59 protein-coding genes (2 of these 59 cut by a window edge) are annotated in these 57,671 nt (G+C 40.7%); 44 read left to right on the top strand and 15 right to left on the bottom strand.

From position 1 onward, the window contains the following. The 15 genes from D891_RS0100580 to D891_RS0100500 form a co-directional block, all read left to right on the top strand. On the top strand, positions 1–466 hold the 3' portion of the coding sequence (locus tag D891_RS0100580; protein WP_025209108.1) for a GTPase domain-containing protein. It extends 311 nt beyond the left edge of the window; only the last 466 of its 777 coding nucleotides appear in the window; its start codon lies beyond the left edge, outside the window; its stop codon occupies positions 464–466. A 35-nt stretch (positions 467–501) separates the two neighbouring features. Then, a complete protein-coding gene (locus D891_RS0100575; protein ID WP_025209107.1) occupies positions 502–1,008 on the top strand; it encodes a hypothetical protein in 507 nt (168 codons plus the stop codon). Next, a complete protein-coding gene (locus D891_RS0100570) occupies positions 992–1,846 on the top strand; it encodes a hypothetical protein (RefSeq protein WP_198014761.1) in 855 nt (284 codons plus the stop codon). The genes D891_RS0100575 and D891_RS0100570 overlap by 17 nt, the downstream gene beginning before the upstream one ends. Continuing rightward, positions 1,847–2,680, top strand: coding sequence for a hypothetical protein (locus D891_RS0100565; RefSeq protein WP_025209105.1), 834 nt, complete (start codon positions 1,847–1,849; stop codon positions 2,678–2,680). Positions 2,681–2,723: 43 nt separating this feature from the next. Further along, positions 2,724–4,112 carry a J domain-containing protein gene (locus D891_RS09890; protein WP_025209104.1) on the top strand — a complete coding sequence of 463 codons (1,389 nt, stop codon included), beginning with the start codon at positions 2,724–2,726 and terminating at the stop codon, positions 4,110–4,112. Between the two features lie 297 nt (positions 4,113–4,409). Beyond that, entirely contained in the window at positions 4,410–4,976 is a 567-nt protein-coding gene (locus tag D891_RS0100550) for a hypothetical protein (protein ID WP_025209102.1), read from the top strand. 21 nt (positions 4,977–4,997) lie between these two features. After that, positions 4,998–5,516, top strand: a complete 519-nt coding sequence (locus tag D891_RS0100545; RefSeq protein ID WP_025209101.1) for a hypothetical protein — start codon at positions 4,998–5,000, stop codon at positions 5,514–5,516. 64 nt (positions 5,517–5,580) lie between these two features. After that, positions 5,581–5,814 (top strand): hypothetical protein, encoded by a 234-nt coding sequence (locus tag D891_RS0100540; RefSeq protein ID WP_025209100.1) that lies wholly within the window; start codon positions 5,581–5,583, stop codon positions 5,812–5,814. Positions 5,815–5,938: 124 nt separating this feature from the next. After that, positions 5,939–7,417 carry a hypothetical protein gene (locus D891_RS0100535; RefSeq protein WP_035556344.1) on the top strand — a complete coding sequence of 493 codons (1,479 nt, stop codon included), beginning with the start codon at positions 5,939–5,941 and terminating at the stop codon, positions 7,415–7,417. A 45-nt stretch (positions 7,418–7,462) separates the two neighbouring features. Then, on the top strand, positions 7,463–9,031 hold the full coding sequence (locus tag D891_RS09035) for an AAA family ATPase (RefSeq protein WP_025209098.1): 1,569 nt from the start codon (positions 7,463–7,465) through the stop codon (positions 9,029–9,031). An 11-nt stretch (positions 9,032–9,042) separates the two neighbouring features. Then, positions 9,043–9,603, top strand: coding sequence for a hypothetical protein (locus tag D891_RS0100525; protein WP_025209097.1), 561 nt, complete (start codon positions 9,043–9,045; stop codon positions 9,601–9,603). Between the two features lie 53 nt (positions 9,604–9,656). Then, positions 9,657–9,998 carry a hypothetical protein gene (locus D891_RS0100520; protein WP_025209096.1) on the top strand — a complete coding sequence of 114 codons (342 nt, stop codon included), beginning with the start codon at positions 9,657–9,659 and terminating at the stop codon, positions 9,996–9,998. A 44-nt stretch (positions 9,999–10,042) separates the two neighbouring features. Beyond that, the gene (locus D891_RS0100515; RefSeq protein WP_029951855.1) at positions 10,043–11,590 is read left to right on the top strand and encodes an ATP-binding protein; all 1,548 of its coding nucleotides are present in this window, start codon (positions 10,043–10,045) and stop codon (positions 11,588–11,590) included. 106 nt (positions 11,591–11,696) lie between these two features. Beyond that, a complete protein-coding gene (locus tag D891_RS0100505) occupies positions 11,697–14,789 on the top strand; it encodes a UvrD-helicase domain-containing protein (RefSeq protein WP_025209093.1) in 3,093 nt (1,030 codons plus the stop codon). Beyond that, entirely contained in the window at positions 14,779–17,592 is a 2,814-nt protein-coding gene (locus tag D891_RS0100500; protein ID WP_025209092.1) for a PD-(D/E)XK nuclease family protein, read from the top strand. The genes D891_RS0100505 and D891_RS0100500 overlap by 11 nt, the downstream gene beginning before the upstream one ends. A gap of 4 nt (positions 17,593–17,596) precedes the next feature. Here the strand turns inward: D891_RS0100500 and D891_RS0100495 are convergent, their stop codons facing one another. From D891_RS0100495 to D891_RS0100480, 4 genes are all read right to left on the bottom strand, one after another. Continuing rightward, the gene (locus D891_RS0100495) at positions 17,597–18,076 is read right to left on the bottom strand and encodes a WapI family immunity protein (protein WP_025209091.1); all 480 of its coding nucleotides are present in this window, start codon (positions 18,074–18,076) and stop codon (positions 17,597–17,599) included. A 12-nt stretch (positions 18,077–18,088) separates the two neighbouring features. Next, positions 18,089–19,378: a TIGR02452 family protein gene (locus D891_RS0100490; RefSeq protein ID WP_025209090.1), complete on the bottom strand. Its 1,290-nt coding sequence runs from the start codon at positions 19,376–19,378 to the stop codon at positions 18,089–18,091. Positions 19,379–19,449: 71 nt separating this feature from the next. Beyond that, positions 19,450–19,734 carry a hypothetical protein gene (locus D891_RS0100485; protein ID WP_025209089.1) on the bottom strand — a complete coding sequence of 95 codons (285 nt, stop codon included), beginning with the start codon at positions 19,732–19,734 and terminating at the stop codon, positions 19,450–19,452. Further along, the gene (locus D891_RS0100480; RefSeq protein WP_029951854.1) at positions 19,731–20,168 is read right to left on the bottom strand and encodes a 5' nucleotidase, NT5C type; all 438 of its coding nucleotides are present in this window, start codon (positions 20,166–20,168) and stop codon (positions 19,731–19,733) included. Before D891_RS0100480 ends, D891_RS0100485 begins: the two co-directional genes overlap by 4 nt. Before the next feature lie 214 nt (positions 20,169–20,382). Between D891_RS0100480 and D891_RS09320 the strand changes: the two genes are divergently transcribed. The 4 genes from D891_RS09320 (at position 20,383) to D891_RS09790 (ending at position 24,965) form a co-directional block, all read left to right on the top strand. Beyond that, positions 20,383–22,368, top strand: coding sequence for a helicase HerA domain-containing protein (locus tag D891_RS09320; protein ID WP_025209087.1), 1,986 nt, complete (start codon positions 20,383–20,385; stop codon positions 22,366–22,368). 41 nt (positions 22,369–22,409) lie between these two features. After that, the gene (locus tag D891_RS0100470; RefSeq protein ID WP_025209086.1) at positions 22,410–23,018 is read left to right on the top strand and encodes a hypothetical protein; all 609 of its coding nucleotides are present in this window, start codon (positions 22,410–22,412) and stop codon (positions 23,016–23,018) included. Positions 23,019–23,240: 222 nt separating this feature from the next. After that, positions 23,241–23,969, top strand: coding sequence for an LEM-3-like GIY-YIG domain-containing protein (locus D891_RS0100465; RefSeq protein WP_025209085.1), 729 nt, complete (start codon positions 23,241–23,243; stop codon positions 23,967–23,969). A gap of 222 nt (positions 23,970–24,191) precedes the next feature. Continuing rightward, positions 24,192–24,965: an IS1634 family transposase gene (locus D891_RS09790; protein WP_025209084.1), complete on the top strand. Its 774-nt coding sequence runs from the start codon at positions 24,192–24,194 to the stop codon at positions 24,963–24,965. Between the two features lie 5 nt (positions 24,966–24,970). Here the strand turns inward: D891_RS09790 and D891_RS09025 are convergent, their stop codons facing one another. Further along, the gene (locus tag D891_RS09025) at positions 24,971–25,945 is read right to left on the bottom strand and encodes an IS256 family transposase (RefSeq protein WP_156919042.1); all 975 of its coding nucleotides are present in this window, start codon (positions 25,943–25,945) and stop codon (positions 24,971–24,973) included. Further along, a complete protein-coding gene (locus D891_RS09785; protein ID WP_156919041.1) occupies positions 25,942–26,112 on the bottom strand; it encodes a hypothetical protein in 171 nt (56 codons plus the stop codon). Before D891_RS09785 ends, D891_RS09025 begins: the two co-directional genes overlap by 4 nt. On the opposite strand from D891_RS09785, the gene D891_RS0100445 reads away from it, so the two are divergent. Further along, positions 26,078–27,166, top strand: a complete 1,089-nt coding sequence (locus D891_RS0100445; protein ID WP_025209083.1) for an IS1634 family transposase — start codon at positions 26,078–26,080, stop codon at positions 27,164–27,166. The two genes, D891_RS09785 and D891_RS0100445, sit on opposite strands and share 35 nt — an antisense overlap. 52 nt (positions 27,167–27,218) lie before the next feature. On the opposite strand, the gene D891_RS0100440 is transcribed toward D891_RS0100445, so the two are convergent. Beyond that, a complete protein-coding gene (locus D891_RS0100440) occupies positions 27,219–28,103 on the bottom strand; it encodes an ATP-binding protein (protein ID WP_025209082.1) in 885 nt (294 codons plus the stop codon). A gap of 248 nt (positions 28,104–28,351) precedes the next feature. Between D891_RS0100440 and D891_RS0100435 the strand changes: the two genes are divergently transcribed. From D891_RS0100435 to istB, 4 genes are read left to right on the top strand one after another with little or no spacing between them, the layout of a single operon-like run. Further along, a complete protein-coding gene (locus D891_RS0100435) occupies positions 28,352–28,660 on the top strand; it encodes a transposase (protein ID WP_025209007.1) in 309 nt (102 codons plus the stop codon). Then, on the top strand, positions 28,603–29,565 hold the full coding sequence (locus D891_RS0100430) for an IS3 family transposase (protein ID WP_156919040.1): 963 nt from the start codon (positions 28,603–28,605) through the stop codon (positions 29,563–29,565). The genes D891_RS0100435 and D891_RS0100430 overlap by 58 nt, the downstream gene beginning before the upstream one ends. Positions 29,566–29,594: 29 nt before the next feature. Then, positions 29,595–30,653: an IS21 family transposase gene (gene istA, locus D891_RS0100425; RefSeq protein WP_084042358.1), complete on the top strand. Its 1,059-nt coding sequence runs from the start codon at positions 29,595–29,597 to the stop codon at positions 30,651–30,653. Continuing rightward, positions 30,646–31,407 (top strand): IS21-like element helper ATPase IstB, encoded by a 762-nt coding sequence (gene istB, locus D891_RS0100420; RefSeq protein ID WP_198014759.1) that lies wholly within the window; start codon positions 30,646–30,648, stop codon positions 31,405–31,407. The genes istA and istB overlap by 8 nt, the downstream gene beginning before the upstream one ends. A 10-nt stretch (positions 31,408–31,417) precedes the next feature. Here istB and D891_RS0100415 read toward each other — a convergent pair whose 3' ends face one another. Next, the gene (locus D891_RS0100415; RefSeq protein ID WP_025209079.1) at positions 31,418–31,873 is read right to left on the bottom strand and encodes an AAA family ATPase; all 456 of its coding nucleotides are present in this window, start codon (positions 31,871–31,873) and stop codon (positions 31,418–31,420) included. A gap of 500 nt (positions 31,874–32,373) precedes the next feature. Between D891_RS0100415 and D891_RS0100410 the strand changes: the two genes are divergently transcribed. The 5 genes from D891_RS0100410 to D891_RS0100390 are packed head-to-tail and all read left to right on the top strand — an operon-like array spanning position 32,374 to position 36,855. Further along, positions 32,374–33,510: a branched-chain amino acid ABC transporter substrate-binding protein gene (locus D891_RS0100410; RefSeq protein WP_025209078.1), complete on the top strand. Its 1,137-nt coding sequence runs from the start codon at positions 32,374–32,376 to the stop codon at positions 33,508–33,510. 17 nt (positions 33,511–33,527) lie between these two features. Then, positions 33,528–34,427: a branched-chain amino acid ABC transporter permease gene (locus D891_RS0100405; RefSeq protein ID WP_025209077.1), complete on the top strand. Its 900-nt coding sequence runs from the start codon at positions 33,528–33,530 to the stop codon at positions 34,425–34,427. Further along, positions 34,427–35,371, top strand: coding sequence for a branched-chain amino acid ABC transporter permease (locus D891_RS0100400; RefSeq protein ID WP_025209076.1), 945 nt, complete (start codon positions 34,427–34,429; stop codon positions 35,369–35,371). The genes D891_RS0100405 and D891_RS0100400 overlap by 1 nt, the downstream gene beginning before the upstream one ends. Before the next feature lie 4 nt (positions 35,372–35,375). Continuing rightward, positions 35,376–36,146: an ABC transporter ATP-binding protein gene (locus D891_RS0100395; RefSeq protein WP_025209075.1), complete on the top strand. Its 771-nt coding sequence runs from the start codon at positions 35,376–35,378 to the stop codon at positions 36,144–36,146. After that, a complete protein-coding gene (locus tag D891_RS0100390) occupies positions 36,139–36,855 on the top strand; it encodes an ABC transporter ATP-binding protein (RefSeq protein WP_025209074.1) in 717 nt (238 codons plus the stop codon). Before D891_RS0100395 ends, D891_RS0100390 begins: the two co-directional genes overlap by 8 nt. Positions 36,856–36,886: 31 nt before the next feature. Here D891_RS0100390 and D891_RS09310 read toward each other — a convergent pair whose 3' ends face one another. Genes D891_RS09310 through D891_RS0100360 form a run of 6 tightly spaced genes read right to left on the bottom strand, consistent with a single transcriptional unit; the run spans position 36,887 to position 42,234 of the window. Continuing rightward, complete coding sequence (locus tag D891_RS09310; protein WP_025209073.1) at positions 36,887–37,429, bottom strand: hypothetical protein; 543 nt, start codon at positions 37,427–37,429, stop codon at positions 36,887–36,889. A gap of 18 nt (positions 37,430–37,447) precedes the next feature. Continuing rightward, a complete protein-coding gene (gene metG, locus D891_RS0100380; protein ID WP_025209072.1) occupies positions 37,448–39,313 on the bottom strand; it encodes a methionine--tRNA ligase in 1,866 nt (621 codons plus the stop codon). Then, the gene (locus D891_RS0100375) at positions 39,310–40,143 is read right to left on the bottom strand and encodes a PSP1 domain-containing protein (RefSeq protein ID WP_025209071.1); all 834 of its coding nucleotides are present in this window, start codon (positions 40,141–40,143) and stop codon (positions 39,310–39,312) included. Before D891_RS0100375 ends, metG begins: the two co-directional genes overlap by 4 nt. Before the next feature lie 3 nt (positions 40,144–40,146). After that, positions 40,147–40,719: a hypothetical protein gene (locus D891_RS0100370; protein ID WP_025209070.1), complete on the bottom strand. Its 573-nt coding sequence runs from the start codon at positions 40,717–40,719 to the stop codon at positions 40,147–40,149. After that, on the bottom strand, positions 40,704–41,306 hold the full coding sequence (gene tmk, locus D891_RS0100365) for a dTMP kinase (protein WP_025209069.1): 603 nt from the start codon (positions 41,304–41,306) through the stop codon (positions 40,704–40,706). The genes D891_RS0100370 and tmk overlap by 16 nt, the downstream gene beginning before the upstream one ends. Then, the gene (locus D891_RS0100360; protein ID WP_025209068.1) at positions 41,272–42,234 is read right to left on the bottom strand and encodes a 3'-5' exoribonuclease YhaM family protein; all 963 of its coding nucleotides are present in this window, start codon (positions 42,232–42,234) and stop codon (positions 41,272–41,274) included. The genes tmk and D891_RS0100360 overlap by 35 nt, the downstream gene beginning before the upstream one ends. Before the next feature lie 103 nt (positions 42,235–42,337). Here D891_RS0100360 and D891_RS0100355 point away from each other — a divergent pair, with 103 nt between their 5' ends. Genes D891_RS0100355 through pheA form a run of 9 tightly spaced genes read left to right on the top strand, consistent with a single transcriptional unit; the run spans position 42,338 to position 52,248 of the window. After that, positions 42,338–43,231: a peptidylprolyl isomerase gene (locus D891_RS0100355; RefSeq protein ID WP_269563559.1), complete on the top strand. Its 894-nt coding sequence runs from the start codon at positions 42,338–42,340 to the stop codon at positions 43,229–43,231. Next, positions 43,228–43,488 carry an RNA-binding S4 domain-containing protein gene (locus D891_RS0100350; RefSeq protein WP_025209066.1) on the top strand — a complete coding sequence of 87 codons (261 nt, stop codon included), beginning with the start codon at positions 43,228–43,230 and terminating at the stop codon, positions 43,486–43,488. The genes D891_RS0100355 and D891_RS0100350 overlap by 4 nt, the downstream gene beginning before the upstream one ends. Further along, positions 43,481–44,497 (top strand): 4-hydroxythreonine-4-phosphate dehydrogenase PdxA, encoded by a 1,017-nt coding sequence (gene pdxA / locus D891_RS0100345; protein ID WP_025209065.1) that lies wholly within the window; start codon positions 43,481–43,483, stop codon positions 44,495–44,497. The genes D891_RS0100350 and pdxA overlap by 8 nt, the downstream gene beginning before the upstream one ends. Continuing rightward, a complete protein-coding gene (gene rsmA / locus D891_RS09015) occupies positions 44,476–45,201 on the top strand; it encodes a 16S rRNA (adenine(1518)-N(6)/adenine(1519)-N(6))-dimethyltransferase RsmA (RefSeq protein WP_025209064.1) in 726 nt (241 codons plus the stop codon). Before pdxA ends, rsmA begins: the two co-directional genes overlap by 22 nt. After that, entirely contained in the window at positions 45,186–46,841 is a 1,656-nt protein-coding gene (locus D891_RS0100335; RefSeq protein ID WP_025209063.1) for a ribonuclease J, read from the top strand. Before rsmA ends, D891_RS0100335 begins: the two co-directional genes overlap by 16 nt. A 1-nt stretch (position 46,842) precedes the next feature. Then, a complete protein-coding gene (locus tag D891_RS0100330) occupies positions 46,843–48,978 on the top strand; it encodes an FtsK/SpoIIIE family DNA translocase (protein ID WP_025209062.1) in 2,136 nt (711 codons plus the stop codon). Positions 48,979–48,991: 13 nt separating this feature from the next. After that, positions 48,992–50,215, top strand: coding sequence for an aspartate kinase (locus D891_RS0100325; RefSeq protein WP_025209061.1), 1,224 nt, complete (start codon positions 48,992–48,994; stop codon positions 50,213–50,215). 9 nt (positions 50,216–50,224) lie between these two features. Next, positions 50,225–51,175 carry an acetyl-CoA carboxylase carboxyltransferase subunit alpha gene (locus tag D891_RS0100320; protein ID WP_025209060.1) on the top strand — a complete coding sequence of 317 codons (951 nt, stop codon included), beginning with the start codon at positions 50,225–50,227 and terminating at the stop codon, positions 51,173–51,175. Then, positions 51,145–52,248, top strand: a complete 1,104-nt coding sequence (gene pheA / locus D891_RS0100315) for a prephenate dehydratase (protein WP_025209059.1) — start codon at positions 51,145–51,147, stop codon at positions 52,246–52,248. The genes D891_RS0100320 and pheA overlap by 31 nt, the downstream gene beginning before the upstream one ends. Here pheA and D891_RS09305 read toward each other — a convergent pair. Further along, the gene (locus D891_RS09305; protein ID WP_025209058.1) at positions 52,237–53,334 is read right to left on the bottom strand and encodes an N-acetylmuramoyl-L-alanine amidase family protein; all 1,098 of its coding nucleotides are present in this window, start codon (positions 53,332–53,334) and stop codon (positions 52,237–52,239) included. The genes pheA and D891_RS09305 overlap by 12 nt on opposite strands. 86 nt (positions 53,335–53,420) lie before the next feature. On the opposite strand from D891_RS09305, the gene ruvX reads away from it, so the two are divergent. The 6 genes in view from ruvX to D891_RS09300 are tightly spaced (each overlapping or abutting the next) and all read left to right on the top strand, a layout consistent with a single transcriptional unit that may run on beyond the window. Continuing rightward, positions 53,421–53,831, top strand: coding sequence for a Holliday junction resolvase RuvX (gene ruvX / locus D891_RS0100305; protein ID WP_025209057.1), 411 nt, complete (start codon positions 53,421–53,423; stop codon positions 53,829–53,831). Next, a complete protein-coding gene (gene mltG, locus D891_RS0100300; protein ID WP_025209056.1) occupies positions 53,828–54,781 on the top strand; it encodes an endolytic transglycosylase MltG in 954 nt (317 codons plus the stop codon). Before ruvX ends, mltG begins: the two co-directional genes overlap by 4 nt. Then, complete coding sequence (gene miaB / locus D891_RS0100295; RefSeq protein ID WP_025209055.1) at positions 54,778–56,061, top strand: tRNA (N6-isopentenyl adenosine(37)-C2)-methylthiotransferase MiaB; 1,284 nt, start codon at positions 54,778–54,780, stop codon at positions 56,059–56,061. Before mltG ends, miaB begins: the two co-directional genes overlap by 4 nt. Beyond that, positions 56,054–56,485 (top strand): hypothetical protein, encoded by a 432-nt coding sequence (locus tag D891_RS0100290; RefSeq protein ID WP_025209054.1) that lies wholly within the window; start codon positions 56,054–56,056, stop codon positions 56,483–56,485. The genes miaB and D891_RS0100290 overlap by 8 nt, the downstream gene beginning before the upstream one ends. Next, positions 56,479–57,513, top strand: a complete 1,035-nt coding sequence (locus D891_RS0100285) for a deoxyguanosinetriphosphate triphosphohydrolase (RefSeq protein ID WP_025209053.1) — start codon at positions 56,479–56,481, stop codon at positions 57,511–57,513. Before D891_RS0100290 ends, D891_RS0100285 begins: the two co-directional genes overlap by 7 nt. Beyond that, on the top strand, positions 57,500–57,671 hold the 5' end (the start) of the coding sequence (locus tag D891_RS09300) for a TldD/PmbA family protein (protein ID WP_025209052.1). 1,133 nt of this gene lie beyond the right edge of the window; only the first 172 of its 1,305 coding nucleotides appear in the window; its start codon is at positions 57,500–57,502; its stop codon lies off the right edge, out of view. The genes D891_RS0100285 and D891_RS09300 overlap by 14 nt, the downstream gene beginning before the upstream one ends.

The raw sequence follows: 57,671 nt of genomic DNA, 5'->3' as shown, positions 1-57,671 counted from the left end.
ACTAAAAGAATTAAATTTTCGAATAAAAGAATTTATTGACACACCAGGAACCGCTTATGTTGATGGTGATTTATCTGTATCGGATAAAACCTATGAAGCTTTAAGTTCTCTCAAATATGATTACTTGTTTTACTTGTTCGATGTATATAAAGTATACAAAAATTACAAAGAATACACTCAAAACATTGATGGAGATATGGATTTTATTGAAGATAAAGTAAAAGGCAAGAAAGTTTTACTCATTGGTACGCATGAGGATTTGTTAATAAAAGAAATAAAGGATTACAATAGGAAAAATTTATCTTATGAAGTATCTAAAAATCCTGTTATTCAAAGGGTTTTATTAACCATGGGGAAAAACAATTTAGTATCACCACCGATAATAGGCAGTTTAAAGGATAAAACGAACAGTGAGGAACTAGTCTGTAGAATTCTTAATATAATGGTAAAATTAAAAGAAAATTAAAAAAGCAATAAATTTATGTTGAGGGTAGGATAAAATTGAATTATATACTTGAAACAGAAGATATAAAAACTAATTCTATAATTGTAGAATCGAATAATGAGAATTTGAAAAGTAAATACAAAGAAATCTCTATAAATATAGCCCAAGAAGGAAAAGTGATTTATAGAGATACAAAAGCCACTCTTTATAGCAACAAAAATTACATTATTCTTAAAATACCAACAGAAGTAAAGGATCATATAAATCGGACAATTCCTTTAATTTGCGTTTTTTCTTTGAAAGATATTGAAGAAAATTACAAAACTTGTGGTTTGGAAAACACTATAGATAAGATAATAAATATTATAGAGAATTTTTCTAAAAGAAGAAATATTCCTATAAATATTAATTTTTTAATAGGGATTCTTAAAAATTATCTAATTAAATTAATAAGCAAAAAGGCTTTATTGACAAGACTAAAAAAAAACATTGGAAATTTCTTAAGAAAAATTTTTGACGCTATTGCAGCATTTTTTACTTCGATTTTTGGCATTAAAAGATAAAGAAAAGGAGGAAACCTTAATGCTTATAAGCAGAAACAACTACAACCATCCATTTAAAACTATAATAACAACAAAGAAAGTTGATTTTTACAAAGCTATTAAGGAAAATAACTCTTTGGTTTCTAATGACGAAATTGGCATACTCTATTATCCAGTTCCAGCTGAAATACCAGAGGATTTTTTGAAATCTTTTAGAGACAATTTAGAAGTTTACAGCGTTTTTGCATTAAACAGTATTGATGGAGCATTTTATGAGATAAGCAATTTTCCCATGAGAAGTATGATATTAAAATATAACGCCATAACGCAAATTATAGGATTCTTGGGAGCCCAGAGAGTTGAAGTTGTAAGTACAAATATTAAAACGGGTGAGAGTAGCTTCTCTCTAAATTTGGGATTAGACAAAAATAAAAGTGCTGACAACAAAACAAACGCTGAAAAAGTCGAAAAAAGCTCTAAAATCGATGCGAATCTTGAGTATGAGTTCTTAGAGAATTTCAGAAAAAGCATTCAAATAAGATGTGAGTTTATGAAAAGAAACCCAAATATAGAGAAAGCAAAAGAAATAGCAAAGAGATCCAACCTATTGGACGATCCTATTATAGCAGACTTTATTGAATCTGCTGGACTTTACAAAAGCAAAGAAATTGTTATTGATCTGTATAGTGAAGCTAAAAAAACCATATCCGGCGGATTAAAAGTAAGTTTATTTGGCAAAACTATCGCAAAAAAGGCCACAGAACTTTTACTTGGAACAAGGGGTGAGTTCTATTTCAATTTTGTGCAAAAAAGCTCTGAAATAGACAAAGTATTAGTCAAGCTAAAGGTTGAATTTTAAATGAAAGACCTTTCTAATTTACTAAAAACGCCTCTATATAGGATTCTTTTTAACTTTCCAATAGGTGTTATAGCTTTTGTGATTTTGAATTATGTTTTTAATGACACAATAAGCCTACAGTTGCCTATTATTTGCCAAAATATAGATAACTGCACGGTTGTTAATCATGCGCTCCACAATATTAATATGCACTATGGCGCCAAAACCCCTATTTATAGCAATTCCAGCCCATCAGGTGATATATACTGGCTAATATATATTACGCTGGCAATATTGATTGGTGAGGTGGTGAGTTTCATTGGGGAAATACCTGTTAATATCCTATTTAAATATAATCCCATCAAAGAAACAATCGAGGTATCAAACGAAAAAGAGCAAAAGAAAACCGTAAAAGATAGCACTATAGAATTAATTACTCCTGAAACAAACCAATGGATTTACTATTCTGACTTTAATAATGATAAAGAAACATCTTTTTGGATCTCAGAATTACATTTTTCAATGAGCAGAATGCTTGCTGGATTCGGATTTGAGATGTATTTGGCGTTAGGGTTGTCCTTTTTTGGTAGTGCAAGCATGTTGGTTGTGTACATTCTGATTTATGTTTTTTTAATTCATTTATTGCAAATATTTATATCAAAAGATCAGTTTGCAGCAATATTATTAATAGTATTATTGTTTATATGTGTAATTTCACTAATTATATTCCCCTCCTTTTATTATAATTTTCGCTCTTATGGAGCAATATACGCCATTATTTTTCAATCATCTTACATCGCCTCTGTCTACTACAGGGCACATGCTAACAAACTACTTGCTGCCTCAAGGAGGTAAAAAAATAAACAATCTAAATTTTAAGCAATAAAAACAAGAAGCAATGTCGCTGCTAATCTTTTTAATCGTTGCCATAGCCTTCCTCGGCGTTTCCCTCTTCATCCTCTCGGCCATCCTTGGGATTGGGGTGTATCTGATATACCTTGCCCTGTTTTTGCTTGAAATTCTGGTGTATGCAGCGCCATCTGTTTTTATAGCTATTATTGTCAATTCAGCCATAATGAAGCTAATTCCAGTTTCAAAGATACACAACCAGGTCAATCTATGCGATGTAGTAGATTTAAGATGCTCTCTGTCTTCAATTGGTTTAGACGATGAACCAAAAATTGAGGCCTATGTGTTGTATGATAAGCTAAACAGCATAATCAAAGAGAAAATTCCCCTATTTTTCAGAGCTTTTCCTGTTTTGTCTTTTCTTCTTGGCTCATTAGCTGGCGCTTTTGTTTCTGTTTACATGCTAAAGAATGGGTATATGTCAGATGTAGTTGTCCATGCACCACAGAAGGTAACTCTGCATGCAGGGACAAAGGCGGTATTCGTAACGGCACTTATAACGACTGTTGTAGTTTCCTTCCTTTCAACGCTTATCCTTTCACCATCTTCCAGAGTAGAAGCAGGCATGGTTTACAAGTTCAACATGGAAGTAAACAGAATGCAGAGTGAGATAGCAAGCTTGGTAAGAAAAACAAGAGACCTATCAGACGATATCTTAGAGGCAAAGGAGTTTCTCGGCTCATATCCCACATTCATTGACTACATATTTCAAGCAGAGGACGAAATAGTTAAAAGCAAATGCACGGTTCTAAACAGTCCCTCTTTTATACTGAACATCTTACATGAGGCATATACAGGGGCGAAACAAGAGCACGATAGAATTAAAATAGCTCTTGAGCTTTACACAGAGGCAAAGGAATTGATAAATGAGGCTGAAAACAGAAGATTTTTCATCCTTAACCTGCTATTTCCAGACAAAAGGGTCAAAAAGCTAAAAGAAGCGCTCTTTAGCGGAAACATAGGGTATCTCATTTCACAAAACAGATGGAGCGAGTGCTTTGAATACTTAAAAAGCATAATAAAAGAGGCAAATGTTATCTTAGGATATGAAGAGGAAGATGAAGAAAACAAATACTACTACGAGAGATTTGACAACGAATTTGATTATGAAAACGACAACTACCAACACTCATATAAAGAGGAATATCAGAGCCAAGAAGAGAGTTATAGTTATAGCTCCGCTTCTGAATCTGATGTTGAAAGGGCATGCAGAATACTTGGCGTATCAATAGATGCAACGCCAGAGGAGATTAAAAAGGCCTACAGAAAGCTTGCTGCCTATTGGCATCCCGATGCTGGAAATACAGACAGCGATGAGATGATAAAAGAGATAAATTCAGCTTATGAGATTTTGAAGAGATATAAAAACTTTAGTTAATCAAAGGAGGGGTACACAATGAAGGTCTGGATATGTAAAAATTGTTCTCTCTTAATCCCGTCAAATAGTATGCCTCAATCTTCAGCTTGCCCAGCCGGGGGCAATCACCAATGGACTATAGCCACAAACGATGGCGATGTTGTCCCAAGACCCGGGTTAAAGGCATGGCAATGTAGGAAATGTGGAATCCTTATTTATTCAAAAAACATGCCGAATCAGTCGGTAAAATGTCCTCAATCGGGCTCACATCAGTGGAGTCAGCTTACTTAATCATAGAGGGCAATTAAGGAGGAGCCAATGAACAAGAGGGAGTTTATGTTTTTTAAAGATGAGTTGAATCTACTAATAGAAAAAGAAAAGATTTCAATGTCTTTATTTGAGTCTCTTTTTAAGATATTGCTTATCCCCTTTTTTGTAAGAGACTTTTTTAAGACAGAAAAAGAGATGAAAGGGTTTATATACAGTGTAAAAAGACTCTTGCTAAAATACAATTTATTGGATAAGGACAACAAAATTAAAGTTGATAAAAGTTGTCTTGATTGCAACAGAACCAATTGGTTATGTTCCGATGAGATTAAAGAGGCAAGCATAGTAAAGATGGATGTAGATAAACTGCTTGAAGACATTTACAAAAAACACCAGCCAAAAATAAAAAGTAATAACAAGGATAACTTAAAAAATCAAAGAAAGAAAATAAACCACGAGGTCTTAGTTCCACTTGATGCCACAGAAACAGGAAAATTTCTTGCAGATGTGATAGCGAATGCGATAGAAAAATGGAATGGTTTTATCTACCACGCCAGGTGCATTCTATTAAGAACGGCAGAAATAGAATTGGGAGATAAAGTTGCGGATGAGAAATGACAAGAAGTCATGGAGGGTGATATGAGCTTAAGTTATAAAATAGACAGCAAATACTCTAAAGGAAAACACTTCTACTTTGAAGACATCATCATTGATTTCTTCAAAGAACACATAGGTTATGACCTTAGCAAAACCTCTTTAACAGACAAAACCTTACACGGTGCAGACTTTGTAATCTATAACAACGAAAAGCTAATAGAGATTGCAGAGATTAAAACGGAGGACGAAACAAAGAACTGTTCTGCCTGGATATCCTGGCATTCGCCTAAAACAAAAAGTGGCGATGACGCTATAAAGAGGTTTTCTGATGATTTCTATAACCTTGATAAATTGACACAGTGTTTTGCCGTTGCTATTGGCATACAGATGTTCGACTACCTGAAAAATGTGAATCTAAACCACATCTGGTTGATACAGGAAAATGAGAAATACGAACACGCAATAAAAGATGCTTGTGAGTTTTTAAAAAAGGAAGGGCTCGTTAAAAGCTGCCAAATAGTAACCTTCAGAGATTGCGTATTTGCAAAGGTCTCTGTATGAAATGAAGGTATTTTTCGGATCAATGTTCTTAAATAGGTAAAAAACCAAAGAAGGAGGGCTAAAGATGAAGATTGTAGAGTTTAACCCAAACAAGAAGGGGACAAACAACAAAAAACCAAAATGCGACCCTGTGTCTATCTTCTTACCGGCAGTAGTAACACTTGCAAGCTCACTCGGCGCTTACCTTGCATGCAAGGAACCTGAGCTAATCGAAGATGCCAAAAAGGTCTTTTCAGATGAAAACTTAGTAGGCGTTGCCATAAAGGCGTTCTTGGAGGGGACAAAGAGAAAAGCGTAGGGCTTAAAATAAGGTGTCTTGACAAAGACAGATAAAAAGAATAGCTTTTTTAAAGCACAAATACTATAACAGCTTTGTTTTGCTGAAGGGTTATTTTGAGTTTTTAAAATCAATGGGAGGTAAAGTGGCAAACAGAAGGAGAGCGAGCATACCTTTTTCTTTGGGCTCTAAAAATATAAGAACACTTAAAGATATCCAAGAGATACTCAAAAGCCATCCAGAGGATTTGATACTTCCTGCAAAGGATGGAAGGCTAAAGAGGTTTCTTCAAGGTTTTGGGAAAACTTATGCTGATTGTTTAGACCCGGACAATATCCAAGAAAGCATCCAGAAACTGGCAGGTATATTTGGCATTGAAATTAAAGATGTCGATTTTTCTTTGGATTCTAACATAGCAACCGACAACTCTAAAGTCATTGAGTTGCTTGAAAAAGGTGAAACCGGTGCAATAGAAATTTCTAAAGGTGTTTTTGTATTTGATAGGCTTTATATAGACAAACCAGTAAAGATTGTAGGTCAAGGGAAAAGTGAAACATTGATTAGAGCCAATATTGTTTGCGTGACCTGCGAAGGCTTTGCTATTGAAAATTTGACATTTGAATGCAATCATTTGATAACGGACGATAATTTAAGTTTTGAAAAAGATAAGGCAAAGTTAGAATATAAGAAAAGGTATAGTTTCAAGGATGTTGTTGAGATTATAAAGAGAGAGCTTCATTTTTACGAAAATAAAGAGAAAATCAAAACAAGCATATTAAGATTAGAAAGAAAAATAGATGAAGTAAAAAATGAGTTAAGTGCACAGTTAAAGGAAATTTTAAATAGAGCAGAAGAAAATATAAAAGATGATATATTGTGGAGAATCGAAAGCATGTGGTGGGGAATCAAAAATGTAAAAGATTATATAATTGAGTATGGAGTTTTTTTTACAATTAAAGGAAATCTTTATTATATATCAGAAAATAGTCAACTACAAGCATTAGACAAAAAATTTGACGAGTTTATAAACGCAGAATTTAAAACTTTGGAAAAAGAGCTGACAATATATTTAAAAGATATATATACATCAAATTTGATAAGAGCTAACCTTGACACACCAAACGACTTTTACAGCGGATTTAAAGGTTTTCTAAAAGATATAATGAATAAGGTTAAAATTGACAGAAGTATACGAAGTATACTTCAAAAAATTATGGATGATGCAGAAGATCCTATGTATTATAATGAATTAAAATACAATGAATTTAATAATGAAATAAAAAATAAAATTATGAAAATAGCACAAGAATGTAAATATACAAATGGATTATACTCAAAAAGATGTCTAGAAAAAGTTTTAACATGGCAACAATTACAACATATAATAAGGGAATATTTATCTGGCATTTACAAAGCTTATTTATATACTTTAAATTCCTTTCAACAAAAATTTATCGATATTACTAAACAAGAGATCAATAAATATTTAAACACTGTAGAAAAACAAAAGATTAATGAATATTTAAATACTGTAGGAAAAGCCATTCACGACCTGCCGAAGAAAAAACTGTGTGATTTGCTGAAAATCAAAGGAGATGAGTTGGGGGTGTATGTTCAAAAATAAAAGAAACTCAAAACTTTTTAAGTTAGAAAGAGGTGAAGACTCACAATGAAAAATCTTGTAGACAGAATAGGAACACTTATAAACGCAAAGCATCCGCTTATATATCTAAAGACCGAAGAAGAGCTTGAGGCGTTGGATGTAATTACAGAAGCTGTTGAAACCATCAATGATAGATGCCCTGTTTTTACATACGACGAAGCTGAAGGGCTTAGATGGATAAACGAAAACCGGGTTGTGCAGCTTCACAAAGACTCAGAAAGAAAATTGCTCATAAGAATAAAGAACCAAATTGATGCCATAGGCAATTTCTACGAAGCCATGAAGTTTATCAGGGATATTTCGTCGGAGCATCAAGTTGCTCTTGCTGTTTTGAGTGCCGAGACAACCATAAACGAACAAAGCCCTTCAGGTGTGGAAAATATTAGAATGCTGAAAAATGTTGTGAACGATATAAAACAAAAAGGCAACTATGCATCCATTTTTTTCATTTCAGATTCTTTTATTATACCGCCACTGCTGGAACAGGACATAATAGTTTTTAAGTTTTCATACCCAAATAGAGGCAAAATATCGGAAATCTTGGATGAAATAATACAGGAATACTCCCTAATAGTTACAGACAAACTAAGAAACGAGCTAATATCTGCTCTTCAGGGCCTTACATATTCAGAGATTGAGAATTTGCTATATATTGCAATATCAGATGACGGGAGCTTGGATGAGAAAGACATAGATTTCTTCATGGACTACAAAAAACAAAAGGCGGAGAAAAACCCAATTGTTGAGTTTGTTGATTTAAGGGGTATATCCACAGATGTTGGTGGACTAAAAAACCTTAAAGAGTGGTTAAATAGAAAAAACAAGATATTTAGAAACCTGGATAAGGCTATAGAAAATGGCGTTGATCTGCCAAAGGGCGTATTGCTCGTGGGGATGCCTGGCTGCGGTAAATCTTTAACTGCCAAATATGCCGGCAAGTTGATGAATTTGCCCCTATTGAGACTGGATATGGGAAGGGTTATGGGCCCTTATCTTGGTCAATCAGAAGAAAACATAAGGAAAGCCATTCTAACGGCAGAATCCATAGCACCAAGCATTTTATGGATTGATGAATTAGAGAAGGCATTATCCGGCATCGGAGACAATAGTAATGACACGCTTACCAGAATATTTGGAACACTACTTACATGGATGCAGGAGAAGAAAAAAGCCGTTTTCTTAATTGCTACTGCCAATGACATATCTGGACTACCTGCTGAGTTTTTGAGAAAAGGCAGATTCGATGAAATATTCTTTGTAGATTTTCCTGATAGAGACTCAATGAGAGAGATATTCAAGATACATTTAAAAAACAGGAAAAAAGACCCAAATAGCATAGATCTCGATAGAGTTTTAGATGCAATGAAAGTTGGATATTCAGGTGCAGACATTGAGGCTATAGTGTCTGAAGCTGTAGAAAATGCCTTTATAGAAGGGAAAAATAGTGTGAGCACAGAGGACATACTAAACATAATAAGGAGCGGAAGCATCAAGCCTATGTCTGAGGTATTAAAAGACAAAGTGGATACATTAAGGGAAGCCTTTAAGAAGTATTCATTTAAACCTGCTAATTGATGGAGGTAGTCATGGACAAAGAAAAGGATGAAAAGGGGTTAGAGAAAAACGGTAAGGTTATACCATTCAAGAAGGACTTAAACGATATGGATATAGAGAAAGATGAGCTTGTGCAGTCTTTGGGCCTTTATATCGGTGGCAAGGCCGGTGTTTCTGATGAGGTCAGCCCAAAAGAAGCAGGAATAAATGGTGCTTTCATAGAAGATATAAAAGAAACAGGAAGAAAGTTTTTAGAGGGAGAAATTACAGAGGAAGAGGCAGAAGAAGAATTTATAAAAAAGACCACTTCAAAAGTTGTAGCCCCGATTGTTGAGAAAGTTGTTGAAACTGTAGTAGACAAAGCAGTCTCTTTTGTTTCCGACAAGGTTAAGACGGTGTCAGATCTTATAAAGCCTTTTGCACCGAAAATATCAGAAAGCATTAATAAAACCATTAAAGAGGTAAAAAAAGAGGCGCCAAAGATAGCAAAAGGTATAGCAAGAAAAGCTGTTGAAAAAGTAGGAGAAGTTGCTAAGAAGGTTATTAAAACAGGTAAAAAGATAGTGAAAAAGTTGTTTGGTTTGTTTGGATAGGAAATGCAAAAATAGATTTGCTGGTAAAGCCTTAAAAATTCAGGAGGTGTGAAGTGAACTTCAATGCAAGCAATGATGAAATAGATAGGATAATGGAGTCTATATCTAAAGATTTGGATGCCTGGGACGGCAAAACGGATATAGTGGACTTTCTGGCTGAAATCCTTAAGAAAAGAGCTTTTTTGACCGAAGAAGAGGCCAAAAGGGATGCAGAGCAGATAATAGAAGGCATTGTTAGATACAAAAAATCAAAGGAGCTCATAGAAAACAACCCAGAAATTGTAGAGGCAATCTGGAAAAACGCAGAGCCAGGTTTGAAACAAAAGTTATTGGAAACTTTTAAAGAGATACTTGCTAAAGCCAAAACATTAATTGAAAACCTTAAAAAGGCTTAAGCTATGTTGATTTTTAACCTTGCGTCTGCTAAATTCTAAATACCATGAAAAAACTTCCAATAGGCATCCAGACCTTTAGCGAGATCATACAAGAAGGTTATTACTATGTTGACAAAACAGAGTTTGCATACAAGCTTTTGACAAAGGGCAAGTATTACTTCCTCTCCCGCCCCAGGCGCTTCGGCAAATCACTCTTCCTTGACACATTGGCAGAGATATTCTTAGGGCACAAGGAGCTATTCAAAGGGCTATACATCTATGACAAGTATGACTTCAAGCCCCACCCTGTCATAAGGATATCATTTGGCAGTGGGGATTACTCTTTAGATGAGAGCCAGACAATCAATGAGATAAAGTACATATTAGAGGACAACTTAGAGACTCTGGGTTTAGAGTGTAAAGACCTAAATGACTTCAAAGACTGTTTCAGACAACTCATAAAAGAAGCCTATCTTAAACACTCCCAACGAGTCGTCATCCTCATAGACGAATACGACAAACCCATCCTTGACAACATCACAAACAAGGATATGGCAAAAAGGGCAAGAAACATACTAAAGAACTTCTACTCTGTAATAAAGGACAGCGACAGATACATCAGGTTTGTCTTTATTACTGGAGTAAGCAAGTTCTCAAAGCTCAACCTATTCAGTGGTTTGAACAACTTAGAGGATATTACAATTGATGAGAACTATGCAGAAATCTGCGGCTATACACATGATGACCTGTTGACTGTCTTCAAAGACAGAATAGAGGGTGCAGACTTAGAGTTGGTCAAGAGGTGGTATAACGGTTATAACTACTTTGGCAAACCACTATACAACCCATTTGACATACTGCTCTTTCTTTCCAAAAACCATGAGTTTAGAAACTACTGGTGGCAGACAGGAAATCCATCTTTCTTGATAGAGAAGCTAAAGGAAGAAAACCACTACATACCAGAGATTGAGAATGCACTCATATCAGAAGAAGCATTAGAGGCCTTTGATGTGGAATACATTGACTTTAGAGCACTTCTGTGGCAGACGGGGTATTTGACGATAGATGAGAGGATAACAGATGAAAGAGGGAGGCTGAAGTATAAGCTGAAGATACCAAACTTAGAGATCCAATACTCCCTGAATGAACTTTTCATCCTCTACCTCACAAACCAGAGACAGGAGATGTACAGATATGAGGATAACCTCTATGAGGCCCTAAAGACCAACGACTTTCACTCCTTCATCAACCACCTAAAGACCATCTTTGCAACCATTCCCTATCAGAACTATGCAAACAACATCATATCCAAGTATGAGGGATACTATAGTAGCGTTATCTTTGTCTACCTAATGGCTTTGGGCTACGATGTGATACCTGAGGATATAACAAACAAGGGAAGGATTGATTTAACAGTTAAGATGAAGGATAAGATCCTCATCTTAGAGTTCAAAGTAGATCAGGAGAAAGACAAACCGATAAAGCAGATAAAAGAGAGAAGATACTATGAGAAATACTTGAATGAGAACAAAGAGATATACCTCATTGGGATGGTGTTTGATTCAAGAGAGAGGAATATTAGCCAGTGGGAAGTTGAGAGGGTGGATGGGTAGATGGGTGGATGAGTGGATGGGGAGATGGGATTTTAGAATGCCCCTTTTTTGCACTGCGAGGTGGAAAAAAAAGGGGGGGTGTATTAAAGAAAGAGATGATTAGGATATGGAAGTTATAAAAAATCCACCCAGCAATCTCTCCATAGAAGCCTCTGCGGGAAGCGGCAAGACATACAGGTTGGCTGAGAGGTTTTTAGAGCTGCTCAGCCTATACCTAAAAGCAAAACAAAAAGCCACTAATCCAAATCTCTGCTCTGCAAATTGTAAACTTAATGTTATTCCAAATTCCATAGATTCCATCATAGCCATAACCTTCACAAATAAAGCCGCCGCTGAGATGAAGGAGAGGGTCATATCGTTCTTAAAATCACTTGCCGATATACAATCTGACAATGCCCCCAATGTGGGGCTTGATAAAGACGCATCACTTAAGATGCTCATTGAGATTATCGAGAACTTCTCAGACTTCCACATAACAACTATTGACTCGTTCATGAACAGAATCCTTAAAGCCTTTTCCGTTGACTTAAACATACATCCGGACTATGAGATAACATTTGATAGGGATGCGATTTTCGATGAGGCTTTTGAAACGCTTGTATCGGACAGATCCAATGCAGAGGAGTTGCTGGATTTTCTAAAGAGGCTCTTATTACTTAGCCAATACGAGGGGATGAACCCAAAGGCTATTGTTAAAAAAGGTCTTAAGAGGCTTGAAGAAGTTGAAGTTGATGAAGATGTAATTGGATTTTCTGATCTGACTTCAGGGTTCAATATTGAGGCAAGAAACTTAGAAGATGTTGAAAAGGTATTGAAAAAGAGGGCGAAGCAGCATGTCGAAATTGTTAAAAAGATAGCAACAGAGGAGCTGGCCAAAAGCAAGAATAGAGCCTTAAATAAAACCTTTGCCAAAACACTCACCGAGCTAACTGAGGAAAACCTCTTGGACAACTATGACAAGCTCAAAAAAAGGCAAACAGGGGAAAGCAAGATATTTAACAACAACAAAACCCTTCCGCCAGAGACAGAAAAAGCCTTCAACGAGAGCCTAAACAGGCTAATAGAGACAGCAGAGCAGTTTTTTCTCATAAAGGGTGTCTATGAAACAGAGATAATAAGAGAGCAGCTAAATAAGCTAAATCAGCTTGAAGAAAAGATAAAGAACTCCCTAAATATTGTTGAAATCAGCACCATCTCCAAAGATATTAGCAGTATCCTAAGAAGGGATATGGGTGTAAGCTATGCCTTCTGCAGACTCGGTGAGCGGATATCCCACTATCTGATTGATGAGTTTCAGGATACATCCCACAGCCAGTTTGAGGCAATGGAGCCCTTAATCGACAACACCCTTGCAGGTGAGGGCAGCGTCTTTGTTGTGGGCGATAAGAAGCAGGCAATATACGCCTGGCGTGGCGGAGATTACACCATATTCGACAGGATTACATCCAAAAGAGGTATAAAAAAGAGCAGGCTTAAGGTAAATTACAGATCAGAGGGCAATATAGTGAGCTTCAACAACAGGGTATTCAAGGTTGCAAAGCTGCTTAATGAGGACTTTGCCTCTGCTATTTCAAAAAACGATGCAAAAGATAAGATAAAAAACGCCATTATCGATATATACAAATACTCCTATCAGAAGATAAACAAAGAGAAAAACAAGACTTTGGGCTATATCGAGATAAAACTCGCCGATGAGAATGCAATAAAGGACAACGAGGATGAGTTTTACAGAAAGAGCATTCTCAAGCTAATGGATAGGCTCATAAACAAGTTCAAACTGAAGCCCTCACAGATTATGATTCTGATCAGGCAGAAGGAAAACATCAAAAAGGTCTTTGCCTGGCTCAAAGAGGAATTCCCAGGTATTGAATTCATTACTGAGGATTCGCTAACACTAACAAGCAACATAGAGATAAAAAAGCTTCTGCTTGTTGCCTCTGCTTTAGCATTTGAAGAAGAACCCGTATACAGAAGAGCATTAGAGCTTCTAAATTGCAATATAGACATAGACAGTATAGTTGAGCAGATAAAGGGATTAACGCCCTATGAGGTCTTTGTAAAGCTGCTCAGCCTTGATGGGTTTGACAGCAAAAACAACAAGGTCTATTTCGATAGGCTCTTGGAAGAGGTCTTGAAGCTAACAGAGCAACAAAAAAGCCTTCAGGAGATTATTCAATACTTCTATGACAACCCAGACATCACCATAACCCTAAACGAAGAGGTCGAAGCGGTAAGGATCATGACCATACACAAGGCAAAGGGGCTTGAAAGCCACACGGTTGTTGTGCCGTTTTATGATTGGAGTCTGTTTAGCTATCCAAAAAACTTCTATAGAGCCGTTGACCTATCGCCTATTTTGAAAGACAAAAAGGCATTTCTGAATTTAGATAGCAAAATCAGGCTATTCTTGGATGATGCAGCAGAGCAATACACAGACTTTATAAAGACGCAGTTCATAGAAGCCCTAAACCTCATGTATGTTGCAAATACAAGGGCAAAAGAAAACCTATTCATAATAGGGACATTCAAAAATAAAAAGAGCAGCAGAATGACATCGGGTGATATGCTTGATTCCATCCTTAAAGCGGCATATCCGGATAAGCTGAAGCAAAGGTTCTTTCTTAAGGTTTTAAAGCTTGGGGAACTTAAGAAGCAGGAAGAGGATAAGAGAAAGAGTGATAGTGTTAGTGATGGTGATTGTGGGATTGAGCAGTTGCCCAAAAGAGTCTCTATATCGAGGGAGTTTTTAAAGGTCTATCCCAAAGAGACCTTCAATACCAACATAGAGGAGAAAAGGCTGGGCAATCTCTATCATCTTGCCATGTCATTCATTGGCTCAACAGACGGTAAAAATATAGACGAGGCAGCAGAAAAAGCCTATCAGAAGGCAAAAAGCGTAATGGGATACGAAAACCCAAAGGCTGTTGGTTTGATAAAAAACACGCTTGAAGATTTAAGGGATTACTTTGAGAAGATAGAAAGCTTCCACAACGAGAAGGAGTTTGTGGACAGTTACGGCAACATCCTAAGACCAGACAGAATCACAACAAAAAACGGCCAGATTTACATAATAGACTTCAAAAGCGGCAAAAAAGAAAACGAACACATAAAGCAGATAGAGGGTTATGTAAAGCTATTCAAAAAGGCAAAGGGCATCATATACTATGCAGATGAAAGGGAAATAGTCCATGTCGGCTGAGTTTTATAAAATCGATTTAGGCAAAAACTATCCTGAGTTTATTGCAAACCTCCTTACATCCTTAAAGGACAATTACAAAAGGATAGTGTTCATATCGGCAAACAAGCGCCCCATCAGGTTTATAGAAAAACAGATAAGCCCAGAAATCGCTTTAGGTGTGGATTTTTTCACAATCGATGAATTTGTGCAGTGGATAGTGACAGAATACTTAAACCCCGCACCGACCATACAGACCAAGCTCTTTAGGCAGCTTTACTTCCTTGATTTGATAAAATCCACCATCGGTGAAAAAGAGTCGCTATTTGGCACAGATGATGCACGGCTCCTTGGATGGGCAAAGAGGCTGTCGTCCCTGTTTGATGAGATAGATAGGCAACTCTTGGATGAAAGGCTTGCCGATTTTCAATACATAGAAGCCATTGAGGAAGCAGAGCGTATACTCAGCAGGCTAAAAAGCCTATATGCGAAATACAGGGAGGATTTAAAAGACTTCACATACTCAGGCGATAGCTTCAGGCGTGCGGTTGAGATAACAAAAAAAGATGCATTCAAAGATGATTTTAGAGGCTCACTTTTTATCTATAGCGGCATTGTCTATCTTTCTAACTCCGATTTGGAAATTATAAAGAACATATCAACCATTGCCGACATAATCTATCTATCCCAAACAGACCTTCTAAAAAGGGAAAAGACAAAGGGCAAGATAGGCTTTTCGACTTTTAAGGTGATAGACGAGCTTGAGGCAAAACTCAAAAAAGCTATAAACGCAAAGACAATATATAAAGGATGTGAAGAAGAAGAGAAAAAGGTTGCCAAGCCAGAAACAGAGCTATCTTTCTATCAATTTGCAGACACGCATACACAGGCAGAGGCAATCTTCAATATCCTAAAAAAGCACAAAAAGATAAAAAAACCGGATAAGCTTGCTGTAATACTGCCCAATCAGGCAACGCTATTCCCCCTTCTTTCCTTTATTGATAAGGATTACAACATAAACATAACAATGGGCTTTCCATTTTTAAACACAAATATCGGCATGTTTGTTGACTCAGTCTTTGAGCTTGCGCTTGATTTGAAAAACAGGGGGCAAAAGCCCCAGACTGCAAACTCAAAGCTGCTGCTTAAGCTTCTAAACTCAAGCATCATAGGCCTTTTTAAAGACGACATAATTCAAGAGGCTAAAGAGATAAAAAGAGAGTTATTTGAAAAAGGAGCGGGGAGCTATACATTTAAAAACAACTCAGCTATCCACTTTCTCATAAGCAACTTTGTCAATATAGACAGTCTCAAAGCCCTAAAAGAGGCATTTATGGGGCTGATTGGTCGTATTGATGAGAAAAAATTAGAGGGATTTGAGCTTGAATCCCAGCTACTTCAGTTGCTTCAGGCCCAGATCATAGATGCCATAGATAGCTTAGCAGACAGAAGCATAGACCTAAAATTTGCCTATCAGCTAACCAAAGAGATACTAAAAGATATAGAGGTTCCATTTGAAGGGTATCCGTTAAAAGGCATTCAAATCATGGGAATGCTTGAGGCTCGCTCTTTGTCCTTTGATGAGGTTGTTGTGGCCGATGTCAACGAGGGTGTCTTGCCCTCTGCCGACAAAATCGACCCGCTTCTGCCTGAGGAGATAAAGGTCGCTTTGGGTTTAACATCATTTAAACAGAAGGAAGCACTCGTTAGGTATAACTTCTTTAGGCTCATATATTCATCAAGGAAAGCCCACATCATGTATAAGGTTGGCTCAACGGGCATGGAGAAGTTCATAAAAAGCAGGTTTGCAGAGCAGCTAATCCTGCTTGAGGAGCTAAAGGACAAAAAACCAAATATATGCACACCAAAAATAAGCCTTAAGGTTGCAAAAGACACCGCAAATTACATAGAAAAGGATGAAGAGGCTATAAACTACTTCAACCATCTAACACTCTTCTCACCCACAGAGATAGACGCCTATCTAAACTGCCCGTATGCCCACTATTTAAGATATATCAAAAAGATAGAGCCGAGGGTTAGCTTGGAGGATAAGTTTGAAGCGAATCTATTGGGAAGCATCATACACAAACTGCTTGAGGAAGGCTTTAAAGAGTTTAAGGGTAAGAGGTTGAGTAAAAGCGATTTAGAAAAGATAAAAAAGAGTATCTTAAAAAGATTAGACCAGATCTTTAAAAACCCCGATGAAGAGACCAGGGGCTTTTTAGAGAGGCTATCAGAATTTGAAAGGGCTGGCCTGCCCATCATTTTAAAGCACAGGCTATCCAACTACTTTTTGGCAATAACCAACAGCAAAGACTTCAAACCGTTTGAGGTTATCGAGACAGAATACGATAAAGGTGCTTTTGAGATGGAACTCGACTCAGGAGTCAAGGCCACACTTTGGGGAAAAATAGACAGAATAGATAAGATTGGTGATACTTTAAGGATAGTTGACTACAAAGCCGGCATGCACAGCCTAAAACCAAAAACAACAAAGATTGCACAGCTAAACCAAAAACTGAAGCACGACCTATTCAACGACGAACAACTAAAAGGGGTAAGAGACACGGCTGTCTCCTTCCAGCTTGCCGTCTATATGTTAATTGCATCAAATATGTGGAAGGATAAAGAAATAACAACGGAACTTCACTATTTAGGAAAAACCAAAGCAGCAGAAAAAGGCCCAACGAGCAAGGACATAGAAACATACAAAGACCTCCTGCGATATACGCTAAACCACATGAAAAACTCCAAATATATCTACGCCCTGCCATCAGACAGATGCAGTTTCTGCCCGTATAACTACTTCTGTAAATTCGGAGGTTAAAAGGCTATCTTTGCGGGAATAGCTCAATGATCTTTTCTAAGCCGTTTATTGCCTCTTCAATATCTTTGGGCGATAGATCTACATCAATAACGAACTCGTCATCCTCATGGTTTGGTTTTAGCTGTTTGGGCTTAAGCTCGCAGCACAGATGAATCCTGATTTTAACTTTACTATCTGGGCTTTTATCGAGCAGCTCAAAATAGATCGCAGGCTCTATAAACCCAATTGCATTGTATTCTGGCTCTTTGCCTCTGGATATGGTTTTAAACCACTCAAGAAGCTCCTTTAGCTCCCATGTCAAAATGGATGGGTCTTCTGCATTAAACTCAGCACCGCTTTTGTCTTTAATATTCACCCTGACATTGAGCCAGTTCTTGTCGTATTTATCAGCAAAACTCTCAATATCCGGGAACTGATAGCCGGTTATAGAAAAAGAAAAAACCAACCCGTTTCGAGCCTTAAAAGCAACAGCAGGATTTTGCATGGAAACTCCTTTTTATCCAAATACTTCTAAAAATGGCAGTATATTACCCCTTGGATTGTGCTTTTTCCAAGAATTATGGTCATCAATAATAGAAAACACAACCAACCTGAATCTATTTTTAAATTCATCCTCTTCAAAAACCTCTTTGAACAGCCGAGCTATATGGTTTGGTGGATTCTTGAATGCACCACAGCCAAATGCACTCAAAACAATAGAATCGTGATCGTTTATAGCAGATATCCTAAGCATGGTTCTGATTTTTTCTTTTGTTAGATTTGCATATTTCTCTGTCAACCAGTATTCTCTGCCTTTCTTTATAATTTCCGGCATATTCACAGCAGCAACACTTACAATGCTTAAAATATAAGGCTGATTTAATAAACTATAGCCTGTATCCTCAGAACTCCTAAAGACAGTGATGTATTCTGAGTATATTCCACCTGTCTCTGGTATTGGATAACTCTTTGGGTTTCTTTCTACTCCATACTCATAAGCAATATCGGAAAACTGGAACAAGGATAAGAAAATATTTGTTCTTCTGAATATGTTTTCTTCTTGAGCACCTGCCCCGCCTTCAACATTTCCTCCTGGATGCTTATTGCTGGCCATATTCAAAACACAAGGGTTATAACCGGCTTTTTTAAGTAAACTTGCAGTTTCAAGGCAGTCTGCTTCTATAACAGAAAAGTTTGTTTCATAATCGGGTTCTTCGATCTTTAGCGGTTCTACACTATCATAAAAGTGTGTAAGCCTATGTGCAAGCATATTGTCGATATGAACCCTTTTTCCATTTATCTCATAAAAACCTCTCTTTACTATCTCAACGGTTTGTTCAAATATTTCTTTTCTAAACTTCTTTAGAGCTATACGGGCATTTTTGTCATGTTTTACTTCTTTCAAAGCTTTATTAAATCCTTTTATCCACGATACAGGGTCAAATGCCGTATAGTTTCCATTGGATTTATTGTCACGATAAGAAACATAACCATTACTAAAAGATATCCAGTCGCAAGCCAAAGTTGGGCCGTCAAATAAATCAACAACACAAATATCCTTCCATTTTTTGTTTCTACCCCTGCCCGATATAGCCCTTAGACCCAACTCTTCCCATTGATCAACGATTAAACCTACGTCCATTGGATTGGCTGCTGATTCCCTCACTATATAATCATCAAAAACAACCCCTTCTAAATCATGAGTTAGCCCTCTATCCTTTTTATACTTTTTAAAACCGCCTGGATAAAATTTTTCTATTTTTTCTATAGGTATTATAACGCTGATTCCTTCAAGCTGAATAGACATATAACCCCCTTTGCAATTTTAATACTAAAAATCAAAAGCTAAAATTAGAAGGCAATTTTACACCACTAAATTCACTGGATATCAAAGTTAAAATTTACAAAAACATAGCCGCTATCCGAGTGTTTAAGTGTAATTTTAGAACCTTCTTTTACAATTGGCGATGATTTTACAAGTTTTTCAATTTCTTCATCTTCGAGATCCTTTACATCTTCCTTCGCAAAAATAATACTCTCAGCAACTATTCCATCCCAAAGCCACTTTTGATACAAAACATCGTAATTTCCAAGCCTCGCTTCCTGTTGAAACAGAATTGTGGTATCCTCATCAATAGGAACATCCTTAAATTTGCTTTTCATGGTTCTGCTCCGACTTTTTTCATAAGATAATCGACAACAGCATTCCAATCCGGAAACTCAGGTGTTCCAAAATGTATATGTTCACCTATAAATTTATCAACGCCGTTTTTAGTGCTGTCATCAATAAGAAAATCTCCGTGATTTAGGTGTTTGTTATGAGAAAGTATCAGTCGTTTGTATGCATATTTTCCAAGATATTTTTTAACCCAATTTAGCTTATCAGACCAGGCAGTAGGATTTTCCCAAGGAGCAGTTGATAAAACATATGTATCAAATATCTCGGCAAGCTTAATATAAGATTCAATAGCATGCGGCATGGGTTCCATAAGAGAAAAAATACCCGGTATTTCATCTAAACGACCATCATATTTATCTAATATCTCCTTTGGAAGTTTCGAAAACGCTGATTGAAAATCCACAAGCACATTGTCCATATCGATATAGAGAATCTGTTTTTTAATCACAAATACCGCCCTCCACTTTAATAATTTTATTTAAACTCGCATTCTTTACAATTGTCAAGTAAAACTCTTAATTTAAATAACAAAACAAAAAATTAACACACAGTAAACAATATTGACTTTTTGAAGTATATCTATAGAATACCAATTGGTCAATGCAAGCAGAAGCACTAGAGAAATTTTTATTATGAAACTCTTAACCAGCGATAGCATTTTTAACAAAATCTGCAACATAGTCGACAATGCCTCAAAGAGTGTAAAAATAGCCTCTGCCTGGCTTAAAGGCAACCTGCTTTATGAGCTATTGGATAAATTAGGAAACAATGTTGAGTTGTTTATAATTTTAAGGGCATCAGAACTTCAGGATCTGTTGATAACAGACAACAATGTCTTTAGAAAAATAAAAGAAAAAAACGGCAAGATTTATATTAACAACAGACTTCATGCCAAATTCATACTCGTTGATGATAAGGAAGCCATTTTGGGGTCTGCTAACTTTACCAATCCGGGTCTTTCAGACTACAAAGAAGGAAATATAGAGGCCTCCGTTTACTTCAGTGAAGAAGCCGAGGTGGAAAAGCTGGTAGACTATTTCGAGAAAATAAAAAATCAAGACTCAACCCTGCTTGTTAATGATATTTGCGGTTTTGCTTTGTCCCCTGTAAAGACCAAATCCTTTGATATTGTTTTAATAGACCCCAACATAAAGGAGCAATCCTATATTGAAGTCAAAACAGATACAGAAATGATCTTAGCCAAAATCTCAAGCATATACTCATACAACCCAGGGTTCTTTGCCAATCCATTCTCAAGTAGTGAGTCAAGTGTTTTTGCTCCATTTGAAGACTTCAGAAAACTATTTTCAGAACACAACGACTCAGACTGGACAAGGGCTGCTACATTTGCCTATCTAAATGAGAAAGGGGATAGCATAAGAATAGCTAAAGCAGAAATCATAGGCTCATTTATAGAACAAAACAAAAATACATCAAAAATGGACACCCCAATGAGACCATTTGATGGTGGTAGTCCTGTTTATTTAGCCTCAGATGAAACCATGCAGGTTTTAATGAAAACAAACTTTTCAAGAAGTCAGATGGAATGCCCTGTTAAAATTGGTTGTTTAAACGATGACAAAACAGATGCTTTCATAGATGCTTCAGAAGTCAACACAAAACACATGCTTGTGCTTGGAACAACAGGCTCAGGCAAGAGCTATTTCACCAAACTGTTCCTGTCAAGGCTTGTCAGCTTAGATAAATGTAAACCTCAAATCTTCATACTTGACCCGCATGGGGAGTATTACGATCCATTAGTTAAAGACTTTGGTGTTCCTCAACGACACATACATAGAATACAACTTCCGGATACACTGTTTTACATACATCCAGATGAGGTTGCGGATTTAATAGTGGAACTTGGGTTTGCCAACATCATAACTGGTAATTCAGAAATAGCCAAAAGAAACAAAAGCACTATTAACAAATTTATAAAACAGTTTAGAACACTAAATATATACCCAGAAAAAAATCTTAGACAATTATTGAGTGAGATAGTGACAACAAGTGATAAAGATGAAGCAGAAATAAAAGTAAATGTTGATGAAGAAGCTTTAAATGTGTATGGCAAAGAAGAAAAAATCATTTCAAATCAAGTGAATGTTTACAAAAGTTTAAAAGAAGGCCTTAACTCCTCCAAGAGTATCGTTATCTTTGACTTCTCAAAGATTACAGACCCCAAAACGAGGGTCAATTTGGCTGGATTGATCATGCAAGAGCTGTTTTTCAAAAACAGAGAGACAAAAGAAAACAGGCTTTTGGTTCTTGAAGAGGCACACAACTTTGCGCCAGAGGGCAGCTATGGAGACATCTCATCAGGCAAGGATAACCTTGCATTGACAATGGCAAGGAAAATAGCCTCAGAGGGAAGGAAATTTAACCTCGGACTTCTAATAGTCACACAACGACCTGCTCAGGTCAGTAAATATGTGCTGTCTCAGGCAAATACACAGGCAATGTTTAGAACAATGAACTCGGCAGACCTTGTAGCAATAGAAAACTACATAGAGTTTGCGGGCAAGGATTTAATTGAGCTGTTGCCGTCTCTGCAAACAGGCATAGGTGTTTTTAGTGGTTTAGGAGTTCCGTTTCCTGTTGTGGTAAGGGTGAAGTGAACTGAAAACTAAAGAAAGGATTATGTAAGTAGATAGCTCCAATGAAAAGCCTAAAAGAATTGATTAAAGATAGATTAGAAAACATTGACAAAATCGAAGTTGTCAAGAAAATAGGATATAACAATGCGCGTAATGGATTGGAAACCTTGGATAACTTCCTTAACTGTAAAGATATTCTCAACTTCTTGCATGGATGTGGTAAATATGATTTTGTCTATTATCCCGAGGCCTTTTTTAAAAAATTATGTGAAGTTTTGGGAATAGATAAAGAATTGATTGAAAAAGAAATGGATAAAATAAACAAGATAATTAAAGAAAAAAATTCCTATAAAGACTCTTATATCTATGTAAATACAAACTTTGTAAGACAAAACCAACCCCTTTTTGTTATGGCCTTTATGCAAGGGAGTTTGTATATAAGGCCAAATATAGATGAGCTTTTATTCAAAAGCGACAAATATGTCTTTGGGGTCATAGCAAAAATAGCAAGGGAGCATTATAAAGACAATAATGGAGAACTACCAATGTGGGGCAAAATTAGAAGCTATGCCTATCACCATAAGGACGGCAAAGTATATGTATTCGATCCAGAGGGAAAATTAGTGGATGAAAAAGTTAATGAAATCAAAGTTTGCCTGAAAGTTCTTTGATTTTGGGGAGCTTTGTTCTACATCTCGTGCAAGTTTTAGAATTAATCAATCAATTAAATTTCACAGCTTAATTACCATTTTCTAAAATTAAAGAAAGGGATACAGTAATATCTATATAACATTACTCTATAATGCTCCATTTTCGGGGATTATAAGGGTTGACAAAGAGAGATAATATTGTATGGTAAATATGCCTAAAGTTAGAAAACGGAGACTTTGGATATGATAAAATTTTCTGAGCGCACGATAGAAAAAATAGGTTATTATGTTTATGTTCTTGTTGATCCACGAAGCGATAAAATATTCTATATAGGAAAAGGTAAAGGAAATAGAATTTTTGCTCATGTAAACGGGGCTTTAGAAAATGAAACTGAATCAGATAAAATAGCACTAATTAAGGAGATTATAAACGAAGGAATGGAGGTACAACACTATATTGTACGTCATGGAATAGAAACGGAGGAGATAGCATTTGAAATAGAAGCAACCCTGATTGATCTATTGACATGTGAGAAATTTAAGCATCTTTCTCAAATAACTAACATTATTGCAGGGCACAAGTCTTGGGAGAGAGGTATAAAAACTGTAGATGAACTTGAAGCTTTGTATTCAGCAGAACCACTAAACGAAATAAAACATAATTTACTTTTGATTAATATTAATAAAACATATAAAAAAGAAAAATCTATCTACGAGGCTACTAGAAAAAGTTGGAGATTAAGTAAAAAGAAAGTCCAACTAATAGACTATGTATTAGCAGAATATAAAGGCATAGTTAGAGCTGTTTTTAAACCTGAAAAGTGGTTAGAAACAGAAGATGGAAAAAGATTGTATTTCAAGGGGTACGAAGTTAAAGATAAAAAAGTCTTAGACCTCTATTTAAATAAAGAATACACCGGGAAGAAAAAGGGGCAACAAAATCCCATAACTTATTTATGGAAAAAAGATTAAATATAATGCCTCCGTAAACTTCATCAGATTTTCAAACACTTCTCTTCTCAAATCTAATTTAGTCTTAAAGGTTTGATTGATCCCCCCTTCCGCACCCAAACCTCCATTTTAACCAAACCCAAATGCACAGTAAACGCACAGAGCGAAAAATAATGAAAAGGGTTGTAAAACAAATGGAACAGAAAATGCTTTCACCTACCCCTAAAAAGAGGGGGTATTCAAATGACACAGCAAAAGGCAGTTATCAAGAACATGGATCACTTAGGACTGATAGCCGGTATGATAGATGAACTGAAGATTAAAGAAACCATAGATGATGCAATACCATCATCAAGTAAATCAAAGAACCTAAGCTACGGTGAAGCAACAAAGGCAATGATCCTTAACGGTCTTGGTTATGTCAACAAACAGCTCTACCTAACACCACTCTTTTTCAAGGATAAACCACTAAAGAGACTATTTGGAAGGGACGTTGATTCTTCATGGTTCAACGATGATGCACTGGGCAGAACATTAGATAAACTCTTTGAATACGGCGTAAGTGAGCTATATGAGAAGATAGCATCCAAAGCAGTTAAGATACTGAACCTTAGACCGTCAACCATACACTTAGACAGCACAAGCTTTCATCTTGATGGCAAATATCCTAACCAGGAGATGAAAAGAAAGGGAGAAAAGGAAGAAAAGAAAAAGGAAAAACGGGGAAGAGAAGAAGAAAAGAAAGAAGAAGACTATGAACCAACCCCAGTTTTTATCACACAGGGATACAGCAGAGACCACCACCCAGAGCTCAACCAGGTGGTGCTTAACCTCATAGTGGAGCACAAAGCAGGCATTCCTGTGTGGATGAAACCAGCGGATGGCAATCAGATAGATGCAGAGGCATTTGCCAATATAGTAAAGGAGCATATAAACTCTTTAAGAAGTGCAAAGGATACAAAAACAAAGGTAATAGCCGATGCTGCTCTCTTTGGTCGTGTCAAGATTTTTGTGTAATCCACCTATGAGTACCTCCCAAGGAACATCTCTCTGATTTCTTCCCTTGCTTCCAAGAAGCCATTTACTATTCTGTTAGACCACCTGTCATTGAGCATTGCCACCCTCAGATAAACGAACTTTTCAACAGATTTAACAGAAGGTAGAGCGCCTATCACCTTAACTCTTCTTCTGATTTCTTTTATTGTTCTCTCTATTAAATTTGTCGTATATACAACCCTCTGGATAGGCTCAGGATACTTAAGAAATGCAAGGAGTTTATAAAGCTCCCTCTCCCAAGATTTGACTACATTGGGGTATTTGGAGCTCCACTTCTTCTTGAATATCTCAAATCCTTTTAAAGCCTCTTTTTTGTTTGAAACCTGATATATCCTTTTTAGGTCATCTGCTATCTCTTTCCTGTCTTTGGCTCTTACTTTGCTTAAAGTGTTCCTGATTTTGTGAACTATGCATGATTGAAAATCTGCTTTTGGAAAGTACTCCTTTATCCTCTCCTCAAGGCCAACAACGCCATCTGCCACAAAGAGGAGAACCTCTCTTACTCCCCTCTCATACAGTCTTCTTATTATCTCAGAATAGCTTTCTACTCCCTCAGAGGGGTTGACCTCAAAGTCAAGTATCTCTCTGTAGCCGTTTTCATCTATCCCTAAAACGAAAAGGACGACCTCTTTTGCTGTAGTATTCCTCCTGACAGATAGCCACATGCCATCGAGCATTATCAGTGTGTATCTTTTCTTTAGTTTCCTCTTTTTCCAACTGTTTATCTCCTCTTCGGTAATCTGGGATATCTGGCTTATTGTTGAAGGTGAGTACTTTAGTTCAAATATACTCTCCAAGGCTTGTGATACAGATCTTAAGCTCATTCCAGAGGCAAACATCCCTAAGATTAGATCCTCAAGATCCATATCCCTTCTTTTGTATGGTTCTATAAGCTTTGTTCTGAATCTCCCCTCTCTGTCCCTTGGAATCTTTAAATTCAATTCTCAAGCCTTCCGATGGTCGTATCCAAACTCCTCTCATAGAATCCATTTTTCATTCCACCATGTTCTTTGACAAATACATCTCTTTCGGCTAACATAATAGCCGATAGGGTTTGTGTTACCACCTCTTTTATGAGGTCTGGTAGGACATTTTTCAGTTCTGTCATTTCAAACCTCCTCCTGGGGATTGGGTGTTGTCCCTGGGAGGATACCCAATCCTTAGGGATTACACAAGATATTGTACACTACCCTCTCTTTAGCTCTAAAACAATGGAGGAGTTTAAAAAGAACGGTATGCTTTTCATCTCAAGGGTTCCATCAAAACTGAAGAAGGCAAAAGAGATACTCAGAAACCACAATGAAGGGGAATTTATCCAGCTTGATGAGAACTATCAAGCTATCCCATATATAGTAGATTATGAGGGAATGAGACAGAAATGGGTTCTGTATAAAAGCAGCTATGCTAAATCAAAAATGGATAAAACGATAAAGAGAGAGTATCAAGAAAAAGAAAAACAGGAAATGAAACTCATTGAGAAACTGCAGAGGAGAAGATTTTTCTGCGAAGCTGACGCAAAAGAGGTACTTAAAGAAAAAACAAGTAAGTTAGAGTGCCTAACCATAACAGAAGCTAAACTCATATCAAAGCCCAAATACAAGACAAAAGGAAGACCAAAATCGGATGCCAAACCGGATTACTATGAATACTACTGGGTTATAGATACCAAACCAAACAAAGGGTACATAGAACAGAAGCAGAACCAAAAGAGTGGTCTTTTTATCCTTGCAACCAATGACATGAAACTATCAGAAAAAGAACTGCTTGATGAGTACAAATCACAACAGAGGATAGAAAGGGGCTTTAGGTTTCTAAAATCACCGGAGTTTCTAAGTGATGCCATGTTTTTGAAAAATCCAAAACGCATTGAAGCAATGCTTATGATAATGACTATATCCTTACTTGTATATGCTGCCTTGGAATACAGAATAAGAAGTGAGCTTAAGAATAAAAACAAGACCTTTCCCAATCAGCTTGGGAAACCCATTCAGAACCCAACAGCAAGGTGGGTGTTTGAGAACTTCTTTGCCATACACCTACTTATTCTAAACAACCAAGAACAAATTGTTGGGTTGGAAGATAAGCATAGGCTAATACTGGAGCTGTTGGGTGGAACTTATATGGGGTTTTATGGTATAAATGGAGGGAGAGGTGCGGAATGAGGGATTGATGTGTCAAAAAACGCAGAAAGTTTTTTTCTGAGTTCATTGCCAATTACACTGCCTCAAGCCACCACCAGGGCGCAGACAGTATCTTCGATGTCAGCCACCTAACCTCATTGCCTTTGTGTAATACCAATCCCAAAACCGTCTCTGGGTGATTATCCATGAAATAGATGAGGTTTTTTACATCCCTTAGCTTGGGGGATTCCTTTGCTTTGACCTCTATAGCCAGAATCTTGTTTCCATGCTCCATTACGAAATCAACCTCTTTCTGGGATGTGGTTCCAAAGTAGTAGAGTTTGGCCTGCGGTGTGAGTGTGTGGCATAAGCTTTTAAGGTGCAAAAATACCATTGTTTCGAAGAAGCTTCCATACTCCCTGGCTTTAAGCAATGACTCTTTGTCGTAATATCCAGATAAAAATACAGCAAGGCCAACATCGATGAAGAATACCTTTGGGGATTTGATTACCCTTTTCACCCTGTTTGTGAAAAAAGACGGCAGCCTGTCTATGATGTTTGATACCTCCAAAAGCTTTATGTATCTGTATGTTGTTGCAGGGCTTAAGCCGCTATCCTTTGCTACCTCTGACTGTTTGAGCATATTTGCAGTTCTTAATGCCAAAACCTGCATGAGTTTTCTAAAATCAATTAAAGATTCAATCTGGGAGAGTTGCCTTAAATCCCTCTCCAAATATGTTTTTATATAACCGTCCATCCACATCAGGACATCTTCGTTACTTTTCCTTGTAATATTTGCCGGCATAAATCCCTTTAGCATCAGGTCTTCTGTGTCTATTACACTATCGCCACCCAGGATATTCTCCTCTATGTTGGCTTTTTCGCCCCTCCATAGGCTTAGGAAGTTATTAGGGGTTTCAATGCCTCTATACTCACCATAACTCATAGGCAAAAGCTCAAAGTATGCAGCCCTTGTCATCCGCCGTGCTAAAATACACCACCAACACCTACTAAAAGTGCACCACTTTTAGTAATTGGTTATACTCTCCTTGGGTAACTTTTTTGAAAGGAGAGTATCAGAATGATTAGTAAGGAGGAGTTTGTTGTGATTCACACACTTTATTCTCAGGGATTCTCAATCAGGCAGATATCAAAGATTGGACCTGCTACAATCCTGTATACACCAAGTTAGTGCATATGATACACTAACTTAAGGAGGTAGTTTTTATGAAACCAAGGAGAAGGTTTTCAAATGAATTCAAGTTGGATGCAGTCCTCCTTACTCTTCAAGGAGACAGGACTGTCAAAGAGGTATCAGAGGAGATGGATATCCCCTATGCTCTCCTTTGCAAATGGAGAACAAAATACAAAAAGTTGGGAGAGAAGGCCTTTGTTGGCAAAGGAAACATCTCAGAGGATAGAAAAGACATAAAGGCTTTAGAAAGAGAGTTGAGAATTGTGAGGCAGGAGAGAGACATATTAAAAAAAGCACTCGCCATCTTCTCAACTCATCAGAACAAAAATACAGATTTATAGAGATGTTCAGAAATGAATTTCCAGTTGAGAGGATGGCAAAAGTACTGGATATTACAAGGGATAGCTACTACAAATGGCTAAGAAGAAGACAAAGCAAAAGAAAACAGGAAAATGAGTTTCTACTTTCGAGAATACGACACATATTCTATCTCCACAAGAAAAGGTACGGCTCAAGCAGAATCCATGCAGAACTTAAAAAAGAAAACATAACCTGCTCAAGAAGAAGAGTAGCGAAGCTAATGAAGTCAGCCAATCTTATCAGCATAAGATACAAAAGACACAGATACCCAGAAAATAAAAACAGTGAAAAAATAGATAAATATCCGCCCAATCTGTTGAATCAGGACTTTACTGTTGACTCACCCAACAAGGTCTGGGTATCTGATATAACCTATATCCCAACCAAAGAGGGTTGGCTCTATTTAACCACAATAATAGACCTGTTCAACAGAGAGGTAGTGGGTGAGAGCAGGTCATACAACCTAAAAACGGAGAATACCGTCATAAAAGCCCTATATGAGGCAATGAGAAAGAGGAAACCAAAAGAAAAACTCATATTCCACTCAGACAAAGGCGTTCAATACCACTCCAAAGAATTCAGAAACATACTCAAAGCTTTCAATATCACACAAAGCACAAGCGGAAAGGGCAACTGCTATGATAATGCTGTCGCTGAGAGCTTCTTTAAAACCCTAAAGAGTGAGCTTCTATCAAATGGGGCTTTCAAAACAAAAAGAGAAGCTAAAATCAAGGTTTTTGAGTATATAGAGTTGTACTACAACAAGAAAAGGATCCACTCCTCACTGAATTGGTGTACTCCTGAGGAGTATTTGGAGAACTACTACAGAAATACTGACAAAAGAGAAGAAGAAACACAACAAGTAGAGCAGAAAGAGGCAGTGTGATTAAAAAAGAGGGGGGTTTTTTAAAAAACATGACTAATTGGGTGTATAAAAAAAGGTTGACAGACCAGATTCTGGGCTTAAACAGAAGAACAGTGTCAAGAAGATTAAAAGAGGAGGATTTAAAACTGTACCCCAAAAGGAGCTATCCTTCAAAGCTTAATGATTACAAAGGCTACATAGAAGAAAGGATCAACCAAGCTTACCCGGATAGAATCCCATCTACTGTCATATTAAGAGAGATAAACGATATGGGATACACAGGTAGTCTAAGGACACTTCAGAAATACACAAAGGTAATCTACGATAGGATTGGCTCAAAAAGAGGAAAAGACAGTGAAGAGATAATCAGGTTTGAAACCGAAAAAGGCTTTCAGGCTCAGGCAGATTGGACAACTATCAGAGCAGGCAGAAAGCCCATTTATGCATTTGTTATGGTCTTGGGTTATTCAAGAACAGCCTTCGTCTATTTTACAAACAATAGCGATGAGGACATATTTCAGTCCTGCCACATAAAAGCTTTCGACTACTTTGGCGGAATACCAAAGACCATACTCTATGATAACCTAAAATCCGTCATAATACAAAGGGATAAATACGGCAAAAACAGGCATGGAATAAACAATGATTTTCTTGACTTCTCCAAAGGCTTGTTTATTCCAAAGCCCTGCAAACCATACAGGGCTAAAACAAAGGGAAAGGTAGAAAGATTTAACTCATACCTAAAGAACAACTTCTACAAGCCCTTAAGGGCAAAGCTAAAGAACTCTGGCTTAGAGATAACACCTGAGCTTCTAAACTCATACATCTTCTCATGGCTTGAGATGGCAAATAACAGGATACATGGGACAACGAAGAGGAAACCCTTTGACATGCTGAAAGAGGAGTATGAGTTTTTGACAAGGATACCGGATAGTCTGGCTGCCAAGTATGGGAATGGAGATGGAAATGGAAATAAAGATAGAGACAACGACAAAATTAAAGAAGCTATTGAAAAGTCAAACAAAACTTGTGCCAATATCGATGTCTCATACTACACAGGGATAGATGAATACGAAAAGCTCCTCTTTGGGGAGAGTGGAAATGGTTAATACGAGGATAGAAGAATATTGCAAGAAACTGAATTTAAGCGGTGTTCTTAGCAATTATAGCTATCTATCTGATAAAGCTGCAAAAGAGAACCTCTCTTTTGTTGAATTCCTACTCCTTCTGCTTGAATCTGAGTATGAAACAAGAAACGAAAGGTCAAAAAGGACAATCTTGAAATTTGCAGGGTTCCCAAAGATAAAGACAATAGACACATTTGATTTTTCCTTCTCTTCCTTGGATAAGACGCTGATCAATGAGATAATGACAATGCGTTTTGTTGATGAGGCAAAAAACATACTCCTAATTGGACCATCCGGTACAGGTAAGACACATCTTGCTATAGCTATAGGCTATGCAGCAACACAAAAGAGGATAAAGACAAAGTTCATCACAATGGCTGACCTTGCAATTACACTTCAGGCAGCAGAAACGCAGAACAGATTGGATTCATACATAAAGAAGGTGATAAGCTCACCAAGATTGCTCATTATCGATGAATTCGGCTATTTCAAGCTCAATGAGAAGCAATCCAATCTGTTGTTCCAGATAGTAAACAAGAAGTATGAGACGGGGTCTATTATAATAACTACCAATCTATCATTTATAAGATGGAAGGAGGTTTTGAACAATGATGAGGGTTTAACTACCGCTATATTGGATAGGCTAATTCATCACAGCTATATCATTAACATCAAAGGGGAAAGCTATAGACTGAGACAGAAGAAAAGGGCGGGGCTTTTGGATTTTAGTCCTTAGGATTAAAGATTCAACGAGGGGAAGGGATGGTGCACTTTTGCAGGGCGTATTGGTGTAGTTTTAGAAGGCGCTTGACAGCCCTGCCTGCCAGTGTTTCAGAGATATTTTTCATGAGCAATATGTTGGATGATCCGGATAGTATTATTTTCTTGTTTTCATCTCTATCCACAGTCAATTTTACCGTGTTTAATATGTCGGGATATTTTTGAACCTCATCTATCACTATTCTATCGTGCTTTTTGAAGATAAACTCTGGGTCTGTTCTGAGTAGGTCTATTGTGTCATAATCGTCAAGCGTATAGTAAGCAAAATCCTGAAATTCGTTCTGTATCATTGTGCTTTTTCCAACTTGCCTTGCACCGCTTATTACAGCAACAGAAAAGATACCCTCAATTGCCCTTCTTATATTCCCTGCCAATCTGCGTTTTATGTATTTTGTCTCTTTAGGTGAAAGATTTTCTTTCATGTGTTAGATTATACGGTTATTTCGCAGTTTTTCAAGCTTTAGCACGGTTCTTACTTAAAAATAAACCCTTAATTTGACCTTATGCATATTCTGGGCATGCGCTATTTTTTCTTTCCATAGATATGGGAAAACCACTTTCCAAATCTATGTGAAAAACATTCTCCGAAAGGTGTGGATTTTGGTTGCCATCTCGTCAATATTCTCAAAAAGCGACGCCCCTATGAACCACCGCTGAACATTTTTACATTAATGAACAAAACCGTATTTTGCCTTTTGCATTAGTAAAATTTTTCAATCCATACCCTTAAAAGCAGCCGCCAAAATCACAAAAATAGTTAAAAATTAAATAACACTTGTATAATCTATAACCGACAATTTAGGCGTTTTCTAAACATTGTTTCTATATATAAAAATTTTATTTGATTTAATAGAAAAAATGACTATAATGAGTAATGGGGGTTTAAAGTTTACTTAAAATTAATTTTTTAAGGAGGTGCTGTATGAAGCACAGGTTGGTCGGCGTGTTGGTTGCACTGCTTACAGCGGTGTTGTTTAGTGTATCCTCGTTTGCCTCTGATGTTATCAAGATCGGGGTTCAGGCTCCGATAACGGGCAAGTTTGCAAGCGAGGGTCAGTCAATTGACAAGGCCGTTAGGCTCATCGTCAAACAGTACAACGAGAAGGGCGGCATCCTGGGTAAGAAGTTAGAGGTTGTAACATGCGACGATGAGGGCAAGGCCGTTAAAGCTGCTATCTGCGCAAGGAAGCTCGTTGACGAGGGCGTTATCGCTGTAATCGGTTCTTACACATCCACATGCGCAGAGGCCGCAGAGCCAATCTATTACAGGGCTGGCGTTCTTCAGACATCCGACGGAACAAGCGACACACTGGTAAAACACGGTTATTGGACATTCTTCAGGAACTCATCCCCCAACTCAGCAGAGGCTGAATTTACAGCCAAATTCTTCCTAAAGAAACAGCATTACAAAAGAATAGCTGCCATCTCCGATTACTCCACATTCTCCACAGACCTAACAAACGCAGTTATCGAAAACATCAAGAAGATGGGCGGCAACATTGTTTACACCGGTAAAATCACATCCGGCGCCCAGAACTTCACACCAATCCTAACCAAGATTAAATCCTTCCATCCAGATGTAATATACTTCGGCGGTTATTACACAGACGGTGGTCTTATCAGGGCTCAGATGGTTCAGCTTGGAATGAAGGCCGACTTCGTTGGTGGCGACTCCAACGACAACCCAGAATTCCTAAAGCTTGCCGGCAAGGCAGCTGTTGGCGCTTACCTTATCAATGTTCCTCTGCCAGAGATGTTGCCATACCCTGCAGCCAAGAAGTTCCTCAAGGCTTACAGGGAGACCTATCATGAGAACCCTGCAAGCATCTGGACTCTCTTCAATGTTGATGGCTTAAGGGCAATCCTCTATGCCATCGAGCAGACAAAGAGCACAGATACAAAGAAGATTGCAGACTATCTGCACAACAAACTCAAAGACTTCCCGGGCATCACAGGTCCTATAAGCTTTGCTCCAAACGGCGAGAGGGTTGGCAGCGCTTACATGGCTTACAGGATCGGCCCAGATCTCAAATACCACATCGTTTACAAGGAGAAGTAATAAAAAAGGGGTAAACCATGGAGATTTTCTTTCAGCAGTTAGTTAACGGCCTAACGATCGGCAGCATCTATGCTCTTGTTGCCCTCGGCTATACCATGGTTTACGGCGTCTTGAAGTTGATAAACTTCGCCCACGGTGATTTAGTGGCTCTAAGCGCCTACATCGGGCTTGTTATTATGATGCAGCTGGCAGGGGCTCTCTCCCCTGCCTTTTTGATTATCACAACATTCATAGCCACCATGGTAATAATATCCATAGCAGGCGTGATATTGGAAAGAACGGCTTACAGGCCCTTGCGTAAAGCACCAAGACTCAGCGCCGTTGTCTCTGCTTTGGGTGCTTCCTTAGTCATCGAAAACGGCATCATGCTCATCTGGGGGCCAATGCCCAAGATATTCCCTGCAAGCGTTGTTCCGAATGTCAACTACAACATAGGGGGCGTTTATATCAGCTTGATGCAGGTATTGGTTCTTATAATATCGTTCGTTTTGATGGTTGCTCTCTATTTCTTTGTCAACAGAACAAAGTTAGGAACGGCCATGAGGGCATGTGCAATAGATCAAGACGCCGCAAGGCTAATGGGCATAGATGTAAACAGGGTTATCGTTACGACATTCATAATAGGTTCATCCTTGGGAGCCGTCGGTGGATTGTTCATAGGCATGTATTACAGGGGCATATACTTCAACATGGGTTGGATTTACGGACTTAACGCCTTCGTTGCGGCCATCATAGGCGGAATCGGAAACATACCCGGCGCAATGTTGGGCGGAATACTGCTGGGTGTATTCAACGCATTCATATCTGGATACCTGTCCAGCAGCTGGTCCTTAGCCCTAACATATGTGCTTCTGATTGTTATCATGATAATAAGACCCACAGGAATCCTTGGAGAAAGGGTTGCGGAGAAAGTATGATGGATACAAAAAAGATTGTCTCTTACGGTGTCTTCTTTGCTGCATTAATTGTCGTGCCTTTTATATTCAACTCCAACTGGGTATCCGTTTTTACAACATTCCTCATATACTCCGTTGTGGCTCTGAGTCAGGATATAGTGCTTGGCAGGGCTGGCATGTTTGACATGGGTCATGCCATATTCTTTGGACTTGGAGCATATTCAACGGCTATTCTGAATATGGTTTACGGCTGGCCTATACTGGCAACAATACCGATAGCCATCATCCTGCCGGTTATTGCCAGCATATTGCTTGCCGCACCGATTATACACCTGCGAGGTGATTACCTGCTTGTTACAACAATCGGCTTCAACATCGTTTTTACACAGGCTCTAAAAAACAATGTGTTTGGCATAACCGGAGGGCCAAACGGTATTTTCGGTGTTGAGCCGCTAAAGCTATTGAGCTTTTCCTTCTCATCTCAGACCTCGGTCTATTTCTTGGCATTCTTTATCCTTATCCTTACACTCATAATAATACACAATTTAGAAACCAGCAAACCGGGTAGAGCTCTTCACTATCTAAACGAAGACTCCCTTGCAAGTGAGTGTATAGGCATAAATACGAGATTTTACAGGCTTTATGCCTTTGGATTATCCGCAGCCATAGCCGGTCTTGCGGGTGTTGTATTTACGCTGCAGTTTTCTGCTGTCAGCCCCGATGCCTTTGATTTCTTGCAATCCGTTCTATTCTTCACAATAGTCCTGGTCGGAGGCCCATCCTCTATACCGGGTGTTCTTCTTGGAACATTCTTCATGTTTGTTGTGCCTGAGATGTTCAGACAGTTTGCCGAGGCCAGATACCTGGTCTTTGGTATAGCGATGATATTGATTATGATATTCAGGCCAAAAGGCATATGGCCTGTAAAGTTTGGCAAAATTCCAAATTACATAACCAAGGAATGAGAAAATGGCACTACTACAGTTAGAAGGTGTAACGAAGATATTTGGTGGACTTGTCGCTGTTGATTCCTTAGACATATCCATAGACGAGGGCATGGTCTATGGCATCATAGGACCAAACGGCGCCGGAAAAACAACCGTGTTTAACTGCATAACCGGTGTTTACAAGCCGGAAAAGGGCAAGATCATCTTCAAGGGCAAAAACATAACAGGCCTATCTCCGCACAGGATAGCAAACATGGGCATAGTCAGGACATTCCAGACCATCAGGCTCTTTGGCGACATGAGCGTAGCAGAGAACATCATGTCGGGCAGACACTTCAGAAGCAGGCAAAAGTGGTGGCACGGCATCATCCATACACCGTTCTATTACAAGGACGAAAAGGAAAATTGGCTAAAGGTAAAGGAGTTCATGGATCTGTTTGGCCTAACACACCTTGCTAAGATGCCCGCAGCAAGCCAGCCATACGGCATACAGAGGAAGATCGAGATGGCAAGGGCTTTAGCGACAGAGCCTGAGCTGTTGATACTGGATGAGCCTGCTGCCGGATTGAACGACAAGGAGCGCTTAGAGCTTGTTGATACAATCAGAAAGATCAAGGAGATGGGCATAACGGTCTTGTTGATCGGGCACAACATGGACCTTGTCATGAGCATAACCGAATACATTAGCGTCTTGAGCTTCGGCAAGAAGATCGCCGAGGGTAAGCCAGAAGAGATACAAAATAACCCCATAGTCATCGAAGCCTACTTAGGGAAAGAGGATGAAGATGAGTGAAAAAATACTTGTCGTCGAGAATCTGGTCGTATCATACGGAAGCATAGAGGCTGTAAAGGGCATCTCCTTTGAGGTGGACAAGGGCGAGCTTGTCAGTATCCTTGGTGCAAACGGCGCAGGCAAAACAACCACCCTAAGAACAATAAGCGGGCTATTGAAGGCAAAATCCGGCAGCATCAGATACAAGGGATTAGAGCTAACCTCCATGCCCGCACACAAAATAGTGGGATTGGGGATCAGCCAGTCGCCTGAGGGCAGAAGGGTATTTGGCACGCTAACCGTTGAGGAGAACCTAAAGCTTGGAGCCTATACCAAGGCCAAGATAAATACGGCAACGCTTGAGTGGATCTATGAGCTATTCCCCCGCCTAAAGGAGAGGAAAAGTCAGCTTGCAGGCACACTCTCAGGCGGCGAGCAGCAGATGCTGGCCATTGGAAGGGCATTGATGAGCGAGCCTGAGGTATTACTGCTTGACGAGCCGAGTCTGGGTTTAGCACCCGTACTGGTTAAAGCTATATTTGAGACGATCAAGCAGATCAAAGAGGAAGGCACAACCATCCTGCTGGTCGAGCAGAACGCCAAGGCGGCCTTGAAGCTGGCCGATAGGGCTTATGTGCTTGAGGTGGGTAAGATCGTCATGGAAGGAACATCCGAGGAGCTTATGAACTCACCAAAAATTCAGGAAGCCTATTTAGGAAAGAAAAAGTAAGGGGGCTAAAAGCCCCTTTTTTTATTTATCTTCAAACAAGCAAATCCACATTTATAGTCGAAGGGTCAACAGGCAGATTCTGGGCAAGCAGAAGGGTTATCTGCGTGTATAGGCGCATCTTCTTCTGTTGAAGGAGCAGTTTCTTCTGTTCAATCTGTTTTAGCTTATGCTCAAAGATCGTCTCATCCGCCTTGTTTTTGGCGGCTTTAAGCATCACATCAAGCTCGATCTGCTTGTTCTCATACTCCTTGAGCTTGCCGTCTATGAGGCTGCCTAACTGCTTGTTTACCTGCCTTTGCCTATCCTTCTTTGGGCAGTATGTAATAGCGGACGAATGCCCGCTTGTGGCCGAAAGATAGATGCCGTTTTTCTGCAGGTTTAGATAGAGATCCTTGGCGACCACATAGCAACCTTCCTTTGCGGCTTTGGACTCAAACCTCTGTATGTTGGCAGATTCATGGGAGGCGACCCTGGCCACAGAGGTGCCGGCTGTTGCCGGTGCAGAAGAGCCCCACTCGCCAGGATCCAGTTTATAATGGAGTATGGGATTATAGGCAGCATTACTGATGTTCACGCCGCCCCCTCCCTCTTTTTAGCTAATCTTTGAGCCGGGTTTTACATCCTCAATGGGCGAAAGGATCGCCGGTCTGCCTTTGTCGTCTTTGGCTGCCAATAGCATGCCGTTGGACTCAATACCCATCAATTTGGCTGGCTTTAGGTTCGCCACCACAACTATCAACCTTCCCACAAGCTCCTCCGGCTTATAAAACTCCTTTAAGCCAGCTACCAGGGTTCTCGGTTTATCCTCGCCTATATCAATCTTAAGTTTAAGCAATTTCTTTGATTTTTCAACATTTTCTGCCTCAAGAACCTTGACTACCCTCAAATCAACCTTAAAAAACTCATCTATGCTTATGCGCTTATCAATCTGATTCTCTTTCTCTTCTTCCTTCTTCTCCTCAATTCTCTCAAAGAGCATTCCCATCCTCTGAACCCTGGCCTCCTCGACATTGTAAAACTCTAAATAAAACTCCATCGTCTTGTCTTTTTCAAGGCCAAGCATCTGCTGCATCTTCTCTGCCGCATCGGGCAAGAACGGAGAGATAATGCCGCTTATAAACTTAAGCGAGGCATAGAGGTTATACAAAACCTCATCTAACTCATCCTGTTTGCCCTGTTTTTTCAAGCTCCAGGGCTCCTTCTGTGTAATGTATTTATTTGCACTCCTGATAAACTCAAATATAGCTATCAAGGCCTCATCAAACCTGAATACCTTGAGGGCCTCCTCAACCCTTTTAAAGGTGTCCTTGGCAAGGATGCTTAAGCTGTCGTCATTTATGGCAGAAGGCCTCTTTATGTGGCCTTTGGCATATTTCTCCATCATTGTCAGGCTTCTGTTTAAAAGATTACCGAAGTCGTTTACGAGGTCCGAATTTATCCTATCTATAAGCTCCTTCTCAGAAAAATCACCATCAAGACCAAACGGCACATTCCTCAGCAAGAAATACCTGTATGCATCCCTGGGGTATTTCTCTATCATCCGGTTCGGATCCACCACATTACCCAAGGATTTACTCATCTTCTTACCATCAACCGTCCACCAGCCATGGGCCACAACATGTTTGGGCAGTGGCAGATCGAGAGCCATCAAAAACGCAGGCCAGTAAACGGCGTGGAATCTCAATATATCCTTGCCGACAAAGTGAACATCGGCCGGCCAGATACTGTCAAACTCACCCTTTCTGCAGCCTATAGCACTAACATAGTTAAGCAGAGCGTCAAACCAAACATATATAACATGCTTATCGTCAAACGGAACAGGAACACCCCAATCAAACGAGGTTCTTGTGATGCTTAGATCCTTCAACCCCATCTTGACAAAGCTCTTAATCTCGTTATAGCGTGTCTGCGGTATGACAAAATCGGGGTTGGCTTCATAGAACTCAAGCAACCTATCCTGATAAGCAGAAAGCCTAAAGAAATAGCTCTCCTCCTTTACAAGATCCAGCTTCCTGCCACAAACCGGACATGTTCTATCCTCTCCTATCTCGATCTCTGAATAATAGCTCTCACAGGGTATGCAATACCACCCCTCATACTCACCCTTGTATATATCGCCCTTCTTATAAATATATTCAAAGGCTTCCTGAACACACCTTTCATGATAGTCGTCGGTGGTTCTAACAAAGAAGTCGTTTGTTATATCAAGCCTCTTCCATAGCTTCTTGAAGTTCTCCACAACCCTATCTGCCAACTGCTTCGGTGTTGTGTTTGCGGCCTTAGCGGCCTTCTGGATCTTCTGGCCGTGTTCATCTGTGCCTGTTAGAAAAAATACATCCTCGCCCAACAGCCTCTTATACCTTGCCAGCGTATCGGCGGCCAATGTCGTATAAGAGTGTCCTATGTGCGGCACATCGTTCACATAATAGATGGGCGTCGTTATGTAATACTTCTTCATGACTCCGCTCCCCTTTCATATTCTTTTGCCTCCTCCCTGGGTGGAGGCGATGTAACCTTAACATCGTCGGCAGGCACCTCAACCATAAGCCCTTCCTGCGTTCTCAATATAACGGTCTTCTTTATCGGGTTGATATAGACCACCTTACCCTCAACATCGCCGGCCTTACCCATTGAATCCATAGGCGGTGCTATCTTTAAAAACTCCTCGTATGTTTCATGCTCATACCACAGACAGCACATGAGCCTGCCGCATGCACCAGATATCTTCTTCACATTTATGTTTAGATTCTGCTCCTTGGTCATCTTCATCGATACGGGATTGAATGTGCGCAAGAAACGAGCACAACACAGCTCATCGCCACACAAACCCAGGCCACCGATAATCCTTGCCTCGTCCCTAACGCCTATCTGCCTCATCTCTATGCGGGTCTTAAACACGGCGGCCAACCTTTTAACCAGCGTCCTGAAATCGACCCTGGTGGGCGATGTAAAGTAAAAGACGATCTTCTTTCTGTCCATCATACAGTCGACCTTGACAAGCTTCATATTCAGCTGCAGATCCTCTATCTCCTTTTTACAGACCTTAAAGGCCTCCTCCTCTATCCCCTTGTTCTCTTGATATACCTTAAAATCCTCCTCGGTGGCCTTTCTAACTATTGGCCTTATATCCTCATCTATAACATCGTTCTCCAAAAGCTTTACCACCTTGCCCATACCAAGGCCACGCTCGTATTCTGCAATGACCCGATCGCCTATCTTAAGCTCACCCTCATAGGTATAGGGGTATAACTGACCAACACGCATGAACTCAACTATCGCTATCTTCATATTTCACTCCATAACATCAACAAAAGCGTTGATTAGAACTGTATTCCTATTGAGGTTGTATTCCCTCAATGTCTTCACATACTCAAACAGCCTTTCTGCCTTCTCGGCTCTGCCTGCCTTTATCAAAACCCTTATAAGCGACTCAAGGGCCGCAATAATATCATCCTTCTCCTTCAAAGAAAAAAGATACCCAAACAACCTATCGGCATCATCGACAATGCCCAAATCAAGCCCTGTCTCAGCAGTGGGCTTAAACGAAACCCTCTGGCAACGGGAATATATCGTATCCAGCAGCTCATCTGGCTTATAAAACACAAACCAGCACAGCGGCGGTGGCTCCTCTGTCAACTTGAGCATGGCGTTCTGGGCATCAAAACCCACACTGCCTATAACAAAGCCGATTCTATCGCTGTGGTGGACGGTGGATAGCTCCTTTATCCTCCTGACATCGTCTATCTTCAACTGCTCATACTCAAACACCCTATCCACACCCAGCCCCTTTATAAACTCCAAGGCCTTCTGGCTATCGGCACCCTCTAAGATAAAGGATCTAAAGCGGTCTAAATCCTTCTCCATACACCCAAAACCCTATCAAACACACCCTCTATCGAGCCGCTGCCGTCTATTAAGTAAAAGCCTTTTTCCATTTTGGACAACTCAAGATAGCCATCCCTCACCCGCCTGAAGAAATCCTCGCTTTTGGATTCGATGCTGTCCGGTTTTCTTAGCCTCCGTTTCATCTCATCAATGGCAATATCTATAAAAAAGACAACATCGGGCTTTAAGCCCCCTGTGGCAATCTCGTTGGCCTTTTTCAAAAAATCCACATCCACGCCTATGCCAAACCCCTGATAGGCTATGGTGGAATAGAGACTCCTGTCGCTTACAACAATGAGCCCTTCATTCAAAGCCTGTCTTATTTTAGCAATGCCCTGCGCCCTGTCTGCCAAAAACAGAAAGAGCTTTGCTTTATCCGTTAGGTTGCTGTTTAGAAGCAGATCCCTAAAAACCTCAACCGACGGCTCTTTGGTAAAATAGACGCCATACCCTTCCCTTTTTAGGAAAGACACAAACAACTCGGCCTGCGTTGATTTTCCACAGCCGTCTATCCCCTCAAAGGCTATATATTTACAACAGCTCTTTGGGTGCTTTCTTTGGTGCATATATGCTCTTTCCTATTATCTTTATCATCTCGCTCCAGCCGGTGCTATCGTCTATTTTAGCATCCAAAACGGGCTGCATCCTCGAATCCATCATATCTATCATGTTTATCAAAACAGCTTCCCTGGTCTTGGGTTTTTTTGGTGAACCGTATTCGTATTCACCGTGATGGGCGAGTATACAGTGCAATAGATTCAACTTCTTCTCCTGGCTCAAAACATTCAACCTCTCGATAACATTCTGAACAATCGTATAGCCGATGATTATATGACCGATGAGCTTGCCCTCCGTTGTATAGTTGAATGTGGTTGCATCAAGCTCATAAACCTTGCCTATATCGTGCAGCAGCGCACAACTTACCAACAAATCCCTATCCACTCCATCGTAATCCTTAGCAAGCTCTGAGGCAATCTTGCCCACAGAAACGGTATGCTCAATAAGCCCGCCAACATAAGCATGGTGCATGGTCTTTGCCGCTGGCGCCTTGCTGAATCGCTCTAAAAAATCGTCCTTCAGAAAGACCTCCTCAAGCACCTTCTTAAGCCCTGTATGCTTAACGCTATCGATTAGACCTAAAAGCTCCTCTTGAAGCTTGTTTATATCCCTTTTGGTTGAAGGCAAAAAGGCGCTTTTGTCCACCTCCTTCTCATCCAGCCTCTCAAGGTCCTTTATAATCACCTGCCAGTTGTCGTTGTAATAGTTGCTCTCGCCCTTTATCTTAACAAAATCGCCTGCCTCGAACCTATCCTTCAGATGCAGTAGGTTATTCCAAATCTTGGCATCGATTATACCCGTTTTGTCCTTTAGCTTAAGCCCCACATACTCATCACCGTTTCTTGCCTTGAGTATGTGTTTTTCAGAGACCAAAAAGGTCTCTCCCTCTATCTTTTTTAGCTTTCTCTGCTTTATCGCCTCAATGCAGTCATACATAGCGCCCCTCCATATTCTTGCCCATAAAAGATATATGAATAGGGTCGCATTTTCAAGAAACTTCTTGCTAAAAATCGTTTTTTTTGTATAGTTAATTAGGTATGTGTTGCGGTTTATTTGCATTAAACAAAAGGAGAAAGCTATGCGCTTGAGAATGTTAATTATTGCTGTGGTGATACTATTTATAAGTCCGCTATCCGAGGCACAGCTGGTGGACAAAATTATAGCAACGGTAAACGGCAAACCCATAACAACATACGAGCTGCAAAACCTGGCTGGATTTTACAGAACACACAACATAAAAGAACTCCTAAACAGCGTAATAGATGACTATTTGATAGAGCAGTATGCAAAGAGTATGGGTATAGAGGTGCAGGACAAAGACATAGAAAAATACATGGAGAACATGGCCCATGCCAACAACTTAAGCATGGATGAGTTTTTGCAGAAGCTGAAGGAAAACCACATAGATTTAGAGTATTACAAAAAGGGCGTTATGCTGAAGTTATACAGGATAAAGTTTGCAAGAAGGCTGTTTTTGGGCTCTGTTAGGGTCAGTGATGAGGATGTGGAAAACTATTACAAGTTGCACAAGGATCAGTTTAAAAATTACAGCAAGGTGCTAAAGCTGGACATTCTGACGATGAACGATAAAAAAACGGCCGAGGCTGTGTATAGGCAACTAAAGAACAACAAAACATTCGAATCCATCAAAACCGAAAACAAAGCAGTAAGAGAGGAGATCAGGCAAATTCCCATAAACGCACTCAACCCATACCTGCAGAGTAAGCTGTTAAGCCTAAAACCCGGTGAATATACAGACATCATAGAGTCAGACGGTAGGTATTACATAGTGAAGCTATTAAAGATCCAGAGCGGGGATAACCTAAAGGAAGACATAAGAAACATACTCATCGATCAGAGGGTTTCTGCAAAGCTAAAGAGCTGGCTGAAGATGGTCAGGGCCAGATCCGACATAGAAGTATTCTCAAAATGAGGCTGGATCAATTCCTCAAAGAGACAAGGATAATAAAGAGGCGCACGCTGGCAAAGCAGATGTGCGACGACGGCTTTGTTATGGTAAACTCAAAGAAGGCCAAGGCCTCGTATGAGCCCAAAGAGGGCGATGTGATCGAGATATACTTCAAACAGAAGAAGGCAAGATACAGGGTTGAGTCCATCCCGCAGAAGGGCACAAAAAAGGCAGAGGCAATAAATTACTATACCATGTTGGGTGAGGAGTATTATGAGTGATAACAGACCCATTATTGGCGTTAGTATGGGTGATCCTGCAGGCATAGGCGTTGAGGTAATCCTAAAACACATGATCTATGAGTTAACATCCAAATACAGGCTTGCTATTTTTGGCAACTCAGACATATTCGAATACTATATGGACAAATTCAATCTCGCACTCAACATAAACCCCATAGATGATCCGTCAAACATAGGCAAAGATTACAAAGACGGTGAGTTAAACATCGTGGAGATTACCGATTTTGACCCCAAAAACCTAAAAATCGGCACGATAGACCCAGAATGCGGCAGGGTTGCCTATGAGAGCTTTACAAAGACCATAGATGCAGCCTTAAAGGACCACATAGACGCCATAGTGACAGCACCCATAAACAAGGAGGCAATGAACCTGGCGGGTTTTAAATATCCCGGCCATACAGAGATATTGGCAGAAAAGACAAAGGTAAGAGACTTTGTTATGATGCTGGCCGCCAAGCGCTTCAGAATAGCGCTTGTTACGACACATGTTGCCTTAAGGGATGTGCCAAAACTCATAACAAAGGAGAGGGTCTTAAAGACGATAAGGATAGTAAATCAAGACCTAAAGAAGTGGTTTGGTATCAAATCGCCAAAGATAGCCGTTGCCAGCCTAAACCCCCACAACTCAGAAGGCGGCATGATGGGGGATGAGGAGGAGAAACACATAAATCCGGCTATAAAAGAGGCCCAGTCCGAAGGCATAGCGGTGGAAGGCACATTTTCCGCCGATACGCTCTTTGTAAAGGATAGGCGGGGCAAATACGACTGCTTCATAAGCATGTATCACGACCAGGGGTTGGCCGTTTTAAAGGCGCTCTATTTTGACACAAGCGTCAACATAACACTCGGCATCCCCATTATCAGGACATCACCCGACCACGGGACGGCTTTTGATATTGCAGGCAAGTTCATAGCCGATCACAAGAGCTTCTCAGAGGCCGTAAGGCAGGCATACAGAATGTCTCGATGGAAGCAAAAAAACAGTTAGGGCAACACTTTCTAATAAACAAGGGAGTTGCCCATAAAATATCACAGCGGCTTACTAATGCAGAACTGATTGTTGAAATCGGAGGAGGAAGGGGGGCGCTTACCGAGGAGTTAGCAAAACTCAAAAAAACCGTTGTGGTTGTGGAGTTCGATAGGCAGCTTGCCCTCTTTTTAAAGGAGAGATTCAAAAACGAGGGTAATGTTTATATCGTATTGGGGGATGGAAGGGATACGAAGCTAAAGAAAAACGCCTGGGTTTGCGGCAATTTACCCTATAATGTCTCCAAACCCATAATAAAGAATTTCGTTATGCAGAAGGAATTAATAGAGAGAATGGTTTTTATGGTTCAAAAAGAGGTGGCAGAGGTTATCTGCGCAAAAGCATCAACCCCGTCTTTTAACAAGTTTTCCGTTCTAAGTCAGCTATTCTATCACACACAAAGGCTATTCGATGTAAAACCCGGCTCGTTTAGCCCAAAACCGAAGGTTAACTCAACCGTTGTGGAATTCAGAAGGAAGGAGCATCTGCCCGATATAGACAAATCGTTCTTTTCGTTTTTAAATCAACTCTTTTACTTTCCCAGAAAGACGGTAAAGAACAACTTAAGGATAGAGTTGGACGATGAGGTCGCAAGAAAAAGACCGTCCGATTTAACCATTGAAGAAATGATAGGGATTTGGAGTGAAAAATGGCAGAATTCGTAAATATTGTTGCATTAGGGGGTTTAGACGAGATAGGCCTAAACTCAACGGTATTTGAGACAGAAAACGACATGGTATTAATCGATGCCGGCCTAATGTTTCCAGAAGAGGACATGCTGGGCGTTGACATCGTCATTCCCGATTTTAGCTATATCTATGAAAATAAAGATAAGCTCAAGGCTTTGATTCTAACCCATGCGCATGAGGACCATGTAGGGGCAATACCCTATCTATTGCAGAACCTCAACATACCCATATACGGCACAAAATTGACACTGGGCCTTGTGAAGGCAAAACTAAAGGAGTTCAACATAACCAATGTAAAATTCATAGAGATAGAACCGTCAAGGAAGTTCCGGATTGGCGATTTCGAGATAGAACCCATAAGGACAACCCACTCCATCGTTGACGGCGTTGGCTTTGCCATAACAACGGATGTGGGCGTTATCATACATACGGGCGATTTTAAGATAGACCAGACACCGGTGGACGGAAAACCATTTGATATGCTGAAGTTCTCCGAATACGGCTCAAAGGGTGTAAAACTGCTTTTAAGCGATAGCACAAATGCCACGGTAAGGGGATTTACAGGCTCAGAAAAGGAGATAAAGAAGGGCTTTTTGAGTATATTCTCATCTGCCAAAGGCAGGATATTGGTCGTGACCTTCGCATCCAACATACACAGAATCCAGCAGGTGGTAAATACAGCCATAGAAACCAACAGAAAGGTCTGCATCACGGGCAAGAGCATGCTCCAGAATGCAACAATCGCAAGGCAGTTGGGGTATCTAAACATACCCCAGGAGGTCTTGATCTGCGAGGATGAACTCTCCAAATTTGCGGATAACGAGGTAATCATAGTCACGACAGGCTCCCAGGGGGAGCCCATGAGCGGATTGTCGAGGATAGCCTTAGGTGAGCATAAAAACATAAAGATAAAACCCACCGATACGGTGGTTATATCGGCCAAGGCCATACCGGGGAACGAAAGGGCCATCCTGAAGATAATAAACACCCTATCCAGAAAAGGCGCTCGAGTGTTCTATGAGGGCAATTCCAATGTCCATGTATCGGGTCATGCATCGCAGGAGGAGTTAAAGCTCATGATAAACATGGTAAGGCCGCAATACTTCATGCCCATACACGGCGAATACATGATGAGGAAACAACACTCAACGATAGCAGAGGAGTTAGGCATACCGCCACGCAACATCTTCACCATAGACAACGGTGATGTGCTGACGCTTACAAAGAACGACGCTAAGGTCACAGACAAAATACGCACCGGCAGGGTATTTGTTGACGGTAAGGGCGTGGGCGATATAGAAGATGTGGTAATAAGGGACAGGATAAAGCTATCAACGGACGGCTTTGTTGTGGTTATCGTAACGGTAAGCAATACAACAGGCGAGCTATTAAGCGATCCAGAGATCATAACAAAGGGCCTTCTGTATGAGGAAAAATCCCAAAAGCTGCTGCATGAGGCCACAATGATGGTCAAAAACCTCATAAACCAAAGCGGTGTTGACCTAAAAACCGACGCCTATGAGATAAAAAAGAAGATCAGAAAGGCAATGAACAAGTTTTTACACAAAAAGCTCATGAGAAGCCCCATGGTGCTGCCCATTATCATGGAGATTTAGCATGAGAAGAGTCAGCGGTTTCGTTCTGTTTGTCCTTTTTGTTTCCTTGATACTGTTCCTTGCGCTAATCTCATACAACTTTGGTGATGTGTTCTATCCGCACACCAGGATAAGGAACTTCATAGGGCTTTTTGGCGCCAATGTCTCATACTTCATCTTAAACAGATTTGGCATAGCGGGCTATCTTGCTCCGCTCCTTCTTGCCTTAAGCTCCTTCTCCTATCTAAAAAGCCCGTTGAAATTTGGAAGGAGCGTAATATTCTGGATCATATTTTTGATACTGTTTGATATTATACTGTATGCCTTGATAGGCATAAACAGAGCTAACTTAACAAGAAACGGCTTCTTTCTCTGCGGTGCTTTGGGTTATATGCTGGGCTCCTCGGTGGAGTTCTTCTTGGGCAAGATAGGCACATTCCTGATCGTTTTGCCTGTATCTTTGGGGGCGCTATACCTAAGCCAGAAGGAGTTTATTTCAACCATAATCCAGAAGATACCACACAAGAGCAAAGCTATAGAAAAACCCAAGGAGCAAGCCAGCTCAAAAAAAAAAGTTAAAATAGAGCCACCCGAGGAGGAAAACCCGAAAGAGCAGCCGCAGCAGGCAGAGGAAAACCGCACCCAGGATTCAAAACCCGTCCAGGAAGACAAAACAGATACACCCTTTGAGATAGACACCCAATACCTGAAAAACAAAAAAGAAGAAACACTTGACCAAATACAGACAAAAACAGAAGACGGATACACATTCCCGCCTATTGACCTATTGGATGAACCCCTAAAGGTGGGGGATGATGAACTAAACAGGGAAGAGATAGAGGAAAACGCCAGAAAACTCGAGGAAAAGCTCAAGCACTTCGGCGTTGAGGGTAAGGTTGTCAGCGTAAAGCCGGGGCCTGTGGTTACGATGTATGAATTCAGGCCCAAATCCGGCATTAAGATAAGCAAAATAGCCAACCTATACAACGATCTGGCGCTGGCCATGGAGGCCATGTCGGTAAGGATCATAGCGCCAGTGCCGGGCAAGGCGGTCGTAGGCATAGAGATATCCAACAGAAACAGGCAGACCGTATTCATGAGGGAGATCTTATCGTCCAAGACATTTATCAACTCATCATCCAAGCTAACCTTGGGGCTTGGCAAGGATACGGTGGGAAGCCCCTTCGTTGCAGACCTGACCAGGATGCCCCATCTGCTGATAGCAGGTGCAACAGGCTCAGGCAAAAGCGTCTCACTGAACACCATGATAATAAGCATACTCTATAAGGCCAAGCCGGATGAGGTTAAGTTTGTTATGATAGACCCCAAGATCTTAGAGCTTTCCATATACGACGGCATACCGCACATGATGATGCCGGTTGTAACCGATCCAAAAGAGGCCGCAGCAGCCCTAAGCGCACTGATAAACGAAATGGAAACCCGATACAAGATCATGTATGAAGCGGGCGTCAGAAACATCGAGGGATTCAACAAAAAGGCAAAGGCGAATCAAATCGACTATCCACCCATGCCCTATATCGTTGTTGTGGTTGATGAGCTTGCCGACCTCATGATGACATCGGGCAAGAAGGTGGAGATGTATATCGAAAGACTGGCGCAAAAGGCCAGGGCAAGCGGCATACACATGATCGTCGCCACGCAAAGGCCCAGTGTTGATGTGGTGACGGGCCTGATTAAGGCCAACTTCCCTGCAAGGATATCGTTTAAGGTCACATCCAAGGTCGACTCAAGAACGATCCTTGACACCCAGGGTGCAGAAGCCCTGCTCGGCAGGGGTGATATGCTGTTTATGCAGCCCGGCTCATCAACATTAGAGAGAATCCATGGCGCATTCATCAGCGATAACGAAATCAAACGCATTACGGATTTTGTGAAATCCCAGGGCGAACCGGAATACAACGAGGAGTTGATGGAGGCCACAAAAGAGGTGAGCCAAATAGACGACGATGAGGAGTTAGACCCCATGTTTGATGAGGCCGTGCAGATCATAAAAGAGGGCGGAAACCCCAGCATATCTTACTTGCAGAGGCGATTGAAAATAGGATACAATAAAGCTGCAAGAATTGTTGAACAGATGGAAAAAAAAGGTATACTATCAAAACCCGATCACAGGGGAAAAAGGGAAATCCTGATTTAGGAGGGCTTTTAAAATGGCTCTTATTGTTCAGAAATACGGTGGGACAAGCGTTGGGTCCTTAGAGAGAATCAGAATTGTGGCCCAGCATATCAAGGAGACAGCAGACAAAGGCAATAAGGTAGTCGCCATAGTATCGGCTATGGCAGGCGAAACAGATAAATTAATCAAGATGGCCAAGGAGCTATCCGACCGCCCAAGTGAAAGGGAGATGGACCTGCTCCTATCAAGCGGCGAGCGCATATCCAGCGCTCTGGTGGCCATAAGGCTCAATGCCATAGGGGCAAAGGCCGTGGCCATGACAGGAAGACAGTGCGGCATAATAACCGATGAGGTCCATACCAAGGCAAGGATAAAATCCATCAATACAGAGAACATCATGAAGCATTTGGACGACGGCGAGATAGTGATCGTTGCAGGATTCCAGGGGATAAGCCATACAACGGGTGATGTCACAACCCTGGGAAGGGGTGGCTCAGACACAACGGCTGTGGCCATAGCCGCAGCGCTTAAGGCCGATGTATGCGAGATATACACCGATGTTGATGGCATATACACAGCAGACCCAAGGATAGTCAAAAACGCAAGGAAGCTGGATAAGATAAGCTATTCTGAGATGATGGAGCTTGCAAGTTTGGGTGCTAAGGTCTTACAGATACGCTCCGTTGAGTTTGGTATGAAGTATAATGTTCCTATAATGGTGCTTTCCAGCTTTACCTTCAATCCAGGGACATTAGTAACAAAGGAGGATAAGGAAATGGAGAAGATCGTTGTTTCCGGCATAGCTCAGGATAAGAATCAGGCGAGACTTAAGATAAACAAGGTTGAAGACAGACCCGGCGTTGCTGCCAAGATATTTGAAGAGATAGCCGCAAACAACATAAATGTCGACATGATCGTTCAGAATGTTAGCGATGACGGAAAAACCACGGATATTTCCTTTACCGTTCAGAGGGATGAGGCGGATAAGGCGTTTGATGTATTAAAGAGACTGGCCGAGGAGCTAAAAGCCGGTGAGGTTAGCATAAACAAGGATGTCGCCAAGGTCTCCGTTGTCGGTGTGGGTATGAGGTCTCATCCGGGCGTTGCTGCCAAGATGTTTGAGACATTGGCAAGGGAGAACATAAACATAAGGGCTATATCGACCTCAGAGATAAAGATATCGTGTCTGATTGATGAAAAATACACAGAGCTTGCCGTAAGATCCCTGCATGAAGCATTTGGTCTTGATAAAGAATAGGAGGATACGATGTTTTTGCTGGACTTTGAAAAACCCATCTATGAGATAGAGGAGCAGATAGAAAACCTAAAGAAGATGGCAGAAGAGCGGGGATTGGATGTAAAACAGGAGATAGAACAGTTAGAAAACAAGAAAAACCAGATACTCAAGAAGGAGTTTGAGAACCTCTCCATAGACAAGATTATAAAGATCGCAAGACACCCAAACAGGCCTTATACATTGGATTATATCGAGCGTATAATTGACGATTTTACAGAGGTGCACGGCGATAGGCACTTTGCAGACGATAAGGCCATCGTGGCCGGGTTTGGATATTTAGACGGACAAAGGGTGGCAATCATCGGCCATCAGAAGGGTAAAAACACAAAGGACAACCTATACAGAAACTTCGGCATGGCCAACCCGGAGGGATACAGGAAATCCCAGAGGATCATGAAGCTGGCCGAAAAGTTCAATATGCCCATAATAACATTTGTCGACACACCCGGCGCATATCCAGGCATTGGGGCTGAGGAGAGGGGACAATCCGAGGCCATAGCGGTAAACTTATACACCATGTTCAAGGTGAGCGTGCCTGTGGTTAGCATCATAACCGGCGAGGGTGGCTCAGGCGGTGCTTTGGCTATAGCTGTGGGTGATAGGATAGGCATGCTTGAGTTTTCCATATACGGGGTCATATCGCCTGAGGGGTGCTCATCGATCCTATGGAGGGATGCCAGCCACTCCATTGAGGCAGCCAAAGCCATGAAGGTAACGGCCAAGGATCTGTATGAACTTGGCGTGATCGATGAGATAATCAAAGAGCCCATAGGCGGCGCTCACAGGAATTACGATGAGATGGCAAACAGGGTAAAGGGGTTCATAACAAAGAGCCTCGGAGAGCTTACAAAACTCTCCAAGAAAAAGCTGCTTGCCAAGAGATGGGAAAAATGGAGAAAGATGACAACGCAGTTTCTATAGAGCTCTCTCGCTTAAGGGATAAGATAAGCGATATAGACAAAAGAATCATAGAGCTATTGGAAGAAAGGGCGAATCTTGTAAAGGAGGTGGGCAGGATCAAGCGCAAACACAACCTGCCCTTTTACTCACCCGACAGGGAGACAAAGATCTATAAGATGATAGAGGCCTATGCCAAGGAGGAATTCCCCATAAAGAGCCTAAAGACGATATTCAGGGAGATAATGAGCGCATCTATAAGGCTTGAGGAGCCTTTAACGATAAGCTATTTAGGCCCTGAGGCCACATTCACCCACCAGGCGGCCATTGAGCGGTTCGGTCTATCGTTGCACTATGTCCCTGAGGAGTCGATAGAGGATGTCTTCATGGATGTGGAGCACGATAGGGCAGATTTTGGCGTTGTGCCTATAGAAAACTCCATCGAGGGGGTTGTGCATTACACACTGGATATGTTTATAGAATCCTCCGTCAAGATCGTCTCTGAGATATACATAGACATCAAGCATAACTTGCTCTCAAAGGCCACCAATCTACAGCAGATAAAGGCCATATACTCACACCCCAACGCCTTGGGTCAGTGTAAGAACTGGATAAAGAAACACCTGCCCAATGTCCCCTTATTTGAAACCGTATCAACGGCCAAGGCGGCAAAGATAGCAGAAAAAGACGAAACGGCCGCAGCCATAGCATCCAGGGCGGCAAGCGAGATTTACGGATTGAATGTTCTGGCAAGCGGCATTGAGGATAGAACCAACAACATAACGAGGTTTCTGGTAATCGGCAAAAAGATACCCTCAAAAACCGGCAACGATAAAACATCATTCATGTTTTCCATCAGGGATAAGGTCGGGGCTTTGTATGAGATACTGCAGCCGTTTTATCAGAACAAGATAAACCTGACCCGTATAGAATCCAGACCGTCCAGGGAGAAGAACTTTTCATACATATTCTATGTGGATGCTGAGGCTCATATAGAGGATCAGAAACTAAGGGATGCACTCTCAAGGATAGAGCCACTGACCGTATTCTTGAAGATCTTGGGCTCATACCCCAAAGACCAGCGTTTATCTGTATAGCCTAACAAAGGCCTCTATACCCCTTGCTATACCCCTTGCCAACTCCCTTTTAAAGGAATCCTTATGGAGATACACCGCATCAACAGGGTTGTTAATGAATGCCGTCTCTATAAGAATGGATGGACATCTGGTGCCGACAAGCACATAAAACGGGGCCTGCCTAACACCCCTGCCCTTGTAGGTCTTATAGACCTTTCTGCCCCAGATCAGCATATCCCTATAGACCTTTGATGCCAGCACCTTGGAGTATTGGATCTTCTTTGTTTGTATCAGGGAGAGTATGATTTTATTCAAGTCCCCCAATTGGGATAGGCTCATCCCGTTTTCCCTTGCAGCCAAAGAAAGCGCCCTCTTGTCGGATGTGGTGTTTAGAAAGTAAACCTCAAGCCCCCTGGCGTTGTCTTTCCTCTTTGGCGAGTAATTGGCATGGATCGAGACAAAAACATCGGCCTTTACCCTGTTTGCCAGCTTCACCCTATCTGCCAATGTGGGATAGGTATCGCCCCGCCTTGTCATATAAACCTTATAGCCATCGGCTCTTAGAAAATCGGCCACATACCTGCCTATAAAAAGCACAACATCCTTCTCCTTATCCAACGGACCAATAGCGCCGGGGTCCTTACCGCCGTGTCCTGGGTCTATGACTATAACCGCCCTTCTCTTTTTGGGACTGACAATCAGGGGCTTGCCCTGTATTGGAGCGCTTTTTCTGTCTGCCTTTATCCTTACAACCAAAAACCTGCCGCCTTTGGATAGAACAAGTCGGAAGTGATAGGAATAGCCCTTGTCCATCTTGAAGAATATCCTCGTTTCACCCTTGATGATACGGGTTAGAATCCTTTTTATATAACCGCACGGTTTAAGGTCTGTCTCGACTGCTATAATCCTATTCGGAACCGCAATATACCAGTAATCGTCAGAAAGCCTGATAAACCTATAATGCCTTATGCCGCTAAAGGTCAAAATGACATTTTGAACACCATCCGATATCCTCAGACAGCCAAACCCCTTAAGCTTTACAAGGCCATCTGCCTGGGCTAACGATGCGTATAAAATAAACAGGATTAGAACAACGAACCGCCTCATGGGTCTATTTATAGCCTATTTTGACCAAAATTGCCAAATTTCTTGCTTTTGATGGCCTAAATTATTATAGTTAGGCAGGGGGATTTATGAGGGTTTTAGGCATAGACTATGGAACAAAAAAGATAGGCATAGCCATAAGCGATCAGACAAACACGATAGCCTTACCGCATGGGGTGATCGATGCAGATGAGGAATGCTTCAGCAAGATAGAAGAGATAGTAAGGGAAAACAACATAACAAGGATCGTTGTTGGCATGCCCATAACGCTAAAAGGTGAGAAGGGCAAAAGGGCGCTTGAGACCGAAGGCTTCATAGAGGAGCTATCCAACAGGATAGGCGGCGTGGAGATTATCGAGTGGGATGAGAGGATGTCGACGCGGTTTTCCGAAAGGATACTAAACAAGGCAAACATCAAGGGCAGGAAGAACAAAAAGAAGGTAATAGACAAGATAGCGGCAACCTTCATCCTTCAAGGCTATTTAGATTCCCTGATATGAATTTTCTAAAGAAACTATTTATAGCCAACATATTCGTTCTGTTAATCGTTATAGCATTTGTAATCTTCACTATTTTTAAGTTTAACAGCTTCTTAAATTCCCCTCCATCCAACAAACACAAGCCCATATACATCGAGATACACAAGAACGAATCGGTGCGCTCAATAATAAAAAAGCTGAAATTTAGGGGGCTATTGAAGCGGGGCGACTGGTTTTATTACTATGTTAGACTAACGGGCAAGGCAAAACAGATCAAGGCGGGCGTCCACCTGTTTTACACAGACTCAACACCAAAACAGATCCTAAAAGAGCTTACCAATCCAGAGTTATACACAAAGAAGATCACCATACCCGAGGGATGGACAATCCGCAAAATAGCAAAGCTTTTAAGCAAAAAGGGCTTTGACGGCCAGGGGCTGCTTGCCCTATCGGATAACCAGAGCTTCATAAAGCAGTGCGCCCGTTATGGGGCCAAAACCTTAGAGGGTTTTTTATACCCCGACACATACTATATAGCCATAGGGGAAAAAACGGCCACCATAGCCGGCTTGATGTGCAGGAGGTTTGCTGAGGTATTTAGAGACATAACCGGCAAGGATAAATTCAGCAAAGACGATTACGACAAACTCATCATAGCCTCCATCATACAAAAAGAGGCAACAAGGATAAAGGATATGCAACTGGTGGCGGGCGTGATATACAACAGGCTCAAAAAACGCATGCCGCTTCAGATGGACTCAACCACAAGCCTGACCAGGCCGTTTAACACATACAAACGCAGGGGATTGCCCGTTGCGCCGATCTGCAACCCTGGAAGTGATGCCCTATTTGCGGCATACAACCCCAAACCGACCGATTATCTCTATTTCATCTCCAAAAGGAACGGCGAGATGGTGTTCAGTAAAACACTAAAAGAACACAACAGAAACATAAGGAAGTATCTAAAATGAATTTCTATATAAAAACCTTCGGCTGCCAGATGAACGAAAGGGATTCAGAGAAGGTCATAGGCATCTTGACTCAAAACGGCTGGAGGATGACGAGTGATATAAAAGAGGCAGACCTGATAATCGTAAACTCCTGTGCCGTCAGGGAGAAGGCCGAAAACAAGATTTACAGCGAGATAGGGAGATTAAAATTCAAAAATAGAAACGCAACCGTTGTGGCTATGGGCTGCGTTGCCCAGATAAATTATGAAAAGCTAAGCAGGGTAGCACACATCGTCATAGGCACAAACACGATAGATGAGTTTTACAACATAGCAAAAAACCCGCAAAAGGGGGTTTTTATCAAGGAGAGGATGGACAACCCCGATTATATCTTTCCCCACACAAAAAGCGTAAGCGCATTTGTTGATATTATGTATGGTTGCAACAACTTCTGCACCTATTGCATTGTGCCCTTCACAAGGGGAAGGGAGATATCCCGAAAAAAAGAGGCAATAATCGATGAGATAAAAAAGCTGATAGATAACGGCACCAGGGAGGTTATGCTGCTTGGACAGAATGTAAACTCATACGGCAAGGGATTGAATTATAGCTTTGTGGATCTGCTCTATGAGGTAAACAAGTTAGAAGGCCTAAAGCGCATACGGTTTACCACCTCTCACCCAAAGGACTTCTCAAAGGAACTAATCGAGGCCATGAGGGATTTAGATAAGGTTTGCGAACACATACACCTGCCTATACAATCCGGATCGAACAAGATATTGAAACTAATGAGGCGGGGTTACACAAAAGAGGAATACTTAGAAAAGGTTATGATGTTTAAGGAGATGATACCCCAAGGCTCAATAACCACCGATATAATTGTGGGTTTTCCGCAAGAGACAGAAGAAGACTTCCTACAAACGGTCGAGGTGGTAAAGACGGTTGAATACGACACATCGTTCTCGTTCAAATACTCCAAAAGACCACTAACAAAAGCCAAAGACATGGAGGGTCAGATAGACGAAGAAACCAAACTAAATCGCCTAAACCACCTGCAACAGTTGCAGGCTCAAATAACACAAAAGAAGCTTAAGGATTATGTGGGCAGGATAGTCGAGGTGCTCGTTGAGGGCAAGGCCAAGAAAGAGGGCATGCTTGCAGGCAGAAACAGGCAAAACATAGTTGTCAATTTCGACTTTAGGGATAATATTAAAGCAGGCGATTGTTTGAGGGTTAAGATAACAAAGGCCCTTAAACACTCACTGATAGGAGAAATCACTGAAGGGGTTGGCAATGATTGAGCTTCAAATAACCGATGTTGAATTGGGCAGTGGCGGTGGTGATGTCTATTGCCAGGACATGGACGGCTTCTATTACAAGTTTCCCATCGATTACTCAAAGGCCAAGTTCATATCGCTTCTGATGCACGGCGTTTATGTGCCTTCCGATGGCATCTATGAGCTGGTTTTAAAGCTTTTGGCCTCGCTTGGATACTCCATCGATGCCATCGTAATCCTCGACGGATACAAAAACAAGGCTGCGATAAGGGTGGTCAACCCGCACTCAGAGGTAAAATACCTGCCTATAAGCATAGAGGATGGCCTGGTTTTGGGTGTTTTGGCGAATGCCCCTTTTTACATAAAAAGGGAGGCATGCTTCTTAGAGGTCGAAACCATCGAGGATTCCCTCTGGTATAGGCTTCTAAAAGAACTGGATTTATGCTAATCAGAGAGATACTGGAGAAAATAGAGGAAGATACCCTCCACGGGGCTGCTTTTTTATCAAAAAACGCAACAAGGCCCAAGGGGGATGAAAAAGACGATGTAAGAACCGACTTCATGAGGGATAGAGACAGGATCATCCACTCCAAGGCCTTCAGGAGGCTCAAACACAAAACGCAGGTGTTCTTCTCACCAAGCGGAGACCACTACAGAACCCGCATGACCCATACGCTTGAGGTGTCTCAAATCGCACGCACCATAGCCAAAGCGCTCCTTCTAAACGAAAGCCTTACAGAGGCCATAGCATTGGGGCATGATTTAGGGCATACGCCGTTTGGGCATGCAGGCGAGAAGATACTAAACGAAAAATCGAAAAAGGGGTTTAAACACTGGGTTCAAAGCCTCCGCGTGGTTGATGTTATAGAAAAGGACGGCCAGGGGCTAAACCTGACCAATCAGGTAAGGGACGGTATACTGAAACACTCAAAGGGCAGGGGCGATATAATACCAAAAGACAAAACGCACCTTGCCAAAACGCTCGAGGGTCAAATCGTCCGCATAGCAGACATCATAGCCTATGTTAACCACGATATAGACGATGCCATAAGAGCGGGCATAATAGAAAACAACAATATACCCAAAGATATACTGGATGAGCTGGGTGATACACATGCAAAAAGGATAGCCACAATGGTTAAAAGCGTGATACGCTCAACACAGCAGAACAACTATGCGTTCATATCGATGGAAGAGGAAAAACTCCAGGCGCTGGATGCCTTGAGGGACTATCTGTTTGAGAATGTCTATTTAAGCGAGAATGTTATGAACGAGGTAAACAAGGCCTCAAAGATCATAAGCGACCTGTTCGACTATTTTATGGAGAACCCGCAAAAGATAAAGAAACACTTTTCAGACGATACAGAGACGGTCGTTGTCGATTATATTTCTGGCATGACAGATAGATTTGCGCTAAACTTATACCAGCAGATATTCTTACCGAAACCGTGGGAGGGGGGTAGTGTTAGCTTCTGATGTTTTAAACAGGATAGCGGATGAATTCGATACAACAGAGGTGTTTTTAGAAGAATCAAAAGAGGAGGGGTTTGAGCTAAAAAACGCAAAGGACTTCTCCAAGCAATTAACGCAAAAAAGGGGTATAGGTATAAGGGCAGTTAAGAACAACAAGCTGA

Source organism: Hippea sp. KM1 (assembly GCF_000526195.1).
GTDB lineage: Bacteria > Campylobacterota_A > Desulfurellia > Desulfurellales > Hippeaceae > Hippea.
This window is presented reverse-complemented; position numbering and strand designations above follow the sequence as displayed.

Excerpts from the sequence above, each read along its gene's own strand:
- D891_RS0100400 (WP_025209076.1), top strand. The coding sequence starts at position 34,427 with ATGGATACAAAAAAGATTGTCTCTTACGGTGTCTTCTTTGCTGCATTA.
- tmk (WP_025209069.1), bottom strand. The coding sequence starts at position 41,306 with ATGCACCAAAGAAAGCACCCAAAGAGCTGTTGTAAATATATAGCCTTT.
- D891_RS0100445 (WP_025209083.1), top strand. The coding sequence starts at position 26,078 with ATGAGGTCTGGTAGGACATTTTTCAGTTCTGTCATTTCAAACCTCCTC.
- D891_RS0100370 (WP_025209070.1), bottom strand. The coding sequence starts at position 40,719 with ATGGAGAAGGATTTAGACCGCTTTAGATCCTTTATCTTAGAGGGTGCC.
- D891_RS0100500 (WP_025209092.1), top strand. The coding sequence starts at position 14,779 with ATGTCGGCTGAGTTTTATAAAATCGATTTAGGCAAAAACTATCCTGAG.
- D891_RS0100390 (WP_025209074.1), top strand. The coding sequence starts at position 36,139 with ATGAGTGAAAAAATACTTGTCGTCGAGAATCTGGTCGTATCATACGGA.
- D891_RS09790 (WP_025209084.1), top strand. The coding sequence starts at position 24,192 with ATGACACAGCAAAAGGCAGTTATCAAGAACATGGATCACTTAGGACTG.
- D891_RS0100505 (WP_025209093.1), top strand. The coding sequence starts at position 11,697 with ATGGAAGTTATAAAAAATCCACCCAGCAATCTCTCCATAGAAGCCTCT.
- D891_RS0100360 (WP_025209068.1), bottom strand. The coding sequence starts at position 42,234 with ATGTATGACTGCATTGAGGCGATAAAGCAGAGAAAGCTAAAAAAGATA.
- D891_RS0100350 (WP_025209066.1), top strand. The coding sequence starts at position 43,228 with ATGAGGCTGGATCAATTCCTCAAAGAGACAAGGATAATAAAGAGGCGC.
- D891_RS0100435 (WP_025209007.1), top strand. The coding sequence starts at position 28,352 with ATGAAACCAAGGAGAAGGTTTTCAAATGAATTCAAGTTGGATGCAGTC.
- D891_RS0100405 (WP_025209077.1), top strand. The coding sequence starts at position 33,528 with ATGGAGATTTTCTTTCAGCAGTTAGTTAACGGCCTAACGATCGGCAGC.
- D891_RS0100335 (WP_025209063.1), top strand. The coding sequence starts at position 45,186 with ATGGCAGAATTCGTAAATATTGTTGCATTAGGGGGTTTAGACGAGATA.
- D891_RS09320 (WP_025209087.1), top strand. The coding sequence starts at position 20,383 with ATGAAACTCTTAACCAGCGATAGCATTTTTAACAAAATCTGCAACATA.
- D891_RS0100470 (WP_025209086.1), top strand. The coding sequence starts at position 22,410 with ATGAAAAGCCTAAAAGAATTGATTAAAGATAGATTAGAAAACATTGAC.
- ruvX (WP_025209057.1), top strand. The coding sequence starts at position 53,421 with ATGAGGGTTTTAGGCATAGACTATGGAACAAAAAAGATAGGCATAGCC.
- istA (WP_084042358.1), top strand. The coding sequence starts at position 29,595 with ATGACTAATTGGGTGTATAAAAAAAGGTTGACAGACCAGATTCTGGGC.
- metG (WP_025209072.1), bottom strand. The coding sequence starts at position 39,313 with ATGAAGAAGTATTACATAACGACGCCCATCTATTATGTGAACGATGTG.
- pdxA (WP_025209065.1), top strand. The coding sequence starts at position 43,481 with ATGAGTGATAACAGACCCATTATTGGCGTTAGTATGGGTGATCCTGCA.
- D891_RS0100465 (WP_025209085.1), top strand. The coding sequence starts at position 23,241 with ATGATAAAATTTTCTGAGCGCACGATAGAAAAAATAGGTTATTATGTT.
- D891_RS0100550 (WP_025209102.1), top strand. The coding sequence starts at position 4,410 with ATGAACAAGAGGGAGTTTATGTTTTTTAAAGATGAGTTGAATCTACTA.
- D891_RS0100490 (WP_025209090.1), bottom strand. The coding sequence starts at position 19,378 with ATGTCTATTCAGCTTGAAGGAATCAGCGTTATAATACCTATAGAAAAA.
- mltG (WP_025209056.1), top strand. The coding sequence starts at position 53,828 with ATGAATTTTCTAAAGAAACTATTTATAGCCAACATATTCGTTCTGTTA.
- D891_RS0100395 (WP_025209075.1), top strand. The coding sequence starts at position 35,376 with ATGGCACTACTACAGTTAGAAGGTGTAACGAAGATATTTGGTGGACTT.
- D891_RS0100495 (WP_025209091.1), bottom strand. The coding sequence starts at position 18,076 with ATGCAAAATCCTGCTGTTGCTTTTAAGGCTCGAAACGGGTTGGTTTTT.
- D891_RS0100320 (WP_025209060.1), top strand. The coding sequence starts at position 50,225 with ATGTTTTTGCTGGACTTTGAAAAACCCATCTATGAGATAGAGGAGCAG.
- pheA (WP_025209059.1), top strand. The coding sequence starts at position 51,145 with ATGGAGAAAGATGACAACGCAGTTTCTATAGAGCTCTCTCGCTTAAGG.
- D891_RS0100415 (WP_025209079.1), bottom strand. The coding sequence starts at position 31,873 with ATGAAAGAAAATCTTTCACCTAAAGAGACAAAATACATAAAACGCAGA.
- D891_RS09785 (WP_156919041.1), bottom strand. The coding sequence starts at position 26,112 with ATGACAGAACTGAAAAATGTCCTACCAGACCTCATAAAAGAGGTGGTA.
- D891_RS09305 (WP_025209058.1), bottom strand. The coding sequence starts at position 53,334 with ATGAGGCGGTTCGTTGTTCTAATCCTGTTTATTTTATACGCATCGTTA.
- D891_RS0100325 (WP_025209061.1), top strand. The coding sequence starts at position 48,992 with ATGGCTCTTATTGTTCAGAAATACGGTGGGACAAGCGTTGGGTCCTTA.
- D891_RS0100290 (WP_025209054.1), top strand. The coding sequence starts at position 56,054 with ATGATTGAGCTTCAAATAACCGATGTTGAATTGGGCAGTGGCGGTGGT.
- D891_RS0100565 (WP_025209105.1), top strand. The coding sequence starts at position 1,847 with ATGAAAGACCTTTCTAATTTACTAAAAACGCCTCTATATAGGATTCTT.
- D891_RS0100545 (WP_025209101.1), top strand. The coding sequence starts at position 4,998 with ATGAGCTTAAGTTATAAAATAGACAGCAAATACTCTAAAGGAAAACAC.
- istB (WP_198014759.1), top strand. The coding sequence starts at position 30,646 with ATGGTTAATACGAGGATAGAAGAATATTGCAAGAAACTGAATTTAAGC.
- D891_RS0100285 (WP_025209053.1), top strand. The coding sequence starts at position 56,479 with ATGCTAATCAGAGAGATACTGGAGAAAATAGAGGAAGATACCCTCCAC.
- D891_RS09890 (WP_025209104.1), top strand. The coding sequence starts at position 2,724 with ATGTCGCTGCTAATCTTTTTAATCGTTGCCATAGCCTTCCTCGGCGTT.
- D891_RS0100410 (WP_025209078.1), top strand. The coding sequence starts at position 32,374 with ATGAAGCACAGGTTGGTCGGCGTGTTGGTTGCACTGCTTACAGCGGTG.
- D891_RS0100515 (WP_029951855.1), top strand. The coding sequence starts at position 10,043 with ATGAAAAAACTTCCAATAGGCATCCAGACCTTTAGCGAGATCATACAA.
- D891_RS0100375 (WP_025209071.1), bottom strand. The coding sequence starts at position 40,143 with ATGAAGATAGCGATAGTTGAGTTCATGCGTGTTGGTCAGTTATACCCC.
- D891_RS0100525 (WP_025209097.1), top strand. The coding sequence starts at position 9,043 with ATGGACAAAGAAAAGGATGAAAAGGGGTTAGAGAAAAACGGTAAGGTT.
- miaB (WP_025209055.1), top strand. The coding sequence starts at position 54,778 with ATGAATTTCTATATAAAAACCTTCGGCTGCCAGATGAACGAAAGGGAT.
- D891_RS0100440 (WP_025209082.1), bottom strand. The coding sequence starts at position 28,103 with ATGACAAGGGCTGCATACTTTGAGCTTTTGCCTATGAGTTATGGTGAG.
- rsmA (WP_025209064.1), top strand. The coding sequence starts at position 44,476 with ATGGAAGCAAAAAAACAGTTAGGGCAACACTTTCTAATAAACAAGGGA.
- D891_RS0100330 (WP_025209062.1), top strand. The coding sequence starts at position 46,843 with ATGAGAAGAGTCAGCGGTTTCGTTCTGTTTGTCCTTTTTGTTTCCTTG.
- D891_RS09035 (WP_025209098.1), top strand. The coding sequence starts at position 7,463 with ATGAAAAATCTTGTAGACAGAATAGGAACACTTATAAACGCAAAGCAT.
- D891_RS0100480 (WP_029951854.1), bottom strand. The coding sequence starts at position 20,168 with ATGGACAATGTGCTTGTGGATTTTCAATCAGCGTTTTCGAAACTTCCA.
- D891_RS0100540 (WP_025209100.1), top strand. The coding sequence starts at position 5,581 with ATGAAGATTGTAGAGTTTAACCCAAACAAGAAGGGGACAAACAACAAA.
- D891_RS0100485 (WP_025209089.1), bottom strand. The coding sequence starts at position 19,734 with ATGAAAAGCAAATTTAAGGATGTTCCTATTGATGAGGATACCACAATT.